The organism is Streptomyces sp. ID05-39B, assembly GCF_033794725.1.
GTDB classification, from domain to species: Bacteria; Actinomycetota; Actinomycetes; order Streptomycetales; family Streptomycetaceae; genus Streptomyces; species Streptomyces bobili.
In genome coordinates, this window is sequence record NZ_JARGEF010000043.1 from 1 (window position 1) to 42,273 (window position 42,273).

General features: G+C 71.5%; 33 protein-coding genes and 1 pseudogene. 15 read left to right on the plus strand and 19 right to left on the minus strand.

Annotated elements, in window-relative coordinates; translation table 11 throughout:
* Positions 1 to 217: 217 nt before the first annotated feature.
* The 5 genes from rbsD to P1P75_RS12590 all read right to left on the minus strand — a co-directional run bounded on the left by rbsD (position 218) and on the right by P1P75_RS12590 (position 6,304).
* Positions 218 to 607 (minus strand): D-ribose pyranase, encoded by a 390-nt coding sequence (gene rbsD, locus P1P75_RS12570; protein ID WP_319254629.1) that lies wholly within the window; start codon positions 605 to 607, stop codon positions 218 to 220.
* Complete coding sequence (locus tag P1P75_RS12575; RefSeq protein WP_319254631.1) at positions 604 to 1,506, minus strand: ribokinase; 903 nt, start codon at positions 1,504 to 1,506, stop codon at positions 604 to 606. The genes rbsD and P1P75_RS12575 overlap by 4 nt, the downstream gene beginning before the upstream one ends.
* A 172-nt stretch (positions 1,507 to 1,678) precedes the next feature.
* Positions 1,679 to 3,631, minus strand: coding sequence for a substrate-binding domain-containing protein (locus P1P75_RS12580; RefSeq protein WP_319254633.1), 1,953 nt, complete (start codon positions 3,629 to 3,631; stop codon positions 1,679 to 1,681).
* Positions 3,621 to 5,174, minus strand: a complete 1,554-nt coding sequence (locus P1P75_RS12585) for a sugar ABC transporter ATP-binding protein (RefSeq protein WP_319254635.1) — start codon at positions 5,172 to 5,174, stop codon at positions 3,621 to 3,623. The genes P1P75_RS12580 and P1P75_RS12585 overlap by 11 nt, the downstream gene beginning before the upstream one ends.
* Positions 5,171 to 6,304 carry a LacI family DNA-binding transcriptional regulator gene (locus P1P75_RS12590; protein WP_319254637.1) on the minus strand — a complete coding sequence of 378 codons (1,134 nt, stop codon included), beginning with the start codon at positions 6,302 to 6,304 and terminating at the stop codon, positions 5,171 to 5,173. The genes P1P75_RS12585 and P1P75_RS12590 overlap by 4 nt, the downstream gene beginning before the upstream one ends.
* Before the next feature lie 289 nt (positions 6,305 to 6,593).
* Here P1P75_RS12590 and P1P75_RS12595 point away from each other — a divergent pair, with 289 nt between their 5' ends.
* Positions 6,594 to 8,852: an ATP-dependent RecD-like DNA helicase gene (locus P1P75_RS12595; RefSeq protein ID WP_319254639.1), complete on the plus strand. Its 2,259-nt coding sequence runs from the start codon at positions 6,594 to 6,596 to the stop codon at positions 8,850 to 8,852.
* A gap of 198 nt (positions 8,853 to 9,050) precedes the next feature.
* Positions 9,051 to 10,340, plus strand: a complete 1,290-nt coding sequence (locus P1P75_RS12600) for a citrate synthase (protein WP_073490758.1) — start codon at positions 9,051 to 9,053, stop codon at positions 10,338 to 10,340.
* Between the two features lie 844 nt (positions 10,341 to 11,184).
* On the opposite strand, the gene P1P75_RS12605 is transcribed toward P1P75_RS12600, so the two are convergent.
* The 3 genes from P1P75_RS12605 to P1P75_RS12615 form a co-directional block, all read right to left on the minus strand.
* Complete coding sequence (locus P1P75_RS12605; protein WP_319254643.1) at positions 11,185 to 13,461, minus strand: heavy metal translocating P-type ATPase; 2,277 nt, start codon at positions 13,459 to 13,461, stop codon at positions 11,185 to 11,187.
* A gap of 191 nt (positions 13,462 to 13,652) precedes the next feature.
* A complete protein-coding gene (locus P1P75_RS12610) occupies positions 13,653 to 13,892 on the minus strand; it encodes a heavy-metal-associated domain-containing protein (protein WP_319254645.1) in 240 nt (79 codons plus the stop codon).
* A 152-nt stretch (positions 13,893 to 14,044) separates the two neighbouring features.
* Positions 14,045 to 14,716, minus strand: a complete 672-nt coding sequence (locus tag P1P75_RS12615; RefSeq protein WP_319254647.1) for a TetR family transcriptional regulator — start codon at positions 14,714 to 14,716, stop codon at positions 14,045 to 14,047.
* A 175-nt stretch (positions 14,717 to 14,891) separates the two neighbouring features.
* Between P1P75_RS12615 and P1P75_RS12620 the strand changes: the two genes are divergently transcribed.
* Together P1P75_RS12620 and P1P75_RS12625 are read left to right on the plus strand one after the other, a co-directional pair.
* Positions 14,892 to 17,240: an MMPL family transporter gene (locus P1P75_RS12620; protein ID WP_319254649.1), complete on the plus strand. Its 2,349-nt coding sequence runs from the start codon at positions 14,892 to 14,894 to the stop codon at positions 17,238 to 17,240.
* A 130-nt stretch (positions 17,241 to 17,370) separates the two neighbouring features.
* Complete coding sequence (locus P1P75_RS12625; RefSeq protein WP_319254651.1) at positions 17,371 to 18,414, plus strand: zinc-dependent alcohol dehydrogenase family protein; 1,044 nt, start codon at positions 17,371 to 17,373, stop codon at positions 18,412 to 18,414.
* Here P1P75_RS12625 and P1P75_RS12630 read toward each other — a convergent pair.
* From P1P75_RS12630 to P1P75_RS12640, 3 genes are all read right to left on the minus strand, one after another.
* Positions 18,395 to 19,021 carry a GNAT family protein gene (locus P1P75_RS12630; protein WP_319254653.1) on the minus strand — a complete coding sequence of 209 codons (627 nt, stop codon included), beginning with the start codon at positions 19,019 to 19,021 and terminating at the stop codon, positions 18,395 to 18,397. The genes P1P75_RS12625 and P1P75_RS12630 overlap by 20 nt on opposite strands.
* 176 nt (positions 19,022 to 19,197) lie before the next feature.
* Positions 19,198 to 19,398, minus strand: a complete 201-nt coding sequence (locus tag P1P75_RS12635) for a MerR family transcriptional regulator (RefSeq protein ID WP_319254655.1) — start codon at positions 19,396 to 19,398, stop codon at positions 19,198 to 19,200.
* A gap of 253 nt (positions 19,399 to 19,651) precedes the next feature.
* A complete protein-coding gene (locus tag P1P75_RS12640) occupies positions 19,652 to 20,569 on the minus strand; it encodes a sugar phosphate isomerase/epimerase (RefSeq protein WP_319254657.1) in 918 nt (305 codons plus the stop codon).
* Positions 20,570 to 20,693: 124 nt separating this feature from the next.
* On the opposite strand from P1P75_RS12640, the gene iolC reads away from it, so the two are divergent.
* From iolC to P1P75_RS12680, 8 genes are all read left to right on the plus strand, one after another.
* A complete protein-coding gene (gene iolC / locus P1P75_RS12645) occupies positions 20,694 to 21,644 on the plus strand; it encodes a 5-dehydro-2-deoxygluconokinase (RefSeq protein ID WP_319254659.1) in 951 nt (316 codons plus the stop codon).
* A gap of 95 nt (positions 21,645 to 21,739) precedes the next feature.
* On the plus strand, positions 21,740 to 22,591 hold the full coding sequence (locus tag P1P75_RS12650; RefSeq protein WP_319254689.1) for a deoxyribose-phosphate aldolase: 852 nt from the start codon (positions 21,740 to 21,742) through the stop codon (positions 22,589 to 22,591).
* A gap of 250 nt (positions 22,592 to 22,841) precedes the next feature.
* Positions 22,842 to 23,675: a 5-deoxy-glucuronate isomerase gene (iolB, locus tag P1P75_RS12655; protein WP_319254661.1), complete on the plus strand. Its 834-nt coding sequence runs from the start codon at positions 22,842 to 22,844 to the stop codon at positions 23,673 to 23,675.
* Complete coding sequence (gene iolD / locus P1P75_RS12660) at positions 23,672 to 25,549, plus strand: 3D-(3,5/4)-trihydroxycyclohexane-1,2-dione acylhydrolase (decyclizing) (RefSeq protein ID WP_319254663.1); 1,878 nt, start codon at positions 23,672 to 23,674, stop codon at positions 25,547 to 25,549. The genes iolB and iolD overlap by 4 nt, the downstream gene beginning before the upstream one ends.
* A gap of 14 nt (positions 25,550 to 25,563) precedes the next feature.
* The gene (gene mmsA, locus P1P75_RS12665) at positions 25,564 to 27,066 is read left to right on the plus strand and encodes a CoA-acylating methylmalonate-semialdehyde dehydrogenase (RefSeq protein ID WP_319254665.1); all 1,503 of its coding nucleotides are present in this window, start codon (positions 25,564 to 25,566) and stop codon (positions 27,064 to 27,066) included.
* Between the two features lie 188 nt (positions 27,067 to 27,254).
* Entirely contained in the window at positions 27,255 to 29,885 is a 2,631-nt protein-coding gene (locus P1P75_RS12670; RefSeq protein ID WP_319254667.1) for a CocE/NonD family hydrolase, read from the plus strand.
* A 5-nt stretch (positions 29,886 to 29,890) separates the two neighbouring features.
* Complete coding sequence (locus P1P75_RS12675; RefSeq protein WP_319254691.1) at positions 29,891 to 30,787, plus strand: ABC transporter permease; 897 nt, start codon at positions 29,891 to 29,893, stop codon at positions 30,785 to 30,787.
* 147 nt (positions 30,788 to 30,934) lie between these two features.
* The gene (locus P1P75_RS12680; protein WP_319254669.1) at positions 30,935 to 32,464 is read left to right on the plus strand and encodes a von Willebrand factor type A domain-containing protein; all 1,530 of its coding nucleotides are present in this window, start codon (positions 30,935 to 30,937) and stop codon (positions 32,462 to 32,464) included.
* A 104-nt stretch (positions 32,465 to 32,568) separates the two neighbouring features.
* Here P1P75_RS12680 and P1P75_RS12685 read toward each other — a convergent pair whose 3' ends face one another.
* From P1P75_RS12685 to P1P75_RS12695, 3 genes are all read right to left on the minus strand, one after another.
* Positions 32,569 to 32,976, minus strand: a complete 408-nt coding sequence (locus P1P75_RS12685; RefSeq protein ID WP_319254671.1) for a rodlin — start codon at positions 32,974 to 32,976, stop codon at positions 32,569 to 32,571.
* Positions 32,977 to 33,104: 128 nt separating this feature from the next.
* Entirely contained in the window at positions 33,105 to 34,133 is a 1,029-nt protein-coding gene (locus tag P1P75_RS12690; protein ID WP_319254692.1) for an LCP family protein, read from the minus strand.
* 112 nt (positions 34,134 to 34,245) lie between these two features.
* Positions 34,246 to 34,656, minus strand: a complete 411-nt coding sequence (locus P1P75_RS12695; RefSeq protein WP_319254673.1) for a rodlin — start codon at positions 34,654 to 34,656, stop codon at positions 34,246 to 34,248.
* A gap of 272 nt (positions 34,657 to 34,928) precedes the next feature.
* Here P1P75_RS12695 and P1P75_RS12700 point away from each other — a divergent pair, with 272 nt between their 5' ends.
* A complete protein-coding gene (locus P1P75_RS12700; RefSeq protein ID WP_319254675.1) occupies positions 34,929 to 35,342 on the plus strand; it encodes a rodlin in 414 nt (137 codons plus the stop codon).
* A gap of 282 nt (positions 35,343 to 35,624) precedes the next feature.
* Positions 35,625 to 35,879, plus strand: coding sequence for a chaplin (locus P1P75_RS12705; protein ID WP_319254677.1), 255 nt, complete (start codon positions 35,625 to 35,627; stop codon positions 35,877 to 35,879).
* Positions 35,880 to 37,091: 1,212 nt separating this feature from the next.
* Here the strand turns inward: P1P75_RS12705 and P1P75_RS12710 are convergent.
* Together P1P75_RS12710 and P1P75_RS12715 are read right to left on the minus strand one after the other, a co-directional pair.
* Positions 37,092 to 37,232, minus strand: a pseudogene (locus P1P75_RS12710) (dimethylaniline monooxygenase); the annotation flags it as partial.
* Positions 37,229 to 38,551: an ATP-grasp domain-containing protein gene (locus P1P75_RS12715; RefSeq protein WP_319254679.1), complete on the minus strand. Its 1,323-nt coding sequence runs from the start codon at positions 38,549 to 38,551 to the stop codon at positions 37,229 to 37,231. The gene P1P75_RS12715 and the pseudogene P1P75_RS12710, both read right to left, overlap by 4 nt.
* Positions 38,552 to 38,710: 159 nt before the next feature.
* Between P1P75_RS12715 and P1P75_RS12720 the strand changes: the two genes are divergently transcribed.
* Positions 38,711 to 40,087: a glycosyl hydrolase gene (locus P1P75_RS12720; RefSeq protein WP_319254681.1), complete on the plus strand. Its 1,377-nt coding sequence runs from the start codon at positions 38,711 to 38,713 to the stop codon at positions 40,085 to 40,087.
* Between the two features lie 31 nt (positions 40,088 to 40,118).
* Here the strand turns inward: P1P75_RS12720 and P1P75_RS12725 are convergent, their stop codons facing one another.
* From P1P75_RS12725 to P1P75_RS12735, 3 genes are all read right to left on the minus strand, one after another.
* Positions 40,119 to 41,243 (minus strand): GNAT family N-acetyltransferase, encoded by a 1,125-nt coding sequence (locus P1P75_RS12725; protein ID WP_319254683.1) that lies wholly within the window; start codon positions 41,241 to 41,243, stop codon positions 40,119 to 40,121.
* Entirely contained in the window at positions 41,240 to 41,896 is a 657-nt protein-coding gene (locus P1P75_RS12730) for a lipopolysaccharide biosynthesis protein (RefSeq protein WP_319254685.1), read from the minus strand. The genes P1P75_RS12725 and P1P75_RS12730 overlap by 4 nt, the downstream gene beginning before the upstream one ends.
* A partial coding sequence (locus P1P75_RS12735) for a glycosyltransferase (RefSeq protein WP_319254687.1) occupies positions 41,893 to 42,273 on the minus strand: 381 nt, incomplete at its 5' end. The genes P1P75_RS12735 and P1P75_RS12730, both read right to left, overlap by 4 nt.

Genomic DNA, 42,273 nt, shown 5'->3' on the forward strand with positions numbered 1-42,273 from the left:
ACCACCCCCCAGGTCATCCGTTCGACAGGGGGACACAGTCATGCCGGGCCCGGAGGCCAGCGGCCCTCTTGCAGGACCGCGAAGAACATAACGGGGATCCGGGGGGATCGCGGGGGGTTCTGGCGACGGAGGGGGCAAGCACGAGGGGCCTGGTCGACGGACCGGGCCCCTCGACGCATGCACGGCGTCATCCGGCCGTCAGAAGACCATCAGGCCGTCAGAAGAACACCCCGCACCGCAGCAGCACATTCGCGTACGGCCGTGCCTCCCCGGTCCGCACCACCAGCCGGGCCCCAGCCGACAGCCTCTTCAGCTCCTCGTGCGGGACCAGGGCCAGCCCGGGAAAGTGCCCGTCCAGCAGCCCGGCCGCCGCCGGGTTCGCCTCCCGTACCTCGCGGGCCGCCGTCGCGCCCTCCACGACCAGCTCGGCCAGCAGGCCCTCCAGGACCTCGGCGAACGACGGCACTCCCGCCCGGAAAGCGAGGTCCACGACCCGCGGACCCTCGGGTATCGGCATGCCCGCGTCGCACACCAGCACCCCGTGCCCGTGCCCCAACTCGGCCAGTGCGCCCGCGAGATGACGGTTGAGTATCCCGCCCTTCCTCACCGGGCCTCGACCTCCGCCGCCGTCGGGAACGACTCCTGCGCGCCCCGCCGGGTCACCGCCACCGCCCCCACCCGCGCCGCGTACGCCGCCGCCTCCGCGAGCGGGGAACCGGCGCCCAGCTTCCACGCCAGCGCCGCCGTGAAGGAGTCACCCGCCCCGGTCGTGTCCACGGCGTCCACCTTCACGGCCGCGACCCGCTCCACACCCTCCGCCGACGCCACCAGCGCGCCCTGCGAACCCAGCGTCACCACCACCGACTTCGGCCCCTTGGCGAGCAGCACCCGCGCCCAGTCCTCGGGCCGGTCACCGACCTCCGCGCCGCCGAGAATCACCTTCGCCTCGTGTTCATTGACGATCAGCGGATCGCAGGCCGCCAGCACCTCGGCCGGCAACGGGCGCGGCGGTGACGGGTTCAGCACGAAGCGGCTGCCCGGCGCCAGACTCCGTACGACCTCCACGACCGTCTCCAGCGGGATCTCCAGCTGCGCCGACACCACGAGGGAGGCGTGGAACAGCCCGGCGGCGGCACGCACATCCTCCGGTGTCAGGCGGCCGTTCGCGCCCGGCGACACCACGATGCTGTTGTCGCCCGACGGGTCCACCGTGATCAGCGCGACCCCGGTCGGCGCCCCGCCCACCAGCACGCCCACGGTGTCGACCCCGGCCGTCCGCTGCGAGTCGAGCAGCAGCCGGCCGTACGCGTCGTCGCCGATCCGGGCCAGTAGCGCCGTACGGGCGCCGAGGCGGGCGGCCGCGACCGCCTGGTTGGCGCCCTTGCCGCCGGGATGGACGGCGAGGTCCGAGCCGAGGACGGTCTCGCCCGCCTCGGGGCGCCGTTCGACACCGATCACCAGGTCGGCGTTTGCCGACCCCACGACCAGAAGGTCGTAGTCGTACATGAGAACTCCCCTTGTGCGCACGTCGCACGTGACGCGGGGCGGGCGGTCCCCCGACCGCCCGCCCGCATTGCCTGCTTGCTGAAATCGCCTACCGAACCGCTTGCCGAAATCGGTTACGGAACCGCTTACGGAACCGCTTGCCGAACCGCTTGCCGTAACCGATTACCGAATCTCAGCCCGCGAAGTCGGCCACGTTCTCCTTCGTGACCACCTTCACCGGCACCTTCACCATCTCCGCGACCTTCTTGCCCTGGAACGCCTTGAGAGCGTTGTCCACGGCGATCCTGCCCAGTTCCGAGGGCTGCTGCGCGACGGACGCGTACAGCGTGCCGTTCGTGACCGCGGTCATGCCGTCCGGGGTGCCGTCGAATCCGACGACCTGTACGGACTTGCCGGCCTTGGAGCCGAGCGCCTTGATCGCGCCGAGTGCCATCTCGTCGTTGGCGGCGATGACGCCCTGGACGTCCGGGTGCGCCTGGAGCAGGTTCGACATCACGTCGAGGCCCTTGGTGCGGTCGAAGTCGGCCGGCTGCTGTGCCAGCACCTGGATGCCGGGGAAGGCCTTCAAGCCCTTCGCGAAGCCCTCGGCGCGCTCGCGGGCCGCCGAGGTGCCCGCCTGGCCCTGGAGGATCACGATCTTGCCGGTGCCGCCGAGCTTCTCGGCGACCGTCTTGGCGGCGAGTTCACCGCCGGCCACGTTGTCGGAGGCCACGAGGGTGTTCGTGGTCGCCTTGTTGACGCCGCGGTCGACCGCGACGACCGGGATCTCCGCCTTGTCTGCGGCCCGTACGGCCGGACCGGCCGCGTCGGAGTCCACCGGGTTGACGATGATCGCGTCGTAGCCGGAACTGGTGAAGTTCTGCAGCTGGTTGGCCTGCTGCGAGGCGTCGTTCTGCGCGTCGGTGACGGTCAGGTCGACGCCCAGCTTCTTCGCCTCGGCCTTCGCGCCCGACTGGATCTGCACGAAGAACGGGTTGTTGAGGGTGGACAGCGCCAGACCGACCTTCGGGTTCGAGGTCGACGAGGACCCGCTGTGCAGGAAGGAGGTCGCGCCGACGACCGCCACGGTGACGACCGCGGCGAGCCCGTACGTAACCGCTTGCCGGCCCTTGCCGCCGCCACCGGTCCCGGCGCCCACCGGGGTCGCCCCGGCCTTGCGGCGCACGGTGTCCAGGAGCACGGCCAGCGCGATGACGACGCCGATGACGACCTGCTGCCAGAACGCCGACACGGACAGGAGGTTGAGACCGTTGCGCAGCACCGCGAGGATCAGCGCGCCGATCAGGGTGCCGGACGCCTTACCCGTACCTCCCGCGAGGGAGGCGCCGCCGATGACGACGGCGGCGATGGCGTCCAGTTCGTAGCCGTCGGCGGCCTGCGGCTGCGCGGAGGACAGCCGGGAGGCGAGCACGATGCCCGCGGCGGCGGCGAACACACCGGACAGTGCGTAGATCGCGAGCTTCTGCTTCTTCACCCGCAGCCCGGACAGGCGTGCGGCCTCCTCGTTGCCGCCGATGGCGTACATCGAGCGGCCGATGTAGGTGCGGCCGAGGACGAACGCGGCGATCAGGCCCATGACGACCATGACGAGCACGGGCACCGGCAGCCAGCCGCCGAGCGTGTCGCCGAGGTGCGAGACGGAGTCGGGGAAGGCGATCGGCGAACCCTCGGAGATCACCAGCGACAGACCGCGCGCCACGGACAGCATGGCGAGCGTCGCGATGAACGGCGGCAACTTGCCGTAAGCGATGAGGAAACCGTTCACCAGCCCGGCCGCGATGCCGGTGGCGACGGCCAGGACGACCGCGAGGACGACCGGCACGCCGTGCGAGGTGGCGCTCCAGGCGAGGACGGTGGCCGACAGCGCCGCCACCGAGCCGACCGACAGGTCGATGCCCGCCGAGACGATCACGAAGGTCACGCCGAAGGCGAGGATGGCGGTCACGGCCGCCTGGACACCCACGTTGAGCAGGTTGTCCGTGGTCAGGAAGTCACCCGACAGCGCCGACATGGCGATGAGGAGGACGATGAGCGCGGTGAGCGCCCCGTTGTCGAGCAGCAGGCGGCGCACCGCCGCGGCGCCGCCACCGGCGCCCGTCGTGCTCTTGAGCGTGTCAGCGGCCACGGCCGGTCTCCACTTCGGAAGTAGTAGGGGTACTAGGGGGGGTGGTAGAGCTGACGGGGGAGCTCACGGCGAGTGCCATCACCGCGTCCTGGGTGGCCTCGCTCGCGGTGAGTTCGCCGGCGATGCGGCCCTGGGCCATCACGAGCACCCGGTCGCTCATGCCGAGCACCTCGGGCAGATCGCTGGAGATCATCAGGACGGCGGCTCCGGCGGCCGTCAGCTCGTTGATCAGCTGGTAGATCTCGACCTTGGCGCCGACGTCGATACCGCGCGTCGGTTCGTCGAGGATCAGCACCTTGGTGTCGGCCAGCAGCCACTTGCCGATGACGACCTTCTGCTGGTTGCCGCCGGACAGCGTCCGTACCTGCTGGCCGAGCCCGGCCATGCGCACCCCGAGCTGCGCGGCGATGCGGCCCGCGGCCTCGTGCTGCCCCTTGAGGTCGACGAGCCCGCCACGGGTGGCCGAACGCAGCGTGACCAGGCCGAGGTTCTCCTCGACGGAGGCGTCCAGCACCAGCCCCTGGCCCTTGCGGTCCTCCGGCACGAGGCCGATCCCGGCGGCCATGGCAGCGGTCACGTCATGGCGACGCAGCCGCGCGCCCGCCACCCGCACGGCCCCGTGGTCGTACGGGTCCGCCCCGAACACGGCCCGTACGACCTCGGTACGACCCGCGCCGACCAGCCCCGCCACCCCGACGACCTCGCCGGCCCGCACCTCGAAACTGACGTCGTGGAAGACGCCGTCCCGCGTCAGCCCCTCGACGGAGAGCAGGGCGGCGCCGGTGTCGGCGGGCTCGCGCGGGTACTGCTGCTCGATGGAACGGCCCACCATCAGCCGTACGAGTTCGTCCTCGGGCGTGGACGCCGGGACCTGCCCGACGCTCCTGCCGTCCCGGATGACGGTGACCCGGTCGCCCAGGGCCGCGATCTCCTCCAGGTGATGGGTGATGAACACGATGCCCACGCCGTCCTCGCGCAGCCTGCGCACGATCGCGAAGAGCTTCTCGACCTCCTCGGAGGTGAGCACGGCGGTCGGCTCGTCCATGATCAGGACGCGTGCGTCCAGGCTCAGCGCCTTGGCGATCTCGACCATCTGGAGGCGCGCGATGCCCAGTTCGCGCACCAGCGCGCGGGGCGACACGGGGACGCCGACCCGTTCCAGCAGGACGGCGGCGTCGGCCTCCATCCGCTTGCGGTCGATCATCGCGAACCGGCGCGGCTGGCGTCCGAGGAAGATGTTCTCGGCGACCGTCAGGTCCGGTACGAGGTTGAACTCCTGGTAGATGGTCGCGATTCCGAGGCGCTCGGAGTCCTGCGCCCCGTGGATGCGCACCTCCTCGCCGCCGGCCAGGATGCGCCCGGCGTCGGGCGTGTAGGCGCCGGAGAGCATCTTGATGAGCGTGCTCTTGCCCGCGCCGTTCTCACCGAGCAGCACATGCACCTCGCCCCGCCGCAGGTCGAAGTCGACGCTGTCGAGCGCGACCACTCCGGGGAAGGTCTTGCGAATGCCTTCGATGCGCAGCAACTCGTCCGCGTTGCTCACGACTGGCTCCTGTTCCTCGCTGAGTTCTCACCGTTGTGGCCACCCGGACCGCTCGCGCCACCCGCGCCAGTCCGATCGCCCTCGCCTGCCAGACCGCTCTCGCCGCTCTCGCCTGCCGGACTGCTCTCGCTGCCCGCGCCGCTCTCGCCGCACGAGCGGCGCACGACGAGACGCGCGGGGAGGGTGACGGACCGCGGGGCCCGCCCCTCGATCCGGTCGACCAGCGCGCGTACGGCCGCGTGTCCCAGTTCGCCCGTCGGCTGGGCGATGGCGGTGATCGGGGGATCGGTGTGCACGAACCACGGGATGTCGTCGAACGCGGCGAGCGCGATGTCGTCGGGAACGCGCAGCCCACGCGCGCGTACGGCGTCGAGCGCGCCGAGCGCCATCAGATTGTCCGCGGCGAACACGACCTCGGGCGGCTCGGGCAGGTCGAGGAAGCCCTCGGTGACCCGTCGTCCGCTCTCGGCCTTGAAGTCGCCCTGCCCGATGTAGACGTCCGGGAGGTCGATGCCGCACGCGCCCAGAGCCTCCCGGAAGGCCTCGACGCGCTCGCTGCCGGTGGTCGTGGCGGCCGGGCCCGCGATGATCGCCAGCCGACGGTGCCCGAGCCGGTGCAGATGCGCCACCAGGTCACGTACGGCGGCCCGTCCGTCGGCCCGGACGACCGGCACGTCCACGCCGGGGATCCACCGGTCGACGAACACCATCGGGGTCCCCGCGCGCGCGGCGTCCAGCATCAGCGGAGAGCCGCCGTCGGTGGGTGAGACGAGCAGCCCGTCGATACGGCGGTCCAGCAGGGTCCGTACGTGGTGGTCCTGGAGGTCGGGGCGCTCGTCGGCGTTGCCGATGATGACGCTGTAGCCGAGCGCGCGGGCCTCCTCCTCGACGGAGCGGGCCAGCTCGGTGAAGTAGGGGTTCATCACGTCGCTGATGACCAGGCCCAGGGTGCGGGTCTGATCGGTGCGCAGTGACCGGGCGACGGCGTTCGGGCGGTAGCCCAGCGCCTCGACGGCGGCCAGCACACGCGTGCGCGCGTCCGCACTGACCGACGGATGGTCGTTCAGGACCCGCGACACCGTGGCGACGGAAACGCCCGCCTCGGCAGCGACGTCCTTGATGCTCGCCATCGCCGCTCCACCTCCTCGTGGAATCGATTACAACGCCGTAGGGAAGGATTGGAATCGATTACACGGAGGTAAATCAAGACCCTGGCGACCCCGAGACCGAACTGTGATGAGCAGCGAAGAAGAGCACCGGCCCACTGCATCCAGACCGTCCGGCGTTTGAGGACGAGGCCCGTTCAGGGGCGACAGCGGGGGTCTGGGAGCGTAGCCCTCAGGTTCGGGACGGGAAGGGGCGGCGGGGACGAAACCCACTCCCCGACACACTGTCGGTGCCGGGCGGTACCGTCGGATCATGGAGCGACCGACGGCGGGCGGGGACCGGCAACTTGCCGTCCTGGAGGGCGTGCTGGAGCGCATCACGTATGCGAACGAGGAAACCGGCTACACGGTCGCCCGTGTGGACACCGGCCGCGGCGCCGGCGACCTCCTCACGGTGGTCGGCGCCCTCCTCGGGGCCCAGGCCGGTGAGTCCCTGCGCATGGAGGGCCGCTGGGGCTCCCACCCGCAGTACGGCAAGCAGTTCGCCGTCGAGAACTACACGACGCTTCTCCCCGCCACCATCCAGGGCATCCGCCGCTACCTCGGATCAGGGCTGGTCAAGGGCATCGGCCCGGTCTTCGCCGACCGCATCACCCAGCACTTCGGCATGGACACCCTGAAGATCATCGAAGAGGAGCCGAAGCGCCTGATCGAGGTGCCCGGTCTCGGCCCGAAGCGCACGAAGAAGATCGCCGAGGCCTGGGAGGAACAGAAGGCGATCAAGGAGGTCATGCTCTTCCTCCAGACCGTCGAGGTCTCGACGTCGATCGCGGTCCGCATCTACAAGAAGTACGGCGACGCCTCGATCGCGGTCGTGAAGAACCAGCCGTACCGACTGGCGTCCGACGTCTGGGGCATCGGCTTCCTCACCGCCGACAAGATCGCCCAGTCCGTCGGCATCCCGCACGACAGCCCGGAGCGCGTCAAGGCGGGCCTCCAGTACGCGCTGTCCCAGTCCAGCGACCAGGGCCACTGCTACCTCCCCGAGGAGCGCCTGATCGCCGACGCGGTCAAGCTGCTGCAGGTCGACACCGGCCTCGTCATCGAGTGCCTCGCCGAACTCGCCGCGCCCCCCGAGGAGGGCGAGGACCCCGGCGTCGTACGGGAGAAGGTGCCGGGCCCGGACGGCGACGCGGAGCCCGTCACGGCCGTCTATCTGGTCCCCTTCCACCGCGCCGAACTCTCCCTCTCCGCTCAGTTGTTGCGCCTGCTGCGCACCGGCGAGGACCGGATGCCGGCCTTCCGCGACGTGGCCTGGGACAAGGCGCTGGCCTGGCTGCGGACCCGTACCGGCGCCGACCTCGCCCCCGAGCAGGAGGCCGCCGTCAAGCTGGCGTTGACCGAGAAGGTCGCCGTGCTGACCGGCGGCCCCGGCTGCGGCAAGTCCTTCACGGTTCGCTCGATCGTGGAGCTGGCCCGCGCCAGGAAGGCCAAGGTGGTCCTCGCGGCCCCCACCGGCCGCGCCGCCAAGCGCCTCGCCGAGTTGACCGGCGCCGAGGCCTCCACCGTGCACCGGCTCCTCGAACTCAAGCCCGGCGGCGACGCGGCGTACGACCGCGACCGCCCGCTGGACGCCGATCTGGTGGTCGTCGACGAGGCCTCGATGCTGGACCTGCTGCTCGCCAACAAGCTGGTGAAGGCGATCCCGCCGGGCGCCCATCTCCTCTTCGTCGGCGACGTGGACCAACTCCCCAGCGTCGGCGCGGGCGAGGTGCTGCGCGACATGCTCGCCGACGGCGGTCCGATCCCCGCCGTGCGCCTGGTGCGCGTGTTCCGCCAGGCCCAGCAGTCCGGCGTGGTGACCAACGCGCACCGGATCAACGCCGGGCAGCATCCGCTCACCGACGGCATGAAGGACTTCTTCCTGTTCGTCGAGGACGAGACGGAGGACGCGGGCCGGCTCACGGTGGATGTGGCCGCCCGTCGCATTCCGGCCAAGTTCGGCCTCGATCCCCGCCGGGACGTCCAGGTCCTCGCGCCCATGCACCGCGGCCCGGCCGGCGCCGGCGCCCTCAACGCACTGCTCCAGCAGGCCATCACTCCGGGCCGCCCCGACGTGCCCGAGAAGCGGTTCGGCGGCCGGGTCTTCCGCGTCGGCGACAAGGTCACCCAGATTCGCAACAACTACGACAAGGGGGCGAACGGCGTCTTCAACGGCACCGTGGGCGTGGTCACCTCGCTCGATCCGGTCGACCAGCGCCTCACCGTGCTGACCGACGAGGACGAGGAGGTTCCGTACGAGTTCGATGAGCTGGACGAACTCGCCCACGCGTACGCGGTGACGATCCACCGTTCACAGGGGAGTGAATATCCCGCGGTGGTGATCCCCGTCACCACCGGAGCATGGATGATGCTTCAGCGGAACCTTTTGTATACGGCCGTCACCCGGGCCAAGAGGCTGGTCGTCCTCGTCGGCTCCCGCAAGGCCATCGGCCAGGCGGTACGCACCGTGTCGGCGGGCCGCCGTTGCACGGCGCTCGACTTCCGGCTCTCCGGGCAGCGCAAAAAATGATCGATCAAATGAGTCATGAAGGTCACAGAGCACTTCCGTAACCGTGACGAAGGCGCCAGGATGGGCAAGTTGGCGGCACTGAGTGCCGTGGATAAGCCCAATGGCCGACCCCGAGTGCACTCTCCTGCGCCAAATGGGGGATGGTAGAGACAGTCAGGGCAACCTCGAAGAAGAGGCACAACGTCGGTGAGGGATGACGTGAGCGACAACTCTGTAGTACTGCGGTACGGCGACGGCGAGTACACCTACCCGGTGATCGACAGCACCGTCGGCGACAAGGGCTTCGACATCGGGAAGCTCCGCGCCCAGACCGGTCTCGTGACCCTGGACAGCGGTTACGGCAACACCGCCGCCTATAAATCCGCCATCACCTACCTCGACGGCGAACAGGGCATCCTCCGCTACCGCGGCTACCCGATCGAGCAGCTGGCCGAGCGGTCGACCTTCCTCGAGGTCGGCTACCTGCTGATCAACGGCGAGCTGCCCACCGTCGACGAGCTGAGCGCGTTCAAGAACGACATCACGCAGCACACCCTGCTGCACGAGGACGTCAAGAACTTCTACCGCGGCTTCCCGCGCGACGCCCACCCGATGGCGATGCTGTCGTCGGTCGTCTCGGCGCTGTCGACGTTCTACCAGGACAGCCACAACCCGTTCGACGAGAAGCAGCGCAACCTCTCGACGATCCGGCTGCTCGCCAAGCTCCCCACGATCGCGGCGTACGCGTACAAGAAGTCGATCGGTCACCCGTTCGTCTACCCGCGCAACGACCTCGGCTACGTCGAGAACTTCCTCCGTATGACCTTCTCGGTCCCCGCGCAGGAGTACGACCCGGACCCGGTCGTCGTCTCCGCGCTCGACAAGCTGCTGATCCTGCACGCGGACCACGAGCAGAACTGTTCGACGTCAACGGTCCGCCTGGTCGGCTCCTCGCAGGCCAACATGTTCGCGTCGATCTCGGCCGGCATCAACGCCCTGTGGGGCCCGCTGCACGGCGGCGCCAACCAGTCCGTCCTGGAGATGCTCGAAGGCATCCAGGCCAACGGCGGCGATGTCGACTCCTTCATCCGCAAGGTGAAGAACAAGGAGGACGGCGTCCGCCTGATGGGCTTCGGCCACCGGGTGTACAAGTCCTTCGACCCGCGCGCGAAGATCATCAAGGCGGCGGCGCACGATGTCCTCTCTGCCCTCGGCAAGTCCGACGAGCTGCTGGACATCGCGCTGAAGCTGGAGGAGCACGCGCTCTCCGACGACTACTTCGTCTCGCGCAACCTCTACCCGAACGTCGACTTCTACACCGGTCTGATCTACCGGGCCATGGGCTTCCCGACCGAGATGTTCACGGTCCTGTTCGCCCTCGGCCGTCTGCCGGGCTGGATCGCCCAGTGGCACGAGATGATCAAGGAGCCGGGCTCCCGCATCGGCCGCCCGCGCCAGATCTACACGGGCGTCGTCGAGCGCGACTTCGTCCCGGTCGAGCAGCGCTGACGCCTGTCGGCGGCGGCGTCCTTCACGGGGCGCCCGCCGGTCGGGTCCCGCTGGCCCGGACTCGGCCGGCGGCGCTTGCCGGTCGGCCGTCGAGGCGCGTGAATGCCGAGGCGCGTGAATGCCGAGGCGCCTGAATGAGGGGCTGTCCGCAAGGGCAGCCCCATAGTCACCTTGTGGCTCTGGCCCTTGTGGCTCTTGTGGCGCAGCCACCTTGTGCCGCCGTCGCTCAGCAGCGGGCGACGGCGCGTCAGTTGGGATGGGTGCGCGCATGAAGAAGGCGCCCTGGTGCGTCGGTCCCCCCACGGGCCGACGACCAGGGCGCCTTCCCATGTCCCGGTGCGGATTCCCCCCACGGGATCCGGCCGGGCGTCTGGAGAGCACAGCGCCTGAATTCGCTGATGCCATATGTGATTGTTCTGCGGCGGGAGTTGAGCGCAGCGAGCAGAACTCGCCGTACCCCCGCCAGGTGTGCGATCTGCCGGGACAGTGCACGCTGGGAGGGCCGCTCAAAGCTTCCCGGTGTGCCTGCCCCGGCAACGCATCTCTGGAGAAGTCCCCCAAGACATCTCCAGATGCCAGTCCGCGCCCCCCAAGACGCTTCCTGACATCGTCAACTTAGACCGTCGGGCCCCTTCGATGGTTACGTTCACATCACTGTGATCTGTGTCTCTTGCATATGTCCCGTTACCTACGCAAGAGCCCGGATACGGCGATCGAGGCCCAAGCGTAAGGATGATGCGCGAGCCTTGTGAAGAGCTTATGTGAGGCTCGCGCCGGACTCCAGGGGGGCTGTCGTTTCGACTTGACCCTAACCGCCGGTAACTTGCGGGTACTTCGCCGCACCTCAGCGGAATGTCCGCAGTCGCAAGCTGTTCGTCACCACGAAAACGGACGAGAAGGCCATCGCCGCCCCGGCCAGCATCGGGTTGAGCAGTCCGGCCGCGGCCAGCGGCAGTGCGGCCACGTTGTAGCCGAAGGCCCACACGAGGTTGCCCTTGATCGTGGCCAGGGTCCGCCGGGAGAGCCGGATCGCGTCCGCCGCGACCCGCAGATCCCCGCGCACCAGCGTCAGATCGCCCGCCTGGATCGCCGCGTCGGTGCCCGTGCCCATCGCCAGGCCCAGGTCGGCGGTGGCCAGTGCGGCGGCGTCGTTGACACCGTCACCGACCATGGCGACGACCCGCCCCTCGTCCTGGAGCCGCTTCACGACGGCGACCTTGTCCTCGGGCAACACCTCGGCGATCACCTCGTCGATGCCGACCTCCGCCGCCACGGCCTCGGCCACCGCCCGGTTGTCCCCGGTCAGCAGCACCGGTGTGAGCCCGAGAGTGCGCAGTTCCCGTACGGCCTCGGCGCTGGTCTCCTTGACCGCGTCGGCGACGGAGAGCACCCCGCGTACCGCCCCGTCCCACCCGACGACGACCGCCGTACGGCCTCGGCGCTCGGCCTCGTCCCTGGCGTGCGCCACATCCGGCGGAAGATCGTCGAAGAGCCGGCCCACAGCCACCTCGTGGCCCTCCACGCGCCCGCGCACGCCGCGTCCGGGTACGTTCTCGAAGTGCTCGGCCGACGGCAGTCGCCCGGCCGTCCCCCGCTCGGCACCCGCGGTGACCGCTCGGGCGACCGGGTGCTCGGAGGCGTGCTCCAGGGCGCCCGCGAGCCGCAGCAGCAGCTTCTCGTCGGTGCCGTCGGCGGCGTACACCTCCTGGAGGGTCATCCGGCCCGTGGTGACGGTGCCGGTCTTGTCGAGGACGACCGTGTCGGCCCGGCGGGTGTTCTCCAGGACCTCCGGGCCCTTGATGAGGATGCCGAGCTGGGCGCCCCGGCCGGTGCCGACCATGAGCGCGGTGGGAGTCGCCAGGCCCAGGGCGCACGGGCAGGCGATGATCAGGACGGCGACGGCCGCCGTGAACGCGGCGACCGTGTCGCCGGTCAGACCGAGCCAGGCGCCGAACGTGGCGGCGGCGATCAGCAGGACGACGGGGACGAAGACGGCTGCGACCCGGTCGGCCAGCCGCTGTACCTCCGCCTTGCCGTTCTGCGCGTCCTCGACGAGCCGGGCCATGCGGGCCAGCCGGGTGTCCGCGCCGATCCGGGTCGCCTCGACGACGAGCCGGCCGCCGGCGTTCACGGTGGCGCCGGCGACCGTGTCTCCGGGGCCGACATCCGAGGGCACCGACTCTCCGGTCAGCATGGAGACGTCGACGGCGGAGACGCCTTCGGTGACGGTGCCGTCGGTGGCGATCTTCTCGCCGGGCCGGACGACGAACCGGTCCCCGACCGCCAGCCGGTCCACGGGGATGCGGGTCTCCCGCCCGTCGCGCAGGACGGCCACCTCCTTGGCGCCCAGCTCCATCAGCGCCCGGAGCGCGGCTCCCGCGCTCCGCTTGGAACGGGCCTCCAGATAGCGGCCCAGAAGGATGAAGGCGGTCACCCCGGCGGCGACCTCCAGATAGATCGTGGAGGCGCCGTCGGCGCGCGAGACGGTCAGCTCGAAGGGGTGCCGCATGCCGGGCATGCCCGCGTCGCCGAGGAACAGCGCCCACAGCGACCAGCCGAACGCGGCCAGGGTGCCGACGGAGACCAGCGTGTCCATGGTGGAGGCGCCGTGCCGCAGATTCGTCCAGGCCGCCCGGTGGAAGGGCAGCCCGCCCCAGACGACGACGGGCGCGGCCAGCGTCAGCGACAGCCACTGCCAGTTGTCGAACTGGAGCGCCGGGATCATGGCCGTCAGGACGACGGGCGCGGCGAGCAGGGCGCAGACGAGGAGGCGGTGGCGCAGCGCCGACAGTTCGGGGTCGCCGGACGGTTCGGCCGGCATCTCCTCGGAGGCCGGGACCGCGACCGGGGGCGTGGGCTCCTCGGCGGTGTAGCCGGTCTTCACGACGGTCGCGATCAGGTCGGCGACCTCCACCTCGGCGGGGTAGCTGATCCGCGCCTTCTCGGTCGCGTAGTTGACGGTCGCCGTGACGCCGTCCATGCGGTTGAGCTTCTTCTCCAGGCGGGCCGCGCAGGAGGCGCAGGTCATCCCGCCGATGATCAGCTCGACCTGGGAGCCCTCGGACGGTTCGGAGGGCGCGGAGGGTTCGGCGGCGGGCGGGGTCGTCGTGGTGCTGGACATGTCCGTGACTCCAGGGAGCGGAACGGGCCGTGTCCGACCAGTGTCCATCCACCGGTCGGCACGGCCCGAATCCGGGACGGGTGACTCAGGTGAGGCTCCGGGACCGGTGACTCAGCGGCTGCCTCAGGCGAGGCTCCGGGACGGGTGACTCACTCAGGTGCGGTTCGGGGCGGGACTTCGGGACCGGTGACTCAGGCGCGGCCGACCAGTTCGAAGCCGGCCTCGTCGACGGCGGCGCGCACGGCCTCGTCGTCCAGGGCGGTGGCGGAGACGACGGTGACCTCGCCGGTGGAGGCGACGGCCTTCACCGAGGTGACGCCGGAGATCGCGGAGATCTCGCCGGAGACGGCGCCCTCGCAGTGGCCGCAGCTCATGCCGCTCACCTTGTAGAGGGTGGTGACGGTTCCGGGAGTGTCGGTGTGGGCGGTCATCTCGTTACTCCTCGTCGAGGCGTGCGGTCTGCGGAGGCCGGCCGAAGGGGTTGGCCGGAAGTACCTGCCAGAGGCCCCGGAAGGTACTGGGCAGACCCCGGAGGTACCGGCCAAAGGGCCCTGACAGCCCCCACTGCACCCACACTATACCCCTAGGGGGTACGCCTTGAAGGCGCCTCTTCGTGGCCGGCTCGCTCACCGGTGAGCGGTTCCAGATAGCGCACGAGGACGTGCTTCAGCTCCCTGACGTACGCCTCCTGCTCGGCGCCCTCGTGGCCGAGGACCAGCTCCAGGCCCGCCTTGTACAGGCCGAGGCACATATGGGCGGTGCGGGAGAGGTCGGCCGGGGAGGCCTCAGGGAGCAGTGAGGAGAGCAGGTCCTCGATCCGGGCGAGCAGCGTGACATGCAGGGCGTCGTGCTCCTCGGCGATGCGGCCGGGGATGTCGGGGCCGTGCATCAGGGCGAAGAACACCGGGTGATCGCAGTTGAAGGCGATGAACCGGTCGACGGCGGCACCGACGGCCGCCTCCAGCGTGGTCGCGGGCCCGACCGGGGCGAGAGCCTCGCCGTAGGTGTCGCGCATCTCGTGCATGAGCCGGTCGCCCAGCTCGATCGCGATCGCCTCTTTGTTCGGGAAGAACTGGTAGAGCGTGCCGGGCGAGACGCCGGCCTCGCGGGCGATGGCGTTGGTGCTCGCGGCCGTGTATCCGCTGCTGCAGAAGACGGTGGCGGCTGCCTCGAGGAGCTGGGCGATCCGGCGCTCGCCGCGGGCCTGGCGGCGCCGCGGCTGTTCCTTCGCCTGGTTCTCGGCGGTGTCGGGCACGAGTTTTCCCCAGCTCTCCGAACGCGATTGACAAACGCGAGTGGTCGCTCGCATTCTGGTTCCAGTGAAACGCGAGCGAGGTCTCGTGTTTGCCATTCTATGGCAGTGGTGACCCATGCTGCCTGCTCATGTCGGCACGGGTCACGTCGAATCATGGTGAAGGGGACACCGCACGATGACCGAAGTCAACAGTCCGCCTGTCGACAGTCCGCCGCGCGTCGGAGGATGGACCCGTTTCGTGACCGGCCGGCCCAGGCTGTCTCTGCTCGCCGCGCTGGTGCTGACCGTGCTCGCCGTGCTGGCGGGCAGCGGCGTCGCCGACAAGCTGGGCAGCGGTGGCTGGGAGGACCCCGGCGCGGAGTCCACGTATGCCACCGAGGCCCTGGAGCGCGAGTTCCCCGACTCCCAGCCCAACCTGATCCTGCTCGTCGACTCGGGCCGCGCCTCCGTCGACGACCCGGCCGTGGCCGCCGAGGCCACCCGCCTCGCCGAGCGGCTGTCCGGCGAGAAGGGCGTCGTGGGCGTCGGCTCCTACTGGGACGGCAAGGCCCCCGCCCTGCGCGCGGAGGACGGCCACGAGGCACTGATCGCCGCCCGCATCACGGGTGACGAGAAGACGATGGGCGAGACCCTCGACCGCATCGCCCCCTCCTACCGCGGCACCCAGGGCCCGCTGGAGGTCAAGGTCGGCGGCATCGTCGCCGTGCGGCACGAGATGCAGACGATCATCCAGGAGGACCTCACCCGCGCCGAGATCATCGCCCTGCCGGTCACCCTGGTGCTGCTGGTGATGGTCTTCGGCAGCGCGGTCGCCGCCCTGCTGCCGCTCGGCGTCGGCATCGTCGCCATCCTGGGCACCAACGCGGTCCTCGGCGCCCTCACGGAGTTCACCGACGTCTCCGTCTTCGCGATGAACCTCACCACCGCCCTGGGCCTCGGCCTGGCCATCGACTACGCCCTGTTCATCGTCCGCCGCTTCCGCGAGGAACTGTCCGGCGGCGCCGACCCGACCACCGCCATCGGCACCACCCTGCGCACAGCGGGCCGCACCGTCCTGTTCTCGGCGCTCACGGTCGCCGTCTCCCTGGCCGCGATGCTCGTCTTCCCCCAGTACTTCCTGCGCTCCTTCGCCTACGCCGGCATAGCGGTCGTCCTGCTGGCCGCGGCAGCCGCGCTGATCCTGCTCCCGGCGGCCCTGGTCCTCCTCGGCCACCGGGTCGACTCCCTCGACGTGCGCCGCCTGTTCCGGCGCGGCCGGGCGAAGACCCCAGCCCCCGGCACGGAGGGCAGCACGCAGAACGGCACGGAGGCCGGCCCGGAGGGCGGGACGGAGGACCGCACGGCCTGGGGCCGCACGGCGACCCTCGTGATGCGCCGCGCCCCCTTCTTCGCGCTCGGGACGACGGCCGTTCTCGTCCTGCTCGGACTGCCTTTCCTGGGCGTGAAGTTCGGCACCGCGGACGACCGTCAGCTGCCCTCCTCCGCCGAGTCCCACGTGGTGCAGCAGCACATCAGGGACGGCTTCCCAGGAACCCCCGGCGGCGGCCTGGAGGTCCTCGCCGAGGGCAGGGCCACCCAGGCCGAGTACGCCGCCTACAAGGAGCGCGTCGCCGCTCTCCCGGACGTCGCGCGCGTGGACGGTCCCCTGGTCAAGGGCGACGCGGCGTACTTCACCGTGCAGCCCGAGGGCGAGGCCGTGGACGAGGCCGGCCAGCGCCTGGTGGCCGACCTGCGAGCCACTGAGGCCCCCTTCGACACCAAGGTGACCGGCGCCGCCGCAGTCCTGGTCGACTCCAGGAAGGCGATAGGCGACCAGCTTCCTCTGGCAGGGGCCTTCATCACCGTCGTCACGCTGCTGCTGGTGTTCCTGCTGACCGGCAGTGTCCTGATACCGATCCAGGCCGTCCTGCTCAACGCGCTCAGTCTGACCGCGATGTTCGGCGCCGTGGTGTGGGTCTTCCAGGACGGCCATCTCTCCGGCCTTCTCGGCTTCACCGGCTCCGGCTCCATCGAGACGACCCTGCCGGTCCTGATGTTCTGCGTGGCCTTCGGCCTCTCCATGGACTACGGCGTGTTCCTGCTCTCCCGCATCAAGGAGGAGTACGACCACACCGGCGACCACGAACGGTCGGTCCGCCTGGGCCTCCAGCGCACGGGCGGCCTGATCACGGCGGCGGCGGTCATCCTGGCCGTGGTGATGGTCGCGATCGGCACCTCCCGGGTGACCAACACCAAGATGCTCGGACTCGGCATCGCCCTCGCGGTCCTGATGGACGCGATGGTCGTGCGCAGCCTGCTGGTCCCGGCCATCATGCGCCTCACCGGCAAGGCCACCTGGTGGGCGCCGGGCCCTCTGCGCCGCTTCCACCAGCGCTTCGGCCTCAGCGAGGGCGACCCGGCCCCGGCCAGGCAGCCGAACCCCGAGTCGAACCCCGAGTCGAACCCCGAGTCGAACCCCGAGTCGAACCCCGAGACGAACCCCGACACGGACTCCGAGCGGGACACGGTGGGTGTGCGCGGGTAGGGAGAGGCCGCCGGGCCGGGCAGAGGCCAAGGACCAGGGGCGGGGTCCAGGGGCCGGGCTCTAGCATTCGCGGTGATCTCCCCGGCCGGGGACGGTCGGTGAGGGCGGGGAAGGACAGAAGGAGTCGTACATGCGGGCTGTGGTGTTCGAACGGTACGGAGAGCCGGCCGAGGTCCGGGAGGTGCCCGACCCGCAGCCCGCGGAGCACGGCGTGGTGGTCCGTGTCGAGGCCACCGGCCTGTGCCGCAGCGACTGGCACGGCTGGATGGGCCACGACCCGGACATCACCCTGCCGCACGTCCCGGGCCATGAACTCGCCGGAGTCGTCGAGGAGGTGGGCGCCCGGGTCACCCGGTGGAGCCCCGGTGACCGGGTGACCGTGCCCTTCGTGTGCGGCTGCGGCAGCTGCCCGTCCTGCGTGGCGGGCGACCACCAGGTCTGCGAACGCCAGACCCAGCCCGGTTTCACGCACTGGGGCTCCTTCGCCCAGTACGTGTCGCTGGACCACGCGGAGGTGAACCTGGTCGCGATTCCTGGCGACCTCTCCTACGCCACCGCCGCCGCCCTCGGCTGCCGGTTCGCCACCGCCTTCCGGGCGGTCGTGCAGCAGGGCCGGGTGGCGGCGGGGGAGTGGGTGGCCGTGCACGGCTGCGGCGGGGTGGGGCTGTCAGCGGTGATGATCGCGGCCGCCGCGGGGGCGCGGGTGATCGCCGTGGACGTCTCCCCGAAGGCCCTCGACCTGGCACGGTCGTTCGGCGCGGCCGCATGTGTGGACGCGCGGGACACTCCGGACACCGCGGCGGCGGTGCGGGAGCTGACCGGCGGCGGGGCGCACCTCTCCCTCGACGCCCTCGGCTCGCCCGCCACCTGCGCCGCCTCGGTGAACGGCCTGCGCCGTCGCGGCCGGCACCTCCAGGTCGGCCTGCTCCCCTCCCCGGACGGCACGACACCGGTCCCCCTTGCCAGGGCCATCGCCCTGGAGCTGGAACTGCTGGGCAGCCATGGCATGGCCGCCCACACCTACCCTCCGATGCTGGAGCTGGTCCGGGCGGGAGTGCTCCGGCCGGACCTCCTCGTCACCTCGACGATCACGTTGGACGCCGTACCCGAGGCGCTCGCGGCGATGGGGTCGGCGCCCGGTGCCGGGGCCACGGTCATCGAGCCGTGGCGGTGAGGGCGGCCCACTCCCGGTCCAGGAGCGCCATCAGCACCTCGTCCACCCAGCCTCCCTCCCGCGGCGCGGCCTCCCGGCGCACGCCCTCCACCACGAAGCCCACCTTCTCGTAGACGCGCCGGGCCCGGGGATTGTCGCCGTACAGCTCCAACTGGATGCGGTGCAGGCCCAGTTGCTCGAAACCGTGGCCGACGATCAGCCGGGTGGCCTCGGTACCCAGGCCGCGGTCACGGCCCCGGGGCCCGATCAGGGTGCGGAAGGTGCAGGTGCGGGTGTAGGGGTCGTACTCGTGCAGGACGACCTCACCGACGAGTTCACCGGTGGCCCGGTCGGTGACGGCGAGGTCGAGGCGGTCGGGCTGTGCGGAGCGCGTGGCGTACCAGGACCGCAGCCGCTCCAGGGTGAGTTCGCCGTTCGCGGGGAAGGTGAAGCGGACTACCTCGGGGTCCCCGATGATCTCCCACATGGTCTCGGCGTCCGCCGCGGTGAAGGGCCGCAGCACCGTCCTCTCGCCGGTGAGACGGGGTTTGACGGAGAACTCCGATACGGAGAACTCCGATACGCAGGAGTCGCAGGACACCGAGGACCCGGAAGACCCGGAGGCCATCGAGGACACAGAGCAGTCAGGGGCGTCAGAGGCTCCAGAGGCCTCGGGGTCGCCAGAGGCATCAGGGATGTCAGAGGCGTCGGGGATGTCGGAGGCGTCAGGGACGTCGCGCAGGTTCACGGACAGCACTGTGCCCCACCCGAGGGCGGGGCACAGAACGGTTTTCCGGTGGGGCCTCAGTCGGCCCGGCGGCCCCGGTTGCCGGGCCGGGAGGCGACCCAGGTGCGGACGGTGTCGGCGTACCAGTAGGGCTTTCCGCCCTCCACATGGTCGGGCGGGGGGAGCAGTCCGTGCTTGCGGTAGGACCGTACGGTGTCCGTCTGTACCCGGATGTGTGCCGCGATCTCCTTGTAGGACCAGAGTCCTCGGTCGGTCATGAGTCGCACCTCCCTGCGCCTGCGGGGGCGGCGGCCGGGAGGCCGCCGGGGGGAGCCCGCCGCTGCGCTGGCGATCACCACGCCTGTGCCCGCTCAACGACGCGCAGTGACGGAGGGGAAGCGGCTGTTGACAGCGTGCGACACTCCATCCGCGTACGCGTGACATCGGTGACGGAACCTCAATGTTTGTGACGGAGGTGACGCAAACGCCTCAAAGGGGCGTCTGTGTCGGCCCCGTCCCGCCCCCGGAGGGCTATGCCCCGCAGGACCGCAGGAACGCCCGAGTGCGCTGGGCGATGGGCAGGGGCGTGTCCGGGGCGCAGGGGTACATGTCCTGCTCCACGATCGCGAACAGATCGACGTCCAGCTTCTGCGCGGCCTCCAGCACGGGGCCGAGGGCCGGCACCCCCGAAGGCGGCTCGCACATCACCCCGCGGGCGACGGCCGGCCCGAAGGGGACCTCCTGCGTCCGCACCTGCGCGAGGATCTCGGGGTCGACCTGCTTGAGGTGGAGGTACCCGATCCGCTCCCCGTAGGTCTCGATCAGCTTGACGCTGTCCCCGCCGCAGTACGCGTAGTGCCCGGTGTCGAGGCACAGCGACACGAGGCCGGAGTCGGTGCCGTCGAGGAACCGGACGACGTTCTCCTCGCTGTCGATGTGGGTGTCGGCGTGCGGGTGGACGACGATCTCCAGCCCGTACCGCTCCCGCACCTGCTTGCCGAGCCGCTCGGTCAGTGAGGTGAGATTGCGCCACTGTTCGGGCGTGAGCGTGTCCGGCTCCAGTACCTCGCCGGTCTTGTCGTCGCGCCAGAAGGACGGGATGACCACGAGGTGGCGTGCTCCCATGGCCTGCGCGAGCGCCGCGTTGTCCGCGACGTGCGCCCAGGTCTTCTCCCACACGGCCTCGCCGTGGTGCAGCCCGGTGAACACCGTGCCGGCCGACACCTTCAGGCCGCGCCTGGCGGTCTCCTCGGTGAGGACGGCGGGATCGGTCGGCAGATACCCGTAGGGGCCGAGTTCGATCCACTCGTAGCCGGAGAGCGCGACCTCGTCGAGGAAGCGCTGCCAGGGCACCTGCTGCGGGTCGTCCGGGAACCAGACGCCCCAGCTGTCGGGGGCCGAACCGACCCGGATGCGGGAAAGTGAGGGCTGAGGTGACAACGACGTCATGGCCGTCAGCGTGCTGTGTGGCCACACGGGTGTCAAGAGCTGGTCCGAATGTCTGGACAAAACATTGACAGGGTCCGCCATGCGGGGCTAGAAAGCCGTGGAGAGCCGATACGAAGGGAACTCGATGGCCTACGACCTGATCACCATGGGGCGGATCGGAGTGGACCTCTACCCGTTGCAGACGGGCGTGCCGCTGCCGCAGGTCACGTCCTTCGGGAAGTTCCTCGGTGGCTCGGCGACCAACGTCGCCGTCGCCGCCGCCCGCCTCGGCCGGGCCACGGCGGTGATCACCCGCACCGGCGACGACCCCTTCGGCACCTACCTCCACGAGGCCCTGCGCGAGTTCGGCGTCGACGACCGCTGGGTGACCCCGGTCCCCGGCCTGCCGACCCCCGTCACCTTCTGCGAGGTCTTCCCGCCGGACGACTTCCCGCTCTACTTCTACCGCCGGCCCAAGGCGCCCGACCTGGAGATCGACGCCCACGAGCTCGACCTCGACGCCATCCGCGAGGCCCGCGTCTTCTGGATCACCGGCACCGGCCTCAGCGAGGAGCCCAGCCGTACGGCGACGCTGGCGGCCCTCGCCCACCGCGCCAGGGCCGGCACCACCGTGTTCGACCTCGACTGGCGTCCCATGTTCTGGTCCGACCCGGACGCGGCCCGCCCCTTCTACGCCGAGGCCCTGAAACACACCACCGTCGCCGTGGGCAACCTGGACGAGGTCGAGGTCGCCACCGGGGTACGCGACCCGCACGACGCCGCCCGCGCCCTCCTCGACGCCGGCGTCGAACTCGCCGTCGTCAAACAGGGCCCCAAGGGTGTCCTGGCCGTCAACAGCGCGGGCGACTCCGCCGAGGTCCCCCCGCTCCCCGTGAACGTCCTCAACGGCCTCGGAGCCGGCGACGCCTTCGGCGGCTCCCTCTGCCACGGCCTGCTCGCGGGCTGGGACCTGGAGAAGATCATGCGCCACGCCAACGCCGCCGGCGCCATCGTCGCCTCCCGCCTGGAGTGCTCCTCGGCCATGCCGACACCCACCGAGATCGAAGAAGCCCTCGCCGCCGGAGCGGTGCGGTGAAGGCGGGCCGTGGGGGAGGAACCCCGCAGGAGACCGACGCGGAAGGGGCGTCCGAGGCCACCCCCACCACCGTCGACGTCTCCGAACTCGTCCGCCTGCGCACCCACCACCCCGAGGCCATCGCCGAGGCCGCCGCCCGCCGCCCCCGCCGCCCGCTGCTCGACGAGGCCGGCCGGCTGATGATCGTCGCCGCCGACCACCCGGCCCGCGGCGCCCTCGGCGTCGGCGACCGCAAGCTCGCCATGGCCAACCGCGCCGACCTGCTGGAACGCCTCTGCCTGGCACTGAGCAGACCGGGTGTGGACGGTGTCCTCGCCACCGCGGACATCCTCGACGACCTGCTTCTCCTCGGCGCCCTCGACGGCAAGATCGTCATGGGCTCGATGAACCGCGGCGGCCTCCAGGGCGCCCGCTTCGAACTCGACGACCGCTTCACCGGCCACCGCGCCGAGGACATCGAGCGTCTCGGATTCGACGCGGGCAAGCTGCTCCTGCGGATCGACTACGACGACCCGGGCTCGCTCACCACCCTGGAGTCGACCGCCCGCGCGATCGACGACATGGCGGCCCGCAGGCTGCCCCTCTTCGTCGAGCCGTTCATCAGCAGCCGAACCCCGGAGGGCAAGCTCGGCAACGACCTCTCCGCCGAGGCCGTCACCAAGTCGATCGCCATCGCCTCCGGCCTGGGCGGCACCTCCGCCTACACCTGGCTGAAGGTCCCGGTCACCGACAACCCCGACGACATGGCCGAGGTCATGGCGACCTCCACACTCCCCGCCGTACTGCTGGGCGGCGAGGTGGGCGACGACCAGGACGGGGCGTACGAGAAGTGGCGCGGGGCGCTGCAACTGCCCACCGTCCGCGGCCTGGTGGTCGGCCGCTCGCTGCTCTACCCGGCGGACGGCGATGTGACCGCCGCCGTGGACACCGCTGTGGGACTGCTGTGAACGCCGCGCCGAGCGTGAGCGCCGCCAGGCCCACACGAACCGCCGTCGCCGCACGAACCGCCTGCGCCGCGCGAACCGCCTGCGCGGCACGAACCGCCTGCGCGGCACGAAGCGCCTGCGCCGCGCGAACCGCCGTCGCCGCGCGAACCGCCTGCGCGGCACGAACCGCCTGCGCCGCGCGAACCGCCGTCGCCGCACCAACCGCCTGCGCCGCACGAACCGCCGACGTCGCACGACCTGCGAGGGCCGCATGAACGACAAGCTGCACATCCCCCGCGGCAGCACAGCCGGCAGCATCGCCGGCGCCGACCACGTGCTCGACATCGGCCCCGAGCGGGCCGGCTGGACGCACAGCAGTCTGCGGATCGTCGAACTGGCGCCGGGCGGCATCCACAGCCTCACCACCGGTGACAGCGAGTGGATCGTGCTTCCGCTGGAGGGCGCATGTACCGTGCGAACGGCGGATGAAGAGTTCCAACTCCTGGGCAGGGAAAGCGTTTTCGCGTCGGTGACCGACTTCGCGTACGTTCCCCGGGACGCCCAGGCCCAGATCGCCTCCGGCGCGGGAGGCCGCTTCGCCCTGGCAGGAGCGAAGTGCGAGCGTCAACTCCCCGCCCGCTACGGCCCCGCGCCGGAGGTCCCCGTCGAGGAACGCGGCAGCGGCAACTGCGCCCGCCAGGTGCGCAACTTCGCCTCCGCCGACGCCTTCGACTGCGCCAAGCTGATCGCCGTCGAGGTCATCACCCCCGGCGGCAACTGGTCCTCGTACCCGCCGCACAAGCACGACGAGCACCGGCCGGGCGAGGAGTCGGAGCTGGAGGAGATCTACTACTTCGAGATCGAAGGACCGGGCGGCTTCGGCTACCAGCGCGTGTCCCCCTCGCACGAGGGCGGCTCCGACGTCCTCGCCGAGGTCCGTTCCGGTGACGCCGTCCTCGTACCCGACGGCTGGCACGGCCCGTCGATCGCCCAGCCAGGCCACACCATGTACTACCTGAACGTGATGGCGGGACCCGGCGAGACCCGGGAGTGGCGGATCTGCTTCCACCCGGAGCACACAGCGACCACAGGGGGTTACCGATGACCACCAGGCTTACCGTGGCCCAGGCGCTGGTGCGGTTCCTCGCCGCCCAGTACACCGAGCGCGACGGCGTACGGCAGCGGCTGATCGGCGCGACCTGGGGCATCTTCGGCCACGGGAACGTCGCCGGCCTCGGCCAGGCCCTCGTCGAGTACGCCGACGAGATGCCGTACCACCAGGGCCGCAACGAGCAGTCGATGGTGCACGCGGCCGTCGGCTACGCCCGCCAGTCGAACCGGCTGTCCACGCACGCGGTGACGACGTCCATCGGCCCCGGCGCGACCAACCTGGTCACCGGAGCCGCCCTCGCCACCATCAACCACCTCCCCGTCCTCCTCCTCCCCGGCGACACCTTCGCGACCCGCGCCGCCGACCCCGTCCTCCAGCAGCTCGAAGTCCCCTACGCGGGCGATGTGTCGGTCAACGACGCGCTGCGCCCGGTGTCGAAATACTTCGACCGCGTCACCCGCCCCGAGGCCCTGATCCCGGCCGCCCTCCAGGCGATGCGGGTGCTGACGGACCCGGTGGAGACCGGCGCGGTCACCCTGGCGCTGCCCCAGGACGTCCAGGCCGAGGCCTACGACTGGCCCGACGCGTTCTTCGCCGAGCGCACCTGGTCCGTACGGCGTCCCGGCGCCGACCCCGCCGAACTCGCCGAGGCGGTCACGGCGATCCGCGCCGCGAAGCGCCCGCTGCTCATCGCGGGCGGCGGCGTCCACCACAGCCGCGCGGAGGAGGCCCTCGCCGAGTTCGCCGCGGCCACCGGCATCCCGGTCGCCTCCACCCAGGCCGGCAAGGGCTCCCTGCGCCACGACCACCCCCAGGACGTCGGCGGCGTCGGCCACACCGGCACGGCGACGGCGGACGAACTCGCCCGCACCGCCGACCTGGTGATCGGCGTCGGCACCCGCTACACCGACTTCACCACGGCTTCGCACACCCTCTTCGGCCACGGCGACGTCCGCTTCCTCAACCTCAACATCGCCCCCTACGACGCCCACAAGCTGGCCGGACTGCCGCTCGTCGCGGACGCCCGCAGCGGCCTCCAGGAACTGACCCAGGCCCTCGGCCTGCACGCCCACCGCGTCGCGGACGCGTACGTCGCCGAGTACGGCGAGGACAAGGAACGCTGGGAGCAGCGCGTCGACGCCTGCTACGAGGCGGAGGAGCCCGACGTACGCCCGACGCAGCCGCAGGTGCTCGGGGCGCTGGACGCGATCGTCGACGAGTCCGACGTGATCATCAACGCGGCCGGTTCGCTCCCCGGCGACCTGCACAAGCTGTGGCGGGCCCGCTCCCGCGACCAGTACCACCTGGAGTACGGCTACTCCTGCATGGGCTACGAGATCCCGGCCGCGATCGGCGTGAAGCTCGCCGCGCCGGACCGCCCGGTGTGGGCGCTGGTCGGCGACGGCACCTATCTGATGATGCCGACGGAGATCGTCACGGCCGTGCAGGAGGGGATCGCCATCAAGGTCCTCCTCATCCAGAACCACGGCTACGCCTCCATCGGCGGTCTGTCGGAGGAGACCGGCGGCGAGCGCTACGGCACCGCCTACCGCTACCGGGCCGAGGACGGGACGTTCACCGGCGCCCCGCTCCCCGTCGATCTGGCCGCCAACGTGGCCAGCCTCGGCATGCGCGTGCTGCGCGCGAAGACCGTCCACGACCTGCGCGAGGCCCTCGCCGAGGCGCGCGCCGCCGACACTCCCACTTGTGTCTACGTCGAGACCCAAACGGCAGACACAGTGTCGGGCCCGCCCCCGGCGCAGGCCTGGTGGGATGTACCTGTGGCCGAGACCGCGACCCGAGCGTCCGCGGTGAAGGCCCGTGAGCTGTACGAACGGCACGTCTCCACCCGACGCCGCCATCTGTGAAGGAGCACTCGGTCATGACGAAGATCGTCAACCACTGGATCGGCGGCAAGTCCGTCGAAGGCGCGTCGGGTACGTTCGGGCCGGTGACCGACCCGGCGACCGGCGCGGTCACCACCAAGGTCGCGTTCGCGTCCGTCGACGAGGTGGACGCCGCGGTAGCCGCCGCCAAGGACGCCTACGCCACCTGGGGCCAGTCCTCGCTGGCCAAGCGCACGGAGATCCTCTTCCGGTTCCGCGCGCTGCTGGACGCCAACCGCGACGCGATCGCCGAGCTGATCACCGCCGAGCACGGCAAGGTCCACTCCGACGCGCTCGGCGAGGTCGCGCGCGGCCTGGAGATCGTCGACCTGGCGTGCGGCATCAACGTGCAGTTGAAGGGCGAGCTGTCGACGCAGGTCGCCAGCCGGGTGGACGTGGCCTCGATCCGGCAGCCGCTGGGTGTCGTCGCGGGCATCACGCCGTTCAACTTCCCGGCCATGGTGCCCATGTGGATGTTCCCCATGGCCATCGCGACGGGCAACACCTTCGTGCTGAAGCCGTCGGAGAAGGACCCGTCGGCGTCCCTGAAGATCGCCGAGCTGCTGGCGGAGGCCGGTCTGCCGGACGGCGTCTTCAACGTCGTCCACGGCGACAAGGTGGCCGTCGACCGCCTCCTGGAGCACCCGGACGTCAAGGCGGTCTCCTTCGTCGGCTCGACCCCGATCGCCCGCTACATCCACACCACGGCCGCCGCCAACCACAAGCGCGTCCAGGCCCTGGGCGGCGCCAAGAACCACATGCTGGTCCTCCCGGACGCCGACCTGGACGCGGCGGCGGACGCGGCGGTCAGCGCGGCCTACGGCTCCGCCGGCGAGCGCTGCATGGCCATCTCGGCCGTGGTCGCGGTCGGCGCGATCGGCGACGAACTGGTGGAGAAGATCCGCGAGCGCGCCGAGAAGATCAAGATCGGCCCCGGCAACGACCCGACCTCCGAGATGGGCCCGCTCATCACCAAGGTCCACCGCGACAAGGTTGCCTCGTACGTCGAGGGCGCGGCGGCCGAGGGCGCCGAGGTCGTCCTGGACGGCACCGGCTACACCGTCGAGGGCTTCGAGGACGGTCACTGGATCGGCATCTCGCTCCTCGACAAGGTCCCCACCAGCGCCAAGGCCTACCAGGACGAGATCTTCGGCCCCGTCCTGTGCGTCCTGCGCGTGGACACCTACGACGAGGGCGTGGCGCTGATCAACGCGTCGCCGTACGGCAACGGCACCGCGATCTTCACCCGCGACGGCGGCGCCGCCCGCCGCTTCCAGCTGGAGATCGAGGCCGGCATGGTCGGCGTGAACGTCCCGATCCCGGTCCCCGTCGGCTACCACAGCTTCGGCGGCTGGAAGGACTCCCTCTTCGGCGACCACCACATCTACGGCAACGACGGCACGCACTTCTACACCCGCGGCAAGGTCGTCACCACCCGCTGGCCGGACCCGGCCGACACCCCGGCAGGCGTCGACCTGGGCTTCCCGCGCAACCACTGACCCGCTGACACACGGCTGCACGGTGCCCTGCTCCTGTCCGGGGGCAGGGCACCGTCATGCAGGACGCGCGGGACCGACCCGTACCGCGCCTGGTGTACGCCGGCACCCCGCCGTACGCCTGTGGGAGGTCGGGGAGTTCGGTCTCCGGTCGACAACTTCCCGACAGTTTCACCCCGTACCGTTGACGCATGGATCTTCGACTGCGCGGACTGCGGCGGCCGCGGCGGATCATCGCCGCCGTGGCCGCCGTCGTCGTGCTCGCCGGCGCCGGCACCTGGACGGCCGTGGCCTCGGACGACGCACCCCCGGTGCACCGTGCCGACCAGGTCATGGCCGTCGACGGCGTGCGCCTGGACACCTCGTACTTCACCTCCGGCGACTCCGGCCGCCGCCCCGCCGTCCTGCTCGGGCACGGCTTCGGCGGCACCAAGGACGACGTCCGCGCGCAGGCCGAGGACCTCGCCGCCGACGGCTACGCGGTGCTGACCTGGTCCGCACGCGGTTTCGGCAGGTCCACCGGCAAGATCGGCCTGAACGACCCCAAGGGCGAGGTCGCCGACGTCTCCCAGCTGATCGACTGGCTGGCGAAGCAGCCCCAGGTCCAGCTCGACAAGGCCGGCGACCCCCGCGTGGGCCTGGCCGGAGCCTCCTACGGCGGCGCGATCTCCCTGCTGGCCGCCGGACACGACACCCGCGTCGACGCCATCGCCCCCGCGATCACCTACTGGAACCTCGCCGACGCCCTGTTCCCCGACGGCGTGTTCAAGAAGCTGTGGACCGGCATCTTCTTCAACACCGGCGGCGGCTGCGCCAGGTTCGAGCCCGCACTGTGCGCGATGTACGAGCGGGTCGCCGAGTCCGGCACCCCCGACGCGGCGGCCCGCGCCCTCCTGGAGGAGCGCTCCCCGTCCGCCGTCGGCGACCGCATCAAGGTTCCCACCCTGCTGCTCCAGGGCCAGACCGACTCCCTCTTCACCCTCGCCCAGTCCGACGCCGCCGCGAAGGCGATCCGCGCCAACGGCGCCCCCGTCGACGTCGACTGGATCGCGGGCGGCCATGACGGCGGCGACCTGGAGGCGAGCCGCGTCCAGGCCCGGGTCACCTCCTGGTTCGACCGCTACCTCAAGGGCGACAAGGGCGCCGACACCGGCCCCGCCTTCCGGATCACCCGCACCGGAGGCGTCGACACCACCGACGGCGCCGCCCTCCTGCGCGGCGCGAGCGACGACACCTACCCCGACCTGACCGGCGGCGACCGCTCGATCGCCCTGACCGGCCGCGAGCAGTCCTTCGCCAACCCGCCAGGCGCCAGCCCGCCCGCCGTCTCCGCCCTGCCCGGACTCGGCGGCGGCGGCCTCTCCCAGCTCTCCTCCCTCGGCGTCGGCGTCTCCCTCGACTTCCCCGGCCAGTTCGCCGCCTTCACCTCCGCCCCCCTCACCAGCGACCTGCGCGTCACCGGCTCCCCGACGGCCACCCTTCACGTGAAGTCGACCAGCCAGGACGCCGTCCTGTTCGGCAAGGTCTACGACGTCGGCCCCGACGGCCGACAGCAGGTCCTGCCCTCCCAGCTCGTCGCCCCCGTCCGCGTCGAGGGCGCCAAGGCCGGCAAGGACGTCACGCTCACCCTCCCGGCCATCGACCACGAGATCGACAAGGGTCACCGGCTGCGCCTGGTCCTCGCCTCCACCGACCTCGGCTACGCCTCCCCGGCCGCCCCGGCGACGTACACCGTCTCCCTGGAGGGCGACCTCAAGGTGCCGACCGCCGCTGCCGTGAGCACCGCCGCCGCCCCGCTGCCCTCCTGGGTGTGGTGGCTGCCCCTCGCGGGCGCCGGCCTCGCCCTGACGCTGCTGGTCACCGGCCGCCGCCGCACCGCGACGCCCGCCCCCGACCCGGAGCTGGCCGAGGTCCCCCTCCAGATCACCGACCTGAGCAAGAAGTACGCGGGCGGCGACCGCTACAGCGTCCGCGACCTCTCCTTCCGCGTCGAGAAGGGCCAGGTCCTCGGCCTCCTCGGCCCCAACGGCGCCGGCAAGACGACCACCCTGCGCATGCTGATGGGCCTCATCAGGCCGGACGGCGGCGAGATCCGCGTCTTCGGCCACGCCATCCGCCCCGGCGCCCCCGTCCTCTCCCGCGTCGGCGCCTTCGTCGAGGGCGCCGGCTTCCTCCCGCACCTGTCCGGCCGCCAGAACCTGGAGCTGTACTGGCAGGCCACCGGCCGCCCGGCCGAGGACGCCCACCTCGACGAGGCCCTGGAGATCGCCGGCCTCGGCGACGCCCTCGCCCGCGCGGTGCGCACCTACTCGCAGGGCATGCGCCAGCGCCTGGCCATCGCCCAGGCCATGCTCGGCCTGCCCGACCTGCTCATCCTCGACGAACCGACCAACGGCCTCGACCCGCCCCAGATTCGCGAGATGCGCGAGGTGATGATCCGCTACGCCGCGGCAGGCCGCACGGTGATCGTCTCCAGCCACCTGCTGGCGGAGGTCGAGCAGACCTGCACCCACCTCGTCGTGATGGACCGCGGCCGGCTCGTCCAGGCGGGCCCGGTCGGCGTGATCGTCGGCTCCGGCGACACCCTCCTTGTCGGCACCGCCACACCTGTGGAGGAGCCCCTGGCGGAGAAGGTGGCCGCGCTGCCCGGCGTCGCCTCGGCCGTCCGCACCGACGACGGACTCCTCGTCCGCCTCGACGCGGACGGCAGCGCCCAGCACCTGGTCGCCGAGCTGGTGCGGCTCGACGTGCCCGTGCAGTCGGTCGGCCCGCACCGCCGTCTGGAAGACGCCTTCCTCACCCTGATCGGAGGCTCCGCGTGAGCACGCTGACCGAGCCGGCCAAGCCCACCGGGCACCCCGAGCCACCCGTGCCCGTCGCCACCGCCTCCGGCTACCGCGCCTCGCGCACCCTGCCCCTGCGCGTCGAACTGGCCCGCCAGCTCAAGCGCCGCCGCACCCTCGTCATGGGCGCCATCCTCGGCGCGCTGCCGTTCGTCCTGGCCATCGCCTTCGCGATCGGCGGCGAACCGGGCGGCGGTGAGGGCGGCAACCGCATCAACCTGATGGACACGGCCACCGCGTCCGGCGCCAACTTCGCCGCCGTCAACCTGTTCGTCTCCGCGGGCTTCCTGCTGGTCGTCCCGGTCGCCCTGTTCTGCGGCGACACCGTGGCCTCCGAGGCCAGCTGGGCCTCCCTGCGCTACCTCCTCGCCGCCCCCGTCCCACGCGCCCGCCTGCTGTGGTCCAAGCTCGTCGTGGGACTCGGCCTGAGCCTGGCCGCGATGGTCCTGCTGCCCGTCGTCGCCCTCCTCGTCGGCACCGCCGCCTACGGCTGGGGCCCCCTGGAGATCCCCACCGGCGGCGCCCTCGACGCGGGCACCGCCGCGCAGCGGCTCGTCGTCATCGTGGGCTACGTCTTCGTGTCCCAACTCGTCACCGCAGGACTCGCGTTCTGGCTGTCGACGAAGACCGACGCCCCCCTCGGCGCGGTCGGCGGCGCGGTCGGCCTGACCATCGTCGGCAACGTCCTCGACGCCGTCACCGCCCTCGGCGACTGGCGCGGCTTCCTCCCCGCGCACTGGCAGTTCGCCTGGGCCGACGCCATCCAGCCCACCCCCGAGTACTCCGGCATGATCCAGGGCACCGCCGTCTCGGTGACCTACGCCGTCGTCCTGTTCGCCCTGGCCTTCCGCGGTTTCGCCCACAAGGACGTCGTCTCCTAGGTCTCCGGAGGATCACCTACCGGTCTCGACGGGCCCCGGCCGTGCCCTCTTCGAGACCCATCCGCAACACCCCGTGCCGCACGTTCGGGCCCCCGGTGCCGTCACAGTCACGTACGTCGACGTCAACGACCACAGGGGGCACCACAGATGGAGACGACCCACCGCATCCGAGGACCACTGGCCGCCGCGGCCGCCGCACTCCTGCTGCTCACCGGCTGCGGCGCCGGCAGCTCGGACAGCAGCACCGACAGCAGTGCCGACTCCGCCGAGCGCAGCGGCGACTTCCCCGCCCCCGCGGAGGGCGACACGGGATACCAGGACGAGGACCAGCGACGCGAACCGGCGCGGGACCACCTCTCCACCTTCGCCCTGGACGTCGACACCGCCTCCTACGGATACGCCCGCCGCGCCCTCGCCGACGGCAACACCCCCGACCCGTCGACGATCCGCCCCGAGGAGTTCGTCAACAGCTTCCGTCAGGACTACGAACGCCCCGACGGCAACGGCTTCTCCGTCACCGTCGACGGCGCCCGTACCGGCGAGGACTGGTCCCTGCTGCGCGTGGGCCTCGCCACCCGCACCGCGCCCCGGACCGGCGAACGCCCGCCCGCCGCCCTCACCTTCGTGATCGACATCTCCGGCTCGATGGCCGAACCCGGCCGCCTCGACCTCGCCAAGGAGTCCCTCGGCACGATGACCGACCGGCTGCGCGACGACGACTCCGTCGCCCTCGTCACCTTCAGCGGGGAGGCCGAGACCGTCCTGCCGATGACCCGCCTCGGCGACCGCCGCGGCCGAGTCCACGACGCCATCGACGGCCTGGAACCCACCGACTCCACCAACCTCGGCGCCGGTGTCGAGACCGGCTACGCCACCGCCGTCGAAGGCCTGCGCGAGGGCGCCACCAACCGGGTCGTCCTCGTCTCCGACGCCCTCGCCAACACCGGCGACACCGACGCCGACACCATCCTCGAACGCGTCGAGGGCGCCCGCCGTGACCACGGCATCACCCTCTTCGGCGTCGGAGTCGGCAGCGACTACGGCGACGCCCTGATGGAACGCCTCGCCGACAAGGGCGACGGCCACACCACCTACGTCTCGAACGACGGCGACGCCGAGAAGGTCTTCTGCGAGGAACTCCCGCGGCACGTCGACCTGACCGCCCGCGACGCCAAGGCCCAGGTCGCCTTCGACCCGCGCACGGTCGAGGAGTTCCGCCTCGTCGGCTACGACAACCGCCGCGTCGCCGACGACGACTTCCGCGACGACGGCGTCGACGGCGGGGAGGTCGGCCCCGGCCACACCGTCACCGCCCTGTACGCCGTCCGCACCAGGCCGGGCGCCGAGGGCCACCTCGCCACCGCCACCGTCCGCTGGCTCGACCCCGCCACCCGCACCCCGCACGAGACCTCGGGCCGGCTGGAGACGGACGCCGTGCACGAGGACCTGACGAGCGCCTCAGCCCGCTTCCAGGTCGCCGCCACGGCCGCGTACTTCGCCGACGCCCTGCGCGGTGGCGGTGGCGGTGGCGAAGGGGACTTCGCTCCCCTGCCCGACGCCCCGTCCCTCACCGAACTCGGCAAGACCGCCCGGACCCTGGCGAGGCGGACCGAGGACCCGGAGGTCGGCCGCCTCGCCGACACGATCGGCCTGGCCCGCCGGGACGGCGACTTCTAGGACGCCCGGCGCACCGCATGGCACGCACCGCTGACACGCACCGCATGAAAAGGCGGCGGGCACCGGAAGAACCGGTGCCCGCCGCCCGCGGTCGTCGGCAGGACTCAGCCGTTGCCCGCGCCGTTGCCGGCGAGCACCGAGATGTCGTCGAGGATGTGCGACAGCGGCTCGTCGCCCTTGGCCTGCGTGGAGTTCTCGACGCACTGCTGGTTCTGCGGGGCCGACAGGATCGGGATGTCCTGGACGGCGATCGGCACGAGACCGATGAGCGAGCCCACGTTGGCCTTGACCGGCAGGCCGACACAGGGCTTGTTCAGCGAACCCTGGACCAGCGAGAGCTGCGGGCTCATCTTGCCGAACGTGGCCGAGTTGCCGAACTCCGACGAGGCGCCGTTGCCGCTGGCGGAGGTGGTGCCGCTGTCGTCGCCGATGGCCAGGGCCTGCGGCGCGGACATGGCCGCGAGACCGGCTACGGAGGCGGCGATGGCCGCGGTTGCCCACAGCTTCTTCATGGTTCTTTCCCTTCGAAAAGCGGACTCCGGGGGAGGAGCTGCATGATCGTCAACGTGTTCCGGTGGCCCGGGGTTGCGGGTTTGGCCCCGATTGGCGCAGCGCACCGCGGTCCCGTTCCGTACGCCCCTCAGTGGCACGCGTACGCGCTCCCACGCACGGGTGTCGTGGTGCCGAGGATGTCCGGCGGGTCCTTCGGTGCGGGCTGGGTCCCCTTCGCGACCAGCGGCCGGTCCTCGCGGATCCTGGCGAACAGTTCGTCGGCCCGGCGCCGGTCCCAGGTCAGCGCCGAGCCGACGCCCGCCTCGGGCGGGGCGAACCCGGAGATGGGCACGGTGGTGAACTCCGTCGCCGACGCCGGCAGCCCCCGCAGCGCCCCCGCCAGCTCGGCCAGCTCCCCGACGGAGAAGCCCTGCGGCCCGGACCCGAGGAGGGTGCGCACCAGGTATCCGGTCCGCCCCGGATCGGCGAGCACCTTGCCGGACTGCGCCCGGCGCAGCGCCTGGACGAGGAACCGCTGCTGCCGCTGGATCCGGCCGAGGTCGGCGCTGGCGTCGACATGCCGCGAGCGGACGTACTGAAGGGCGCGTCCGCCGCCCAGCCGGTGCTTGCCCGGCGCGAGGTCCAGCTTGGTCGCCGAGTCCTTGAGCCGCCGCGGCGTGCACACCTGGACGCCGCCGACGTCGTCGACGCCGTCCATGAAGCGCCGGAAGTCGAGCTGGACGTAGCGGTCGACGGACACTCCTGTCATCGACTCGACGGTCCGCACGGCGAGTTCAGGCCCGCCCTCCTGGAACGCGGCGTTGATCTTCGCCGGATGCGGCGGCCGTTCCTGCCCGCTCACCCCGTCGCGGTACGGCGGGATCTCGGCGTAGGAGTCGCGGGGCAGGCCGATCACGCTGACGCGGTCCCGGCGGGCGGAGACGTGGACCAGCATGAGGACGTCCGTGCAGCCGCAGGGGTGGCCGCCCGCGTAAAACTCGCGCTTCTCGGCGGCGGTGATGGTGTCCCGTTCGTCGGTCCCCATCAGCAGGATGTTCATCGCGCGCGGGGCGGACTCCCGGCCGGGCGACGCGAAGCCGGTGCCGAGCAGCGCGCCCGCGGTCGCCAGGACGACTGAGGGCATCGCCAGGCGGCGGGGCCAGAGGTTTGTCTTCATCGTCACGCGCCGCACGCTAGAACAGCGGGCCGCCGGTGATCCGGCGGCCCGCTGACGGGGTGGAGAAACCACCCCGGGGCTCAGGAAAGGAACCCGTTCACCTCGACCTGGCTCAGTGGTTCGCGGCGCCGTTGCCGGCGAGCACCGAGATGTCGTCGAGGATGTGCGACAGCGGCTCGTCGCCCTTGGCCTGGGTGGAGTTCTCGACGCACTGCTGGTTCTGCGGGGCCGACAGGATCGGGATGTCCTGGACGGCGATCGGCACGAGGCCGATGAGCGAACCGACGTTGGCCTTGGCCGGCAGACCGATGCAGGGCTTGTTGAGGGAGCCCTGGATGAGCGCCATCTGGGGGCTCATGTTGCCGTAGGTGGCCGAGTTGCCGAACTCCTGGCGGGCACCGTTGCCGCTGGCGGAGGTGGTGCCGCTGTCGTTGCCGATCGCGAGAGCCGGGGCGGCGGCAGCAGCGGAAACGCCGACGACGGAGGCGGCGACCGCGGCCGTGGCCAGAACCTTCTTGATCACTTCTAGTCCCTTCTGAGATACCCCGTCCTCCGGAGCGTTCTGATCAACTGCCTTGGCCCCGTTTGGTTCCCCTCCTTCACTCCGATGGCCTATGGCCGCAGAGGTCGGCGCGCGGAAAGGCAGCGGGGAATCCGCTTACCTTCCGACCACCGCCGCGCGCGTCGGCAAAACCGATCGGGTGACGGGCCGCAACCAAAACCGGCACACCGGGTTGAGTGGGGGCAGGCAGATGCTCCTGGCCGCCGGGCCAGGGCAGGGAAAGGAAAAGCGAAATGCTGAAGAAGGCAATGGCCGCGGCGGCGGTCGCCGCTTCCGTCGTCGGTATGTCGGCGGCGGCCGCGCCCCAGGCGCTTGCCATCGGGGACGACAGCGGTACCACCTCCGCCAGCGGCAACGGTGCGCGCGAGGCGTTCGGCAACTCGGTGACCAAGGGCGACATGAGCCCGCAGGCCACCCTGGTCCAGGGTTCCGTCAACAAGCTGTGCGCGGGCGTCCCGGTCAAGGCGAACGTGGCGTCGCTGCTGGGTGTGCTGGTGCCGGTCGCCGTGCAGGACATCCCGGTCCTGTCGGCCCCGCAGAACCAGCAGTGCGCCGAGAACTCCACCCAGGCCAAGGGTGACGAGCCGCTGTCGCACATCCTGAACGACATCTCGGCCCTCTCGGGCAACGGCGCGGGCAACGGCTGACCGTCCGCCGCCTTCCCGTCCGCCGGACGGCCCGTGCGCTGCGCACGGGCCGTCCGGCGTTTTTTGACGACGTCCCGTCATGTTCGTTCCCTCCCGCTCCGAAGAATCGATTCCTCTTCGCTGGACCTAACGAGTTGATTATGTGAGGTCGTTCGAGTGAACTACCCGGCGCCACGCGTTCGTCAGTTTCCTTCCGCGTCTATCTCTCGTTTGCAACCTTGCAGGTCATGGTGCGAGCCGTTCCGGCTGTGCTCGCTCGGTTATTCCGACCGTCATCAAGGCATGACCGCAGATGAAGGGAACGTCATGAAGAAGAGCGCTGCTGTCGTCGCGGGTCTGATCCTGGCCCTGGGTGGGGCCGCTGCTCCGGCCTTTGCCGACTCCGGTGCCAACGGGGCCGCCATCGGTTCCCCGGGTGTCCTCTCGGGCAACGTGGTGCAGATCCCGATCCACATCCCCGTCAACGTGTGCGGCAACACGGTCAACATCATCGCGCTGCTGAACCCGTCGGCCGGCAACACCTGCGTCAACGACTGACGACGCCGTCACACCAGCCGCACGGCTGGGTCAAGGCCGGCCTTGGACAACTGCTCCACGTTCAAGGCCGGCTTTTCCCACTTCTTCAAGCAGGAAGACCACGAGATTGCGACAGACCCTGAGCAAGGGAATGGTCGCGGCCGCCGCCGCGACGAGCATTCTGTCCCTGTACGGCGGTTCCGCCCTCGCCGACTCACAAGAGGACGGCACCGCCAGGAACTCGCCCGGAGCCGTGTCGGCCAACACGCACGGGAACGACCGCTCCCACGAGGCATCGTCCGGCGAGGACGAGCCCGGCTACGGCGACAGCCCTTCCGGTGGGGAAGAGCCCGGCTACGGTGACTCCACCTCCGGTGGCGAGGACAAGCCCGGCTACGGTGACTCCCCTTCCGGTGGGGACGAGCCCGGCTACGGCGACAGCCCTGAGGAGGACTGCGGAGGCTACGGCGACACGTGTGGCGGCGAGACGACGCCTCCGCCCGGTGGTCACACGTCTCCTCCTCCGGGTGGTCACACGAGCCCTCCGCCCGGTGGTCACACGTCTCCTCCTCCGGGTGGTCACACGAGCCCTCCGCCCGGTGGTCACACCTCGCCTCCTCCGGGTGGTCACACGAGCCCTCCGCCCGGTGGTCACACCTCGCCTCCTCCTGGTGGTCACACGAGCCCTCCGCCCGGTGGTCACACCTCGCCTCCTCCGGGTGGTCACACGAGCCCTCCGCCCGGTGGTCACACCTCGCCTCCGCCCGGTGGTCACACGAGTCCCCCTCCGGGTGGTCACTCCTCGCCCCCGCCCGGTGGTCACTCCACCCCGCCTCCCGGTGGGCACAGTCACCCGTCGCACGGAGGTGACCGGCCCGAGCTTCCGCACACCGGCAGCGGGGCTCTGCTGGCCGCCTCGGGCGTCAGCGCCGTGCTGATCGCCGCGGGTGCCCTGCTGTACCGACGAGGCCGCGCCGCGACCCGCCGTTGACGGCGACGAGTGCCGGACGCCTCGCACGCGCCCGGCACTCGTGCCGGTCCTCAGGCCGGCAGGACGCCTGTCGCGTCCTGCCGTGACCGCCCGCCGGAACCCTGTCGCCGCCCGGCACCCCGGCCCGCAGCCGGCGCCGTACCCCGCGCACGAGAGTCCCCGCGGTGAAGGTCGCGCCGTGCACGAAGCGCATCGCCGGGCCGCATCAGGACGCCGTGACCAGACCGGCCGGGAACAGGCCGGTACATCCCAGCCGGCATGTGGTCGAGCCAGGAGCCCATCGGACGTCCGAGGACGCGCAGGCCGAGCCCGGCGGCCGCGGCATGGGACGCGATCGACAGGCCGTACGGTCCGGCACCGACCACCAGCAGGTCGTACGTCAACGGCTGCTCGCTCTCTCGTCGTCGGCAGGGTCGGCCGGGCACGGCACATGCGGTACTTCGGGGAGGCCGGTCGTAGAGGACGGGGGCGGCGGGCCCTGGCGGGCCACGCGGGGGAGAACACCGGTCGCGCCCGCCGCGCCGATCCGGCGCAGCCGGCCCAGCAGACGGCGGGTGACGTGCGCGGCCCACAGCCCCCACATGGCCCGGCCGGGCGTGGTGTCGTCCCCGGAGTACCAGGCGAGTTCGCGGCCGTGCGGCGCGGCCCGGCGCAGGGCGGTCAGCGGCGCGTAGTTCTCCACGACGAAGGTCCGCCCGGGACGCGCCCGCCCGTCCGGAAGCGGACGGTGTGTCAGGTCGAGGTGCTGGGCGCGTACGACGTCCAGGCCGGCGGTGTCGGTGAAGAGGCGGAACTGTGCGCCGGGGCGCGGGTTGAAGTCGAGCAGGTGATAGCGGCCGGTCGTGGCGCAGCGGCGGAAGTCGAGGTCGAGGATGCCTCGGTAGCCGAGGTGGGCGGTGAGGCGGTTGGCGAGGGTGCCCACCTTCGGGTTGGGGGCCCATTCGCCGACCGCGGTCAGACCCGCGCCGCGCGGCCAGGCGCACAGCTTGCGGCCGGGGCCGCCGCCGCGCAGCGCGCCCGAGCGGTCCGCGTACGCGTGGAAGAACCAGTCGCGGTCGGTGCCCGGCGGGAGGAACTCCTGGAGCAGCAGCGGGCTGCCCGCCTCCTCGCCGCGCAGGTACAGCTCGCGGGCCTCCTGCGGGGACCGCACCACGACCGTGCTGCGCAGCCCGGACCCGGACGGCAGCAGCCACGGCCGGCTCCACTTCGCCACCACCGGCAGGCCGAGCCACCAGGCGGCGGACGCGGCCTGCGCCGCGCTGTCCGGGACGACGGTGACCGGGTGCGGGACGCCGGCCGCCGCGCACAGCCCGGCGAGTTCGGCCTTGTCGGCGACGCGCTCGGGAAGGGCGGCGGGCTGCTGCGGCAGCAGAAAGGCGGGGGCGAGTTCGGTGCGCAGACGGCTCACCGCGACGGCGCCCGCGTCGTCCATCGGGATCAGGACGGCCGGCCGCTCGATGCGGGCGGCGACGCGCAGCAGCGCGGTGGCGATGTCGGCGAGGGGGGCTCCGGGCGGCGGCGGGGGATGCAGGCGGCGGACGAAACGGGATCTGCCGACGGGACTTCCCGTCACCTCGGCGACCAGATGGACATCGATTTTGGCTCTTCCGAGGGAGCGCACGGCACCCAGTGTTCCGTGGTGAAAGGGATTTTGATCGATGCGCAGGAGAACGGCGGGGACGCGTGTGTCGAGCTGCGACACGTCTTTTTCCTTCGGTTGTTTCACCGGTGCGGACGAGCGGGACACTCGAAAGCCGTAACGGCGGTGGCGGTATTCCTTTTCCTGTGACTTTCATATGACTGAGTGTCAGTAATGCGCTTGCGCATCGGTGACAGCACGAGAGTGGAGAAAGGAGCAGGCATGGCCCCACAGCAGCGACGCGCCCGGTCCCGGCGGCTGGCCGTTGTCGCGGCGGCGGTCGCGGCGTCGGCGGCACTGGCTTCCGGCCCTGGATTCGCGGCGGCCGCGGGGGTGGCGCGGGCCGTCGATCCTCCCGCTCCCACGCCGGCCGAGGCCCAGAGCGCGACTCCGGCCCCGCCCCCGGATCCCGCTCCGGCCCCGGCCCCGACTTCGACTTCGACTTCGACGCCCGCTCCCGCGTCGGCTCAGCCGCAGGCTCCGGCTCAGTCGCAGACTCCAGCCCCTGCGCCGACCGCCAAGTCCGGCCCCGCCTTCGGCGCCTACCTCGACTACGGCCCCCTCGGCGTGGCCCGGATGGCCCAGCTCAGCGACTGGCTGGACGGGGCCGAGCTGCGGGTCGGCCACACCTACCTGCCGGGTGACCGGTGGAGCAACATCGAGGGCCGGCCCGGCTTCCTCGACGTATGGGCCGACTGGCGGGCCGAGAAGGACGACCGGATGCTCGTCCTCAACGTCCCCATGCTGGAGCGCAACGAGGAGGGTGTGTCCGACGCCGAGGTGCGGTGGCTGCTGCGGCAGGGCGCGGCCGGTCACTTCGATCACCACTTCCGCGCGCTGGCCGAGCGGCTGGTGAAGGCCGGCGCGCCGGACACGGTGCTCGTGCTCGGCTGGGAGATGAACGGCATCACGTACACCCATCGCTGCGGGCCGGACCCGGAGGCCTGGAAGACGTACTGGAAGCGGATCGTCACCACCATGCGGGCGGTGCCGGGCCAGAAATTCAAGTTCGACTTCACGCCGAGCCGTGGCCGGGACGCCGTCCCCTGGACCCAGTGCTATCCGGGGGACGACACCGTCGACATCGTGGGAATGGATTCCTACGACCAGCCGAGCGGAATTTCCTTCGACGAGCAGGTGACAGAGCCCTACGGACTCCAGGAACACGTGGACTTCGCCAAAAGTCACGGCAAGCCCATTTCCTATCCCGAATGGGGGCTCTTCCGCAACGGTGACAACGCCGAGTACATGCGGCGCATGCTCGCCTGGATGGACGAGCACAAACCGCTGTACAACACGGTGACCGACTACTGCCCGCACGGTGTGTGGCAGTGCTCGAAGAACCCCAGGGCGTCGGAGATCTACCGAGCGGTGCTCTCCGGCCGAACGGACGAACCGACGACCCCGACCACACCGACGACGCCGACCACACCGACCGCGCCAGCGACCCCGACCGCACCCGCGACTCCCGTGCCGTCGACCGAGCCGGCCCCGCTGCCCGCGGTGAACTGCTCGCCGCTGCATCTCGGTGACTGGGTCGAGTACTGGATCGGCGGCAAGCTGTGCGTGCGGCTGGACTGGTGGTCGCGCAACGGCTGAGCGGTGCGCGCCCGGTGGCGGCAGGCCCATGTCAGGGCCTGCCGCCACCGGCAGGTTCCCGCTGCTGCCGCCGCTCGTCCCAGCGGCGCAGCAGCTCCTTGCCCCGCCGTCGAGCGGCCACGTCCCACACCGCCGCCGCCAGCAGCGGGGCGGTGCGCCGACGGGCCAGCAGCAGCCGTTGGTTGACGACCGGTTCGGGCCGCCAGTGGTGCTTGTACGGCTCGTTGCCGCGCAGCAGGCTCAGGGTGCCACGCGCCTCGTGGCGGGTGTGCTCCGAGCAGGCGTCGAGCAGCATCACCGCCACGTCCGCCTTGTGTTCGCGCAGCCGCGGATGAGCGCCGTAGAGGTATCCGCCGGCCAGGCGGCGCGACAGGAGGGTGAGGTCGACGGCCACCACGTCCTCGTCGAGGCGGAACTCGGTGACCACGGCGTCCCCGGAGCGCACCATCGGCCCGACCGAGCGGACCAGATGCTCGCAGAAGCGTGCGCGCAGGTGCTCGTTCGTCACCTTGCGGCCCTGCCACTGCAACCGGTGCAGCTCCAGCAGCCGCCGCAGCGCCGAGTCCACCGCGTCCGGGTGGACGACCGCACGCCGCACGCCGAGCGCGGTCAGCTTGCGCAGCTTGGCGCGCACCCGCTGCGCCTTCGCCGACGGCAGCCGCGCCAGCAGCTCGTCCATCGGTACGGCGGGCAGTTCCAGGCACACCGAGTCGCTCACCCGGCGCCGCGGCCCGCTCCAGCGCTCGTACACCCGCTCCACGGCGCTGCCCGGCCGGACCTCGCGGAAGTCGATCAGCGCGGTGCGGGCGGCCGCCGCGAGCGCCTCGGTGAGCGCGGCCACGGCCGTCTCCGTCCGCTCGTCGTCGACCAGTACGTCCCCGTAGTCGGAGATCGCCCCGCCGAGCGGCACCAGCGCGGGCAGCGGACGGCGTACGGCCATCAGCGGGGCGACGGCGAGGAGGTCGTCGCCGGAGCGCACCACCACCAGGCGCAGCCGGCCGCGTCCGCCGTACGACAGCCACCACGAGTGCAGCCAGGCGTGGCTCTGGAACGGGGTGGCCGTCGCGCACCGCCGGTACAGGCGGGCCCAGGCGGGGGCGAGGGCGGCGAAGTCCTGCTCGCCGGTGACGACTTCGGTGGTGTACGCCGGCTTCACAGCGTTCCGTGGGAGTCGGCGGCGAGTGCCGGGCTCGGCACGACGGCCGGTCTCGCGGGCTCCCGCCGGTCGCCCTTCGGCCGCACGAGCAGGAGCAGACCACCGAGCAGGCCGCCCGCGCTCGCGCCCACCAGAGCGGTCACCGCGGGGGACGCCGAGGAGGGTTCGGCGGGCTCGACCGCGCGGGCGAACGGCTCCAGTTCGACGTTGGTGGCGGCCTTCGCCCCGGCGGCGTGCCGGGTCAGCGCGCGGGACACCGCGTTGGCCATGTCGGCGGCCAGGTCGGCGCGCGAGGAGGTCGCGGTGACCGACACCATCGGCGCGTCCGGTGAGGTCGCCGCGTGCACCGAGCCCTGGAGCGTCCTCACCGGTACGCCCGCCCACACCTGCGCGTCCCCGAGCACCGCGAGCTGCGTGGCGACCCGGCCGTAGGCCTGCGCGAAACCCAGCGCGGACGCCGGGTCGGACTTCTCGGTGGGGACGGCGACGACGTACGCCGTGGCCGTGTAGACGGGCGGCTTCAGGGCGCCGTACGCGCCGCCGAGGAGGCCTCCGGCGAGGGCGCCCGCGGCGAGGAGGGACCACGGCGGGAGCGTCCTGGCACGGTGCAGGGCGCTGGACCGGCGGTGTGGCCGGGCGGAGTTGTCGGTCATGGCGAGGGGACTCCCTGGGGTGACGGGGCGGACGACGGGGTCGGCAGGGGCTGTCGGGCCACGGTGGCCGTGTACACGTCCATGAGCCGGGCGGCGCTGCGGGTGATGTCGTAGTGACGGGCGGCCTCGGCCGAGCCGCGAGGCCCGGGGGCGGCGGCGGCGCGGGTCCCGGCGAGCGCGCGGACGAACGCCTCGGGGCCGCCGCTGACGCGGCGGGCGGCGGGCGCGGTGTGCGCGGGGAGGTCCTCGATCGCCGGGCAGGACGCGTAGAGCACCGGCAGCCCCGAGGCCAGGGCCTCGACGGCGGCCAGGCCGAACGCCTCCTCGGGGGAGGGGGAGGCGAACACGTCCATCGCGCAGGTGAGGGAGGGCAGGTC

What these genes read in the sequence shown, in the direction of transcription:
- P1P75_RS12575 (WP_319254631.1), bottom strand. Translation starts at nt 1,506, where the DNA reads ATGTACGACTACGACCTTCTGGTCGTGGGGTCGGCAAACGCCGACCTG.
- iolC (WP_319254659.1), top strand. Translation starts at nt 20,694, where the DNA reads ATGGCCTACGACCTGATCACCATGGGGCGGATCGGAGTGGACCTCTAC.
- iolB (WP_319254661.1), top strand. Translation starts at nt 22,842, where the DNA reads ATGAACGACAAGCTGCACATCCCCCGCGGCAGCACAGCCGGCAGCATC.
- P1P75_RS12705 (WP_319254677.1), top strand. Translation starts at nt 35,625, where the DNA reads ATGACCGCAGATGAAGGGAACGTCATGAAGAAGAGCGCTGCTGTCGTC.
- P1P75_RS12720 (WP_319254681.1), top strand. Translation starts at nt 38,711, where the DNA reads ATGGCCCCACAGCAGCGACGCGCCCGGTCCCGGCGGCTGGCCGTTGTC.
- iolD (WP_319254663.1), top strand. Translation starts at nt 23,672, where the DNA reads ATGACCACCAGGCTTACCGTGGCCCAGGCGCTGGTGCGGTTCCTCGCC.
- P1P75_RS12590 (WP_319254637.1), bottom strand. Translation starts at nt 6,304, where the DNA reads ATGGCGAGCATCAAGGACGTCGCTGCCGAGGCGGGCGTTTCCGTCGCC.
- P1P75_RS12680 (WP_319254669.1), top strand. Translation starts at nt 30,935, where the DNA reads ATGGAGACGACCCACCGCATCCGAGGACCACTGGCCGCCGCGGCCGCC.
- P1P75_RS12690 (WP_319254692.1), bottom strand. Translation starts at nt 34,133, where the DNA reads ATGAAGACAAACCTCTGGCCCCGCCGCCTGGCGATGCCCTCAGTCGTC.
- P1P75_RS12640 (WP_319254657.1), bottom strand. Translation starts at nt 20,569, where the DNA reads ATGACGTCGTTGTCACCTCAGCCCTCACTTTCCCGCATCCGGGTCGGT.
- P1P75_RS12595 (WP_319254639.1), top strand. Translation starts at nt 6,594, where the DNA reads ATGGAGCGACCGACGGCGGGCGGGGACCGGCAACTTGCCGTCCTGGAG.
- P1P75_RS12605 (WP_319254643.1), bottom strand. Translation starts at nt 13,461, where the DNA reads ATGTCCAGCACCACGACGACCCCGCCCGCCGCCGAACCCTCCGCGCCC.
- P1P75_RS12610 (WP_319254645.1), bottom strand. Translation starts at nt 13,892, where the DNA reads ATGACCGCCCACACCGACACTCCCGGAACCGTCACCACCCTCTACAAG.
- P1P75_RS12630 (WP_319254653.1), bottom strand. Translation starts at nt 19,021, where the DNA reads ATGGCCTCCGGGTCTTCCGGGTCCTCGGTGTCCTGCGACTCCTGCGTA.
- P1P75_RS12700 (WP_319254675.1), top strand. Translation starts at nt 34,929, where the DNA reads ATGCTGAAGAAGGCAATGGCCGCGGCGGCGGTCGCCGCTTCCGTCGTC.
- P1P75_RS12685 (WP_319254671.1), bottom strand. Translation starts at nt 32,976, where the DNA reads ATGAAGAAGCTGTGGGCAACCGCGGCCATCGCCGCCTCCGTAGCCGGT.
- P1P75_RS12635 (WP_319254655.1), bottom strand. Translation starts at nt 19,398, where the DNA reads ATGACCGACCGAGGACTCTGGTCCTACAAGGAGATCGCGGCACACATC.
- P1P75_RS12670 (WP_319254667.1), top strand. Translation starts at nt 27,255, where the DNA reads ATGGATCTTCGACTGCGCGGACTGCGGCGGCCGCGGCGGATCATCGCC.
- mmsA (WP_319254665.1), top strand. Translation starts at nt 25,564, where the DNA reads ATGACGAAGATCGTCAACCACTGGATCGGCGGCAAGTCCGTCGAAGGC.
- P1P75_RS12625 (WP_319254651.1), top strand. Translation starts at nt 17,371, where the DNA reads ATGCGGGCTGTGGTGTTCGAACGGTACGGAGAGCCGGCCGAGGTCCGG.
- P1P75_RS12620 (WP_319254649.1), top strand. Translation starts at nt 14,892, where the DNA reads ATGACCGAAGTCAACAGTCCGCCTGTCGACAGTCCGCCGCGCGTCGGA.
- P1P75_RS12730 (WP_319254685.1), bottom strand. Translation starts at nt 41,896, where the DNA reads ATGACCGACAACTCCGCCCGGCCACACCGCCGGTCCAGCGCCCTGCAC.